44 protein-coding genes and 2 pseudogenes (1 of these 46 only partly in view) are annotated in these 57671 nt (G+C 41.9%); 23 read left to right on the forward strand and 23 right to left on the reverse strand.

Features of this window, described 5'->3' with window-relative positions:
• Window positions 1-217 precede the first annotated feature (217 nt).
• The gene (locus ACTWP7_RS16015) at window positions 218-1168 is read right to left on the reverse strand and encodes an ATP-dependent 6-phosphofructokinase (RefSeq protein ID WP_443124058.1); all 951 of its coding nucleotides are present in this window, start codon (window positions 1166-1168) and stop codon (window positions 218-220) included.
• 647 nt (window positions 1169-1815) lie between these two features.
• Here ACTWP7_RS16015 and ACTWP7_RS16020 point away from each other — a divergent pair.
• From ACTWP7_RS16020 to ACTWP7_RS16030, 3 genes are all read left to right on the forward strand, one after another.
• Window positions 1816-2637, forward strand: a complete 822-nt coding sequence (locus tag ACTWP7_RS16020) for a pyruvate, water dikinase regulatory protein (protein WP_443124059.1) — start codon at window positions 1816-1818, stop codon at window positions 2635-2637.
• The gene (gene ppdK / locus ACTWP7_RS16025) at window positions 2634-5309 is read left to right on the forward strand and encodes a pyruvate, phosphate dikinase (protein ID WP_443124060.1); all 2676 of its coding nucleotides are present in this window, start codon (window positions 2634-2636) and stop codon (window positions 5307-5309) included. The genes ACTWP7_RS16020 and ppdK overlap by 4 nt, the downstream gene beginning before the upstream one ends.
• A gap of 228 nt (window positions 5310-5537) precedes the next feature.
• Window positions 5538-6242, forward strand: coding sequence for a DUF4386 domain-containing protein (locus tag ACTWP7_RS16030; protein WP_443124061.1), 705 nt, complete (start codon window positions 5538-5540; stop codon window positions 6240-6242).
• Here the strand turns inward: ACTWP7_RS16030 and ACTWP7_RS16035 are convergent.
• On the reverse strand, window positions 6239-6832 hold the full coding sequence (locus tag ACTWP7_RS16035) for a Crp/Fnr family transcriptional regulator (protein WP_443124062.1): 594 nt from the start codon (window positions 6830-6832) through the stop codon (window positions 6239-6241). The genes ACTWP7_RS16030 and ACTWP7_RS16035 overlap by 4 nt on opposite strands.
• Window positions 6833-7056: 224 nt before the next feature.
• On the opposite strand from ACTWP7_RS16035, the gene ACTWP7_RS16040 reads away from it, so the two are divergent.
• Complete coding sequence (locus ACTWP7_RS16040) at window positions 7057-7230, forward strand: hypothetical protein (protein ID WP_443124063.1); 174 nt, start codon at window positions 7057-7059, stop codon at window positions 7228-7230.
• 233 nt (window positions 7231-7463) lie between these two features.
• Here ACTWP7_RS16040 and ACTWP7_RS16045 read toward each other — a convergent pair whose 3' ends face one another.
• Complete coding sequence (locus tag ACTWP7_RS16045) at window positions 7464-8273, reverse strand: 5'-methylthioadenosine/adenosylhomocysteine nucleosidase (protein WP_443124064.1); 810 nt, start codon at window positions 8271-8273, stop codon at window positions 7464-7466.
• A gap of 338 nt (window positions 8274-8611) precedes the next feature.
• Between ACTWP7_RS16045 and ACTWP7_RS16050 the strand changes: the two genes are divergently transcribed.
• Window positions 8612-9565, forward strand: coding sequence for a calcium/sodium antiporter (locus ACTWP7_RS16050; RefSeq protein ID WP_443124065.1), 954 nt, complete (start codon window positions 8612-8614; stop codon window positions 9563-9565).
• Window positions 9566-9692: 127 nt separating this feature from the next.
• On the opposite strand, the gene ACTWP7_RS16055 is transcribed toward ACTWP7_RS16050, so the two are convergent.
• Entirely contained in the window at window positions 9693-10364 is a 672-nt protein-coding gene (locus ACTWP7_RS16055; protein ID WP_443124066.1) for a TVP38/TMEM64 family protein, read from the reverse strand.
• A gap of 194 nt (window positions 10365-10558) precedes the next feature.
• Between ACTWP7_RS16055 and ACTWP7_RS16060 the strand changes: the two genes are divergently transcribed.
• Window positions 10559-11718 (forward strand): IS3-like element ISHaha4 family transposase gene (locus ACTWP7_RS16060; RefSeq protein WP_443124067.1). Its coding sequence is split into 2 segments (ribosomal slippage): window positions 10559-10844 and window positions 10844-11718, totalling 1161 coding nucleotides; the frame shifts between segments, so codons are not numbered across the junction.
• 65 nt (window positions 11719-11783) lie between these two features.
• Here ACTWP7_RS16060 and ACTWP7_RS16065 read toward each other — a convergent pair.
• The 3 genes and pseudogenes from ACTWP7_RS16065 to ACTWP7_RS16075 form a co-directional block, all read right to left on the reverse strand.
• Window positions 11784-11972 carry a helix-turn-helix domain-containing protein gene (locus ACTWP7_RS16065; protein ID WP_014642694.1) on the reverse strand — a complete coding sequence of 63 codons (189 nt, stop codon included), beginning with the start codon at window positions 11970-11972 and terminating at the stop codon, window positions 11784-11786.
• A 112-nt stretch (window positions 11973-12084) separates the two neighbouring features.
• Window positions 12085-12882 (reverse strand): annotated as a pseudogene (locus ACTWP7_RS16070) (RNA-guided endonuclease TnpB family protein); the annotation flags it as partial.
• Window positions 12883-13331: 449 nt separating this feature from the next.
• Window positions 13332-13748 (reverse strand): universal stress protein, encoded by a 417-nt coding sequence (locus tag ACTWP7_RS16075; protein ID WP_014642693.1) that lies wholly within the window; start codon window positions 13746-13748, stop codon window positions 13332-13334.
• A 221-nt stretch (window positions 13749-13969) separates the two neighbouring features.
• Between ACTWP7_RS16075 and ACTWP7_RS16080 the strand changes: the two genes are divergently transcribed.
• The 3 genes from ACTWP7_RS16080 to ACTWP7_RS16090 all read left to right on the forward strand — a co-directional run bounded on the left by ACTWP7_RS16080 (window position 13970) and on the right by ACTWP7_RS16090 (window position 16309).
• The gene (locus ACTWP7_RS16080; RefSeq protein WP_014642692.1) at window positions 13970-15430 is read left to right on the forward strand and encodes a SulP family inorganic anion transporter; all 1461 of its coding nucleotides are present in this window, start codon (window positions 13970-13972) and stop codon (window positions 15428-15430) included.
• A gap of 22 nt (window positions 15431-15452) precedes the next feature.
• Window positions 15453-15875 (forward strand): universal stress protein, encoded by a 423-nt coding sequence (locus tag ACTWP7_RS16085; RefSeq protein ID WP_014642691.1) that lies wholly within the window; start codon window positions 15453-15455, stop codon window positions 15873-15875.
• Window positions 15876-16111: 236 nt separating this feature from the next.
• Window positions 16112-16309, forward strand: a complete 198-nt coding sequence (locus tag ACTWP7_RS16090) for a hypothetical protein (protein WP_014642689.1) — start codon at window positions 16112-16114, stop codon at window positions 16307-16309.
• A gap of 938 nt (window positions 16310-17247) precedes the next feature.
• On the opposite strand, the gene ACTWP7_RS16095 is transcribed toward ACTWP7_RS16090, so the two are convergent.
• Window positions 17248-19134 (reverse strand): LTA synthase family protein, encoded by a 1887-nt coding sequence (locus ACTWP7_RS16095; RefSeq protein ID WP_443124068.1) that lies wholly within the window; start codon window positions 19132-19134, stop codon window positions 17248-17250.
• A 549-nt stretch (window positions 19135-19683) separates the two neighbouring features.
• Between ACTWP7_RS16095 and ACTWP7_RS16100 the strand changes: the two genes are divergently transcribed.
• Complete coding sequence (locus ACTWP7_RS16100; protein WP_443124069.1) at window positions 19684-20364, forward strand: Crp/Fnr family transcriptional regulator; 681 nt, start codon at window positions 19684-19686, stop codon at window positions 20362-20364.
• Between the two features lie 96 nt (window positions 20365-20460).
• Here ACTWP7_RS16100 and ACTWP7_RS16105 read toward each other — a convergent pair whose 3' ends face one another.
• Together ACTWP7_RS16105 and ACTWP7_RS16110 are read right to left on the reverse strand one after the other, a co-directional pair.
• Complete coding sequence (locus tag ACTWP7_RS16105) at window positions 20461-21117, reverse strand: haloacid dehalogenase type II (protein WP_443124070.1); 657 nt, start codon at window positions 21115-21117, stop codon at window positions 20461-20463.
• Window positions 21118-21176: 59 nt separating this feature from the next.
• Window positions 21177-21416, reverse strand: coding sequence for a hypothetical protein (locus ACTWP7_RS16110; protein WP_443124071.1), 240 nt, complete (start codon window positions 21414-21416; stop codon window positions 21177-21179).
• A 336-nt stretch (window positions 21417-21752) separates the two neighbouring features.
• Between ACTWP7_RS16110 and ACTWP7_RS16115 the strand changes: the two genes are divergently transcribed.
• Window positions 21753-22673 (forward strand): ABC transporter ATP-binding protein, encoded by a 921-nt coding sequence (locus ACTWP7_RS16115; RefSeq protein WP_443124072.1) that lies wholly within the window; start codon window positions 21753-21755, stop codon window positions 22671-22673.
• A complete protein-coding gene (locus tag ACTWP7_RS16120; RefSeq protein ID WP_443124073.1) occupies window positions 22670-23770 on the forward strand; it encodes an ABC transporter permease in 1101 nt (366 codons plus the stop codon). Before ACTWP7_RS16115 ends, ACTWP7_RS16120 begins: the two co-directional genes overlap by 4 nt.
• Before the next feature lie 434 nt (window positions 23771-24204).
• On the opposite strand, the gene ACTWP7_RS16125 is transcribed toward ACTWP7_RS16120, so the two are convergent.
• The 8 genes from ACTWP7_RS16125 to ACTWP7_RS16160 form a co-directional block, all read right to left on the reverse strand.
• Window positions 24205-25806 (reverse strand): FkbM family methyltransferase, encoded by a 1602-nt coding sequence (locus ACTWP7_RS16125; protein WP_443124074.1) that lies wholly within the window; start codon window positions 25804-25806, stop codon window positions 24205-24207.
• A 92-nt stretch (window positions 25807-25898) separates the two neighbouring features.
• A complete protein-coding gene (locus tag ACTWP7_RS16130; RefSeq protein WP_443124075.1) occupies window positions 25899-27014 on the reverse strand; it encodes a glycosyltransferase in 1116 nt (371 codons plus the stop codon).
• 400 nt (window positions 27015-27414) lie between these two features.
• Complete coding sequence (locus ACTWP7_RS16135; protein ID WP_443124076.1) at window positions 27415-28611, reverse strand: hypothetical protein; 1197 nt, start codon at window positions 28609-28611, stop codon at window positions 27415-27417.
• 100 nt (window positions 28612-28711) lie between these two features.
• Window positions 28712-31942, reverse strand: coding sequence for an NTTRR-F1 domain (locus ACTWP7_RS16140; RefSeq protein WP_443124077.1), 3231 nt, complete (start codon window positions 31940-31942; stop codon window positions 28712-28714).
• Window positions 31943-32138: 196 nt separating this feature from the next.
• Complete coding sequence (locus tag ACTWP7_RS16145; RefSeq protein WP_443124078.1) at window positions 32139-32606, reverse strand: hypothetical protein; 468 nt, start codon at window positions 32604-32606, stop codon at window positions 32139-32141.
• A 1021-nt stretch (window positions 32607-33627) separates the two neighbouring features.
• Window positions 33628-34320, reverse strand: coding sequence for a DapH/DapD/GlmU-related protein (locus ACTWP7_RS16150; protein WP_443124079.1), 693 nt, complete (start codon window positions 34318-34320; stop codon window positions 33628-33630).
• A complete protein-coding gene (locus ACTWP7_RS16155) occupies window positions 34313-35401 on the reverse strand; it encodes a Gfo/Idh/MocA family protein (RefSeq protein WP_443124080.1) in 1089 nt (362 codons plus the stop codon). Before ACTWP7_RS16155 ends, ACTWP7_RS16150 begins: the two co-directional genes overlap by 8 nt.
• Window positions 35395-36507: a DegT/DnrJ/EryC1/StrS family aminotransferase gene (locus ACTWP7_RS16160; RefSeq protein ID WP_443124081.1), complete on the reverse strand. Its 1113-nt coding sequence runs from the start codon at window positions 36505-36507 to the stop codon at window positions 35395-35397. The genes ACTWP7_RS16155 and ACTWP7_RS16160 overlap by 7 nt, the downstream gene beginning before the upstream one ends.
• Window positions 36508-36710: 203 nt before the next feature.
• Here ACTWP7_RS16160 and ACTWP7_RS16165 point away from each other — a divergent pair, with 203 nt between their 5' ends.
• A complete protein-coding gene (locus tag ACTWP7_RS16165) occupies window positions 36711-38009 on the forward strand; it encodes a nucleotide sugar dehydrogenase (RefSeq protein ID WP_443124082.1) in 1299 nt (432 codons plus the stop codon).
• 761 nt (window positions 38010-38770) lie between these two features.
• On the opposite strand, the gene ACTWP7_RS16170 is transcribed toward ACTWP7_RS16165, so the two are convergent.
• Window positions 38771-40483, reverse strand: a complete 1713-nt coding sequence (locus tag ACTWP7_RS16170) for a SulP family inorganic anion transporter (protein WP_443124083.1) — start codon at window positions 40481-40483, stop codon at window positions 38771-38773.
• A gap of 580 nt (window positions 40484-41063) precedes the next feature.
• On the opposite strand from ACTWP7_RS16170, the gene ACTWP7_RS16175 reads away from it, so the two are divergent.
• The 4 genes from ACTWP7_RS16175 to ACTWP7_RS16190 all read left to right on the forward strand — a co-directional run bounded on the left by ACTWP7_RS16175 (window position 41064) and on the right by ACTWP7_RS16190 (window position 45882).
• A complete protein-coding gene (locus ACTWP7_RS16175) occupies window positions 41064-43703 on the forward strand; it encodes a cation-translocating P-type ATPase (RefSeq protein WP_443124084.1) in 2640 nt (879 codons plus the stop codon).
• Window positions 43704-44049: 346 nt separating this feature from the next.
• A complete protein-coding gene (locus ACTWP7_RS16180; protein ID WP_443124085.1) occupies window positions 44050-44199 on the forward strand; it encodes an aspartyl-phosphate phosphatase Spo0E family protein in 150 nt (49 codons plus the stop codon).
• Between the two features lie 57 nt (window positions 44200-44256).
• On the forward strand, window positions 44257-44496 hold the full coding sequence (locus ACTWP7_RS16185) for a hypothetical protein (RefSeq protein ID WP_443124086.1): 240 nt from the start codon (window positions 44257-44259) through the stop codon (window positions 44494-44496).
• A gap of 633 nt (window positions 44497-45129) precedes the next feature.
• Window positions 45130-45882: a hypothetical protein gene (locus ACTWP7_RS16190; RefSeq protein ID WP_443124087.1), complete on the forward strand. Its 753-nt coding sequence runs from the start codon at window positions 45130-45132 to the stop codon at window positions 45880-45882.
• Window positions 45883-46324: 442 nt separating this feature from the next.
• Here ACTWP7_RS16190 and ACTWP7_RS16195 read toward each other — a convergent pair whose 3' ends face one another.
• Window positions 46325-46501, reverse strand: coding sequence for a hypothetical protein (locus ACTWP7_RS16195; RefSeq protein ID WP_443124088.1), 177 nt, complete (start codon window positions 46499-46501; stop codon window positions 46325-46327).
• Between the two features lie 676 nt (window positions 46502-47177).
• On the opposite strand from ACTWP7_RS16195, the pseudogene ACTWP7_RS16200 reads away from it, so the two are divergent.
• The 5 genes and pseudogenes from ACTWP7_RS16200 to ACTWP7_RS16220 form a co-directional block, all read left to right on the forward strand.
• Window positions 47178-47300, forward strand: a pseudogene (locus ACTWP7_RS16200) (homoserine O-acetyltransferase/O-succinyltransferase family protein); the annotation flags it as partial.
• Window positions 47301-47334: 34 nt separating this feature from the next.
• Window positions 47335-48816, forward strand: coding sequence for an alpha-amylase (locus ACTWP7_RS16205; RefSeq protein ID WP_443124089.1), 1482 nt, complete (start codon window positions 47335-47337; stop codon window positions 48814-48816).
• Between the two features lie 879 nt (window positions 48817-49695).
• Window positions 49696-50550 carry a hypothetical protein gene (locus ACTWP7_RS16210; protein WP_443124090.1) on the forward strand — a complete coding sequence of 285 codons (855 nt, stop codon included), beginning with the start codon at window positions 49696-49698 and terminating at the stop codon, window positions 50548-50550.
• A 54-nt stretch (window positions 50551-50604) separates the two neighbouring features.
• Window positions 50605-51732, forward strand: a complete 1128-nt coding sequence (locus ACTWP7_RS16215) for a toxic anion resistance protein (protein WP_443124091.1) — start codon at window positions 50605-50607, stop codon at window positions 51730-51732.
• Window positions 51733-51879: 147 nt separating this feature from the next.
• Complete coding sequence (locus ACTWP7_RS16220) at window positions 51880-52341, forward strand: hypothetical protein (protein WP_443124092.1); 462 nt, start codon at window positions 51880-51882, stop codon at window positions 52339-52341.
• A 62-nt stretch (window positions 52342-52403) separates the two neighbouring features.
• Here the strand turns inward: ACTWP7_RS16220 and ACTWP7_RS16225 are convergent, their stop codons facing one another.
• Both ACTWP7_RS16225 and ACTWP7_RS16230 read right to left on the reverse strand, forming a co-directional pair.
• Window positions 52404-54539, reverse strand: coding sequence for a DNA topoisomerase 3 (locus ACTWP7_RS16225; protein WP_443124093.1), 2136 nt, complete (start codon window positions 54537-54539; stop codon window positions 52404-52406).
• A gap of 207 nt (window positions 54540-54746) precedes the next feature.
• Complete coding sequence (locus ACTWP7_RS16230) at window positions 54747-55931, reverse strand: alanyl-tRNA editing protein (RefSeq protein ID WP_443124094.1); 1185 nt, start codon at window positions 55929-55931, stop codon at window positions 54747-54749.
• 415 nt (window positions 55932-56346) lie between these two features.
• On the opposite strand from ACTWP7_RS16230, the gene ACTWP7_RS16235 reads away from it, so the two are divergent.
• Complete coding sequence (locus ACTWP7_RS16235; protein WP_443124095.1) at window positions 56347-56724, forward strand: DUF2512 family protein; 378 nt, start codon at window positions 56347-56349, stop codon at window positions 56722-56724.
• A 263-nt stretch (window positions 56725-56987) separates the two neighbouring features.
• Here ACTWP7_RS16235 and ACTWP7_RS16240 read toward each other — a convergent pair whose 3' ends face one another.
• Window positions 56988-57671, reverse strand: the 3' end of a protein-coding gene (locus ACTWP7_RS16240) for a circularly permuted type 2 ATP-grasp protein (RefSeq protein WP_443124096.1). Its footprint extends 768 nt past the window's final position; 684 of the gene's 1452 nt are visible here — the last part of the coding sequence; its start codon lies off the right edge, out of view; it ends in the stop codon at window positions 56988-56990.

Below are 57671 nucleotides of genomic sequence, written 5' to 3' on the forward strand. Positions count from 1 at the left end.
TATCTCCTCTTTGAGAAGATTTATTCAATGTAACATCTATGTATCTGGATATCTACATATGTGCTTCCATGTAACCTGACTTACCATAAGGAGAATGATAGCCATAGCCGGCCTGCCCCGCTCCCCCTCGTAATCAGAAGTATGCAAAGTCCCTGAAACCTTTTATACGTGAATGGAAAAAGTTGCTCTTTTTTCTGCACATTCCTATATCCAGCAATCAGGATAACTTTTTAAACAACTGGTACATACTTTCGTCCATTTGAGCCTTATGAGAAGGAAGCTCATCTAAGTCATAACTCACCAATTCATTCTGCTTGATTCCAACCATTTTACTTTGTTCATTATTCAACAGTAATTCGATGGCCAACACTCCCAGCCGGCTGGCTAAAATTCGATCGATTCCTGTGGGCGCGCCCCCTCGCTGGGTATCGCCTAAAGCGATCAAACGGGACTCCACTCCTGCCTCCTCTTTCAATTGGCGTTTGAAATCCTCTCCATTTATACTCCCTTCCGCAATCACGATAATGCTGTATCTTTTCTCATCTCCAGCCTTAATCTGTTGAATAATATGAGCTGCATCCTCTTTCCAGCCAGGAATTAATATTTTCTCTGCGCCGCCTGCCAGTCCAGCGTAATACGCTATATTTCCCGCATCCTCCCCCGCTACTTCAACAATGGAGGTTTTCTCGTGAGACGATGCGGTGTCCCGAATTCGATCTATGTAATGGATAATGTTGTTGAGGGCAGTATGGAAACCTATGGTGTAATCCACCCCTGGAATATTACTTTCAATGGTGGCAGGTATGACAATACATGGGAAGTGGTGCTTCCTGAAAGCCTGGGCGGTTTTTAAAGCCTCTCTACCGCCAATAATTACAAGTGCTTCTATATTTTCATTTTTCAAGTTACCGATTCCTCTTTGCAGACCTTCCTCTGTATAAATTTCTTCACTTATAGAAGACTGCAGGATGGTCCCACCCCGTTGCATGATCGAACCAACCGACTTCTCATTCATTTCCTGGAATAGTTCATGAATCACACCATACGACCCATGCTGTACTCCCACCATTTCTATGCCATGATAGATAGCCGATCTTACGACTGCACGGATGGCAGCATTCATGCCTGGAGCATCTTCTCCACTCGTTAATACACCGATTTTCTTCATTATAGTTGCCCTCCTTGTTTATGGATCATTCTAGTTATCTTTTGTTAATAGGCGCATTTAAGCCCTCATGATGGATGTATAGATACGAATCTCAGGAGGGACCCATGACGGAAACGCTTATATTTTCTTGCCCTGAAGTTATAAAATTAAAAAACGCCCCCAAAAATATAGCAGATTTATTAATAATTGGATGATTTTATTGGTAATGCTATTTAAACACATTTCACTTCATAAATGAACTATAAGATAGACTGGATAGCAGTGCTACACCTCCATCCACATGGATCTCCTCGTCCATCTATTCAGTGCGAATGGATAACTTAGAGTTACGATGTCCTGCCCCCGACTGTGTTAAAGCTTCAGCAGGTCAGGGTCAGGCGCCCCATATACCGATGGTTCCTCTTACTAAACTTCGCTTCACCAATCTGCAGAAAAAATTTTCAAACAAATAGCTAGCTTTCTATTGAAACAAATCTCAAACAGTGATACGATACTATTCATCTAAATAGTATGTCATATTATCAGTCAAATCGATAAATAGTATGTCATATTAATCAATGAACACTTCCATAAAAGGGAGGGTTCTATACTTACTCATGCCGTTTCATACGGCTGATTCTATTACGTTAAGAATAAGGAGATGGATAGTGAATAAAAAAGAAACGGTCTTTGTCGTATCAGATTCGATCGGGGAAACAGCTGAACTAATGGTCAAGGCTGTCGCAAGCCAGTTTTTTGGAAGAGAAGTTGAAATTAAGCACTTCTCTTATGTCCAGGACACCCAGGATATAAACAATGTCATTACAAATGCGAAGTATAGTCCTTCCATCATCGCTTACACCATTGTCCTTCAGGATTTAAAGCAATATCTTGATCACAGAGCTTTAGAAGAAGGAATTCTGGCTGTTGATTTAATGTATCCTCTGATGGATGCGTTTTCTCAAACATTCAATATGCAGCCTAATCGACAACCCGGGCAGATGAGAAAATTGGATGAGAACTATTTTAAAAGAGTAGAGGCCATTGAATTTGCTGTTAAGTATGATGACGGGCAGGAAGTACGCGGATTAAAACAAGCAGACATCGTCCTCATCGGAGTATCTAGAACTTCCAAAACCCCACTTTCTATGTATCTAGCCAATAAACAATTTAAAGTCGCGAATGTACCTCTCATCCCAGAACTCCCACCTCCTCAAGAACTGTATGAGATTCCTAGAAAAAAGTGCGTTGGACTCATCATCTCACCTGAAAAGTTAAATGACATCCGCAGAGAACGATTAAAAAGTCTGGGTTTAACCAACGCTGCAAACTATGCCTCATTAGAACGAATTTTTGAAGAATTGGAGTGTGCGCAAAACATCATGAAAAGAATCGGCTGTCCGATCATTGATGTGTCTAATAAAGCCATAGAAGAGACAGCTGATATTATATTAGCCATGTTTAATAAAAGGGGGAGCTTTGCACAATGAATAACCAATTTGTATTCCTATTTGATCAATCTGAAAAAGGCAAGAAAGAACTTTTGGGTGGAAAAGGCGCGAATTTAGCGGAAATGACCCGAATTGGATTACCCGTTCCTTACGGCTTTACCATTACAACCGCAGCTTGCAATGCCTATTACGATGCAGGACAGATCATCTCGCCAGAAGTCGAATCTCAGGTACTAGAAGCCCTTCACACCCTTGAAGCTAAAACAGACAAACGATTAGGCGATCCAGCCAATCCGCTTCTCGTTTCGGTTCGATCAGGTGCCGTCCATTCCATGCCGGGAATGATGGATACCGTTTTGAACCTTGGAATGAATGACGACACAGTAGAAGGAATGGCAGAGCTTACGAACAATCCTCGATTTGCTTATGACTCCTATCGCAGGTTTATTCAAATGTTCAGTAATGTCGTTCTGAATGTAGATCACTACTTTTTCGAACAACGTTTAGAAGATATCCGTGAGGAAAAAGGGTACCATTCCGATACCGAACTAACCGCTGAAGATTGGAAACAGGTGATTGAAGCATTCAAATCAATCGTGCTCAAACACGTAAAACGAAAATTTCCTGAGGATCCAAAAGAACAACTCTTCCTTACCATTAACGCCGTGTTTGATTCATGGAATAATCAGCGGGCTGCTTTATATCGCCGCCTTCACGATATCCCTGGCCATCTTGGTACGGCCGTTAATATCCAAAGCATGGTGTTTGGCAATATGGGAGATGATTCAGGTACAGGAGTGGCTTTTACCCGTAACCCATCCACCGGTGAGGCTAAGCTTTATGGAGAATACTTAATCAATGCTCAAGGAGAAGATGTGGTGGCAGGGATCCGCACACCTCAACCGATTGCCAGTCTTCAAGAGGAAATGCCAGATCTCTATCAACAATTCGTTGAGACTTGCGAGCTGTTAGAAAACCATTATAAGGATATGCAGGATATTGAATTTACAGTTGAACGCGGAAATCTGTTTATCCTCCAGACACGGACTGGAAAACGAACCGCCCAGGCCGCCATTCGAATCGCTGTTGAAATGGTAAAAGAAAAGATTATGGATCAACGGGAAGCTCTGTTGCGTGTGGATTCAAATCAACTTGATCAGCTGCTCCACCACCGGATCCATCCTGAACATATAGGAGAACAGCTAGCTGCTGGTTTGCCCGCTTCCCCTGGAGCTGCCACAGGCCAGGTCGTTTTTGATGCGGATGAAGCGGAAGCGCTATCCAAGGATGGAAAGAAGGTGATCCTTGTCAGACCAGAGACGACACCTGACGATATCCATGGAATTGTGGCTGCCCAGGCTACCGTTACGAGTCGTGGCGGAATGACCAGTCATGCTGCCGTTGTAGCCAGAGGGATGGGAAAAGCCTGTATATGCGGCTGCGACGCCATCAAGATTTACTTAGATTCCAAACAATTTATCGCGGGGTCTACGACGGTGAACCACGGCGATACCATTACGATTGATGGTTCAACAGGAGAAATCTTCCTCGGTGAAATTCCCATGATTGAACCCGAACTTTCCGATGAATTCCAGATCCTGCTTCGCTGGGCGGATGAAGAAGCGAAAATGGGTGTACGGGCGAACGCTGACAATCCAGTCGATGCGGAGAAAGCCCTGGAATTTGGAGCAGGAGGAATTGGACTTTGCCGTACAGAGCATATGTTTATGGACGCATCACGCATCCCTACGGTACAAAGCATGATTCTTTCTGAAACGACGGCTGAACGTAAGGAAGCTCTGGACAAACTCCTGCCTATTCAACAGCAGGATTTTGAACAAATATTTGAAACGATGCAAGGACACCCAATTACCGTACGCTTACTAGATCCACCCCTCCACGAGTTTTTGCCGGACAAAGAAGAACTGCTCGTTGAGGTGACAAAGCTGCAGCTGACCGATCCTCATTCCTCCGAGCTGGAAGGAAAGCAAAACCTGTTACGGAAAGTACGGTTATTAGAAGAATCGAATCCGATGTTAGGACATCGGGGCTGCCGCTTAGGTATGATGCACCCTGAAATTTACGAAATGCAGGTCAAGGCCATTTTTAACGCAATGGCCAGCGTAATGGACAAAGGAAGTAACGTTACATCCGAAATTATGATTCCTTTGGTCAGCCACGTGAATGAACTTAAGACAATGCGCCAGCTTGTAACTACGATTGGTGACCAGATTCAGGGTGAAACAGGAAAGAGATTCGACTACCTGATTGGAACCATGATTGAAACACCGCGCGCAGCGTTAACAGCGGATCAAATTGCCGAAGAAGCAGACTTCTTCTCTTTTGGAACCAACGATTTAACGCAGACCACGTTTGGATTCAGCCGGGACGATGCCGAGGGCAAGTTCCTCCAGCATTATGTAGATAGCGATGTGCTAAAAAGAAATCCATTTGTTTCATTAGATCAGGAAGGTGTAGGAAAACTTGTGGAAAGAGGTGTAAAACTGGGGCGTCAAACAAAGTCCACTCTAAAAACAGGGATCTGCGGCGAACACGGGGGTGAAAAAGAATCGATCCAGTTCTGCTATGACTTAGGGATGGATTATGTAAGCTGCTCTCCTTTCCGCGTTCCCGCGGCAAGGCTTGCAGCCGCTCAGGCCACCATTCGTCATGAACAAATTAATTCTAAAAAAGTACCTCAGTACAGTTAAAAAAAGTAACATGTAATGAAAGATCAAAATAATAAAAAGAAACTCTAAACTCCTCCTAGGAAGGACGTTTAGAGTTTCTTTTTTATGGTCTGTACAGTATTTCCGTACACTTTTTGAAATTCACTTGCCAATATTTCTAAAACCACCAATTCCTTGATTTAAGTCAATGAGATTCTTCCTCAGGCAAAATACAATAGTTATGAAATCAAATTCGAGGAGGATCTTTCCGTGAAATTAAGCAGAACAACGAATCAGACTATGCAGCAGAAAGCAGCTTTCTTTTCAGGTGCCGCCTTACTTGTTATGACATTGGCTGCATTCTTTGCTTACGGGTATGTTCACAGTTCATTAGTCATCGATGGAGATGCGGCAGCTACATTAAAAAACCTCCAGGCATCTCCATCCATGTTTCGGCTTGAAATCTTTGGATGGCTGATTATTCTCATAACGGATTTAATCGTATCGTGGGGTTTTTATATCTTCCTAAAACCGTTTCACCCGGGGTATGCTTTATTAGCCGGCTGGCTTCGTTTACTTTACACAGCCATTCTAGCGATTGCGGTATCCCATCTTGTCATAGCTAATAGCATGGTTCAATCCACTATCTCAGGTGCAGCAAACCAAGTCATGGCTTCCATCACGGCATTTGAAGTCATCTGGTCCTTTGGATTAATTATATTCGGGCTTCATCTTATCGCAGTCGGCCTGATCGCTATCGATACAAGAAAAATACCAAAAGTCCTCAGCATTTTACTCGTTTTAGCTGGTATCAGCTACTCGTTCATTCATTTCATGTACGGTTTTATCCCACAAATGGAACGTTTTACAGGGATACTGGAATTAACTCTTATGGTCCCCATGTTCATAGGAGAATTAGGTTTTGGTATATGGTTACTGATAAAAGGGAGAAAATTGACTTTGGACGATTACTAATCCACTATTCTGAGGTGGTTAGCTGACCGTTTCTTAATACGGCTTAGGGATTCCGGCTTGATTCCCAGGTAGCTTGCCATCTGGTACTGAGGAACCCTGTCCACTAACCCCGGTCTTTTTTTCATCAAAGCTTGGTATCGTTCTTCAGGGGTCGAGGAGATGAAGGCGGAGAAATCATCTCTCATAGCACCCATATCCTCTTCAATCATTTTGCGAGTCATGGCTTCTAATACCGGATGTACATCGTAATTTTCCTGCTCCGTAGATAAATCACCTACAATCAGTGTGCAGTCTTCCAAACAGCTAAGAGCGTATGGAGAACCTTTATCCGTCGTATGCTGATTAAAGATCGTTACACTTTGTTCTTCAGTAAAGAAATTGTACGTATTCTCATTTCCATTTTCATCTACAGCAAACTGCCGTACACACCCTTTTAGAACAAAATAGCATTTGTCGGGAATTTCTCCCTGTTGTAAAAGAATCGTTCCTTTCTTAAAAGAAGCCACCGGAACATTCTCAGTCAGTTTTTTTAATTCGGACTCGCTGAGATCGGAAAACCGTTTCATATACTGGATAAGGACATCTTTCATGTTAGTCAACTCCCTTATCAGGATTGGTATTTTATCCTTCTAGTATAGCAGGATGGAACAGGTATAGGAACATTGGGCGGAGGTTGAGATATGATGTTCGATAATGATTAAATAGGAATTAAACCTTACAGGTCAGGTTCGCTAAACAAAAATTCACCTACCTATGATCAATAGTCGATGAACCACGCAGTATTCTTAGAAATTTTTATAGAGGAGGAGATCGTGTGAACTTATTTTTCTTTATTTCAGTAATCGTTGCTCTGACTTTCACCTTTTTATATTTCGTACTTCAATTTGACTTTAAAAAGAAGCAATTAGAGTTAGAAGAAAAGAAACTGGAATTTGAAAAGAAAAAATTTGAACATAACCACGAAGGTCAGGAAGAGGAAGATCATTAACATGACCACCGTTTTATGGATAATGAAATTGAACTGGCAAAACTTGAGTTGTGTTCTCACCCTAAATAAGAAGGTCTTCAAAGAGACCTTCTTAATCATCAGTTGCTATCCAATTGAACGAATCATTATCTGCCTCACTGAACCGCATACTCATTTAACAATCAATGGGTACACCTGGCATGGCCCTCTTCCATTTCAGAAGAAAGTTCAAGCCAGGCTATTCTTATACATACCTACATGTTCTTTACCATTTCTTCTATTACATCACTGAAGTTCTGAGCTGCCTCTTCCACAAAGTTTTCCTGAATTCCAGCCGCTTCTTCTCCTGCATCATCGGAAGCTGAACGAATGACCACATACGGAATTTCATTTAAGTACGCCACCTGTCCAACAGCCGCTCCTTCCATCTCCACGACATAGGCATCAAACGTTTCATAAATCCAGTCCGTTTTTTCTTGGCTTGCAATGAACTGATCTCCTGTTGCAATCGGACCCTTGAATACATCTACGTACTCCGGCAGACCTTCCGTACCTTTCTCAGCGAGCTCAATCAGTTCTTGATCCGCTTCAAAATATCGTGTGTCCATGTACGGAATCTGACCCGGTTTGAAATCTTTAGCCGTTTCGTCCATGTCATGATGCACGGTCTTCGTTGAAATAACGATGTCTCCAAGACCTAGATCAGGATGAATCCCTCCTGCAACACCAGAGTTAATCAACACATCCGCTTCAAACTCACTAATGAGCATTTGAGCTGCGGAAGCGGCATTCACTTTCCCTATTCCGGATTTCACAAGTACAATGGGCTGACCTTCTAAAGTTCCTTCGTAAAAAGTTAATTTCCCTTTTTCTGTAGTCTCTTCCACTTCCATATGAGAATGAAGAATATCAATCTCCACTTCCATTGGACCAATGATTCCTATTACTTTTTCTTCCTCTTTGTCAGCTGCTTCTGCACTCTCAGACTGTTCTCCACATCCTGCCAGCAAGCAAACGAAAAGCACGATCCCGGTTAAACGAATGACTCTTTGCTTTAAATTCATCCTATCTCTCCTCTTGATTAAATAAAATACGAACATTATGTAATTTATTTATATTAATGTACGTTTTTCATTCTACACAACTCACTTATCACTGCCAACCTTTCTTTTCATATTTTTATAAAACGAATGTTTTTGGAGAAAAGTTGGATTTCGTGCTGTAGTTTTAAATAGTTGTTCCACTAGCCAGCCATACTTCTCTAATAGGGAAATTCATCATGGGGTAATCTTTTATGTTGGAGGATTATTTTTTTAAATAGCCTATCCCTATACTTTTCAACGCTAACGAAACAGGGTATGGTTAAATCATGAAATAATAAAAAGGAGTTTGAAGAGCGATTATGGCTTACATATTTTTACTTATCGGCTTCGGATTATTAATTAAAGGAGCCGATCTATTCGTTGATGGATCTTCCAACATTGCCAGGTTACTTCGTGTTCCGCCTATCTTAATCGGGTTAACGATTGTAGCTTTAGGCACAAGCTCTCCTGAGGCAACCGTCAGTATCCTTGCCGCTTTACAGGGAAATGCTGAAGTTTCGCTGGGGAACGTGGTAGGAAGTAATATCTTTAACATCACGTTAGTGGTAGGGATTGCAGCCTTCCTCTATCCCTTAATGGTAGAGAGTGAAACGACCAAAAAAGAAATCCCGTTCACTTTGCTTGCTAGCGGAGCGTTACTCGTCCTGATCAGTGATATAAAGCTGCAGGGACTAAGTGATAACCTGCTTACACGCAGTGACGGCATCATCTTTTTATTGTTTTTATCTATTTTCATGTACTATGTGATTGAAGTCGGCCTGAAAAGTCGAAAAGATTCAAAAGAGGAACCCATTCCTTCAAATATTAAGTGGGGGAAAAACATTGGTTTAACGTTAGCCGGATTAGCAGCCATTATTTTTGGAGGGGACCTGGTAGTCGACAGCGGCACAGCCATCGCCTTAGATCTTGGAATGAGTAAAACATTAGTTGGATTAACCATCATTGCGATCGGTACATCGCTTCCTGAACTGGTGACCTCCATCTCCGCTGCCTTGAAGAAAGAAAGCGGAATTGCCCTGGGGAATGTGGTAGGGAGTAATGTTTTCAACATCTTATTTGTTCTTGGGGCTTCAGCTGTCGTTACGCCTTTACCTGTGAACGGAAAGATATTTACTGACGTGCTGATTATGATTGCCTTGAGCTTGTTGTTGCTCTTATTCTCAAGGACTCATTATAAGATTGGTAAAAGAGAAGGGTTCATCCTTCTAACGATGTATATCGTTTATCTTGTTTTTATTATTTTGAGAAACTGAGAATGATATTCTTTACGGAACAGAAATCTATAAATAAAAAGATAGGAAGCTCCATTTCTCGCTAAAATGGAGCTTCCTATCTTTTATACTGAACATTCCCTCGAATACAGGCGTATTTCTCATCCATTCACCCTTCTTTTTCTTTATTCTCCTCTAAATCAAGCCAATTTTTCACTTTATGTCTAAAGAAGAATGATAGACTCAATAGGATTACAAGAAATAGGAGGGCTGATCCGATAATGAGCGGATCTCCTGCCATTAAGCTTGCGCCTAGCGTCCCATAAACAAATACACCAGGCAGAATTCCAATCCAAGTTGCAGAAAGATAGGTAGAGAAACGTACCTTCGTCATACCTGACAGGTAGCTAAGCATACTAAAACCCATGAGAGGGAAAAGCCGTAACAATAGCACAAACCAAAACCCCTGTCTGTTCATTCTTTCTTCCGCTCTAGCAGACCAGGAATATTGATGGAATTGAAATACCGCTTTCCCGAAAAAACGTCCGATCAAGTAACCCGTAGCTGCTGCCCCGCCTGCTCCCAGCCATATATACAAAGTCCCCGGCCAAACCCCATAAGCTAAACCGGCACTCATTGATAATACCGGCGCAGGAAACATCATAAAAGGAGCAGCCATATAAGCCGCTATAAAGATAAAAGGTGACAGCCAGCCAAAAGCCGTAATCATTTGCTGGATATCATTCGGAGTGATATGCCACCTGAAATGAATGAAATAAACCATCGTCAAGATCAAGACCACAAATAACAAAATTCTTGATGCATAACTTCCCCGGCTCATTAGCTTTCACCTTCTTCCCCCTTCTGACTTCTATCTTCATTATATCGTTTTCTTCCTCACTATTTGTTAGAAAAATTATAGAAATTCAAAACAAAGCGCACGAAAAAACCCTCTAAATATAGAGTGACCTAGAAAAATGAGACGTAATAAAACACCTTCAAAGTTGTAATACTACACTTGGAGGTGTTTTTCTTATGGGTAAAAAAGTTCACTATCCCGAAGAAGTAAAAAAGAAAGTAGTTCAATTAAAATTAGAAGGGAATTACACGAATCAAGAGTTGATGGACATATTTGGAATTAAGAATAAGTCCCAGATTAAAACGTGGATGAAATGGTTTAGAAATGGGGAAAACCACCGGTTTGCTCAGCCTATAGGGAAACAATATTCTCACGGGAAAGGGCCGGAAGACGAGGATGAAATGACCCAACTGAAGAAAAAGATTGCCTATTATGATATGAGAGAAGAACTGTTGGAAAAGTACCAGGAAATCGAAAGGAAGTGGTTCCAGAAGTATTCATCCAAATCGTAGAAACATTTAAGCACAAGTATCCTGTGAAAGATATTTGTGAATGCTTTGGTATAGCTAAAGCCACCTATTATCGCTGGCGGGGAAAGTCATGGGGACCGTCGGTCCTGGAGAAGAAGATCATTGAGCTATGTGAAGATCTAAAATTTAGAGTGGGACACCGTATGGTCCGTGACCTCTTACGTAAGGAATACCAAATCAAACTCAATCGAAATACCGTTCAAAAAATCATGCAGAAATACCATATTCAATGTCGCGTAAAACCAAAGAGACAGTGTTATATCGCAGGGGAAAGTAAGATTGTGGTACCGAATTATTTAGAGAGAAACTTTACGTCTACGAGACCTAATGAAAAATGGGTAACAGATATTACCTATCTTCCTTACGGAGAGAAAATGTTATATTTATCAACGATTATGGACTTATACAACAACGAAATCCTCGCGTACACGATCAGTGATAAACAAGATACGTCCTTCGTATTAGATACGTTGAGGAAAGCTTGCGAAGGACGTGACGTCTATAAAGTGATCCTTCATAGCGATCAAGGTTCGCAGTACACGTCCTATGAATTTCAAGAAGAGGCCAAAAAAAGAGGCATTATCACAAGCATGTCCCGACGGGGGAACTGCTTTGATAATGCCGTCATCGAATCCTTCCACTCCACGATAAAATCGGAAGAATTCAGTCCTCTGGACCGAGGAAAAATAGATCATCATACCGTACGCTCAAAAATCGATACGTACATGTATTACTACAATTATTGTCGACCTTTTCAAAAACTAAACTGCCAAACTCCAATTGAATTCAGAGTAATGGCAGCCTAGGTGTTTTATTGAGTCTTATTTTACTGTGGCACTCCAATAATAGAGGGTTTTTTTTCGTGCACTTATTATAAATGCTCACCATGCTGAAGTTTCCTGATATGTTCTCTTAAATCTTCTTTTCTCACCCGCCAGTGACGCCCGATCTTAAAGCCCGGGATACGTCCTTCCTGTACTAATTTGTATGTGGTCACTTCACTAATTTGTAGATATTCAGCAACTTGAGAAACCGTCATGATTTCTTGTTCATTGTCCATGGACAGACCTTCCTTTATTACGTTTGTATTTTCTATCTACAAGTTTATACCTTCTGCCCTTGTAACTCAAATATATTACCAATTTCTTTCTTACTTAACGACTTTATTGAACTACCCCGACCACATCGTGGTTTTTGATGATTTCGGTAGAAATCTTATGCAGGTAATCTTTGCGGGAGTTCGCAATCTTTTCGTGGAGTCTGGCTACTTTAATACGCTGCTTATGCCAATTTGAAGAACCTTTTTTCCTTCGGGAAAGGATACGTTGAGCTTTCGCTAGTTTCTTTTCGGTCTTTTGGAGGAACCGTGGATTTTTGTAGGTGGTCCCATTCGAAAGAACGGCGAAATCTTTCAATCCGAGATCAATGCCGACGGAAGAGTTGGTTTTATCAAATTTCTCGACTTTTGTCTCAACAAGAATCGAAACAAAGTGTTTACCTGAAGGATTACGCCTAACCGTCGCGCTTAAAATACGCCCTCTTACTTCACGACTCTTAGCAAATTGCACCCAGCCTAACTTTGGTAGCTTCACTTTATTACCGTCGATTCTGATATTGCCTTTGTTGGATTGAGCGGTATAAGATTGCTTTCTATTCTTTTTAGACTTGAACTTTGGTCTATCGCTAAGTTTTTTAAAAAAGCGATTGAAAGAATCTGCAAGACTCCTCAACGAATTTTGCAGAGCTGTACTATCAACTTCTTTTAACCATTGAAAATCTTGTTTGATTTGTGTCAGTTGTTTATTGCATTTTGAATAAGACAAACCTTTACCAGAACGTTTGTAAGCATTGTTCCACTTGGAAAGAAAATGATTAAACACAAACCGTGAACATCCGATGGATTTAGCAATTAACGTGGTTTGTTCTTTACTAGGATAAATGCGAAATTTATAAGCTTTGTGCATCACCATTTCCACCTCCATACAGGAACATATGTTCTCGTTTTAGTATAGCAGATAGCATTAAGAATAGACAACGAAAACCTTCGCCTGAAGGCGACGGCATTCATCTCCCCCTTACCACCGGTCTTCGACACAGCGCTTGAAGAGGGAGGCTTCTGCCGATAAATGCTAAACTTCAGTATTGATTTTAAAGATAAGCTCGCGGTACTGGAAGACTGTTTCGAGATAGTTGGGTCCGTTACTAAGATGGCTACGAGGGGTGGTGGGGAAATAATTCGCTTTCCTGTGGCCCTACACAACGTAGGGTCGGTCGACGTTGCATCGTGCAGGGCCGCGGAAAGCGAGCCGTGCCCTGGAGCCCTTTCTCCACACAATATCCCGAAATCGAGTCTCCAACACTACGGCCTTATTGCGTAATAACCCTCTTATGATAAATCAACCATACACTTTCACAGTGCCTACTTAATAATCAACACCGGACATTGAACCCTCTTCGCCACTTTATGACTCACACTTCCCAGCACCATTTCCTGAAACGTATTCAGTCCCCTGCTGCCGATTACAACTACATCATAATGGTTTTCATTTACATGGCGGACAATGGCCGGTCCTGGATCACCTTTTAATACTTTCACATCATAATTGATTCCCGCTTTTATAAATACTCCTTCTGTAGAAAATAGTCTCCCCTTCCGAACTGTGGAAAGGTCGGCCATATTTTCACTCAGGACATCACTTTTAGAAGTCGAGCCGCTAATCGCATACAGAATCGTAATCTGTGAGTCTTCCGATAGCTGAGCTAACTGCAGCGCATGTTCAGCAGCCCTCACCGCATGATTCGATCCATCCGAAGCTATAAGTATATGAGAAAACATTGAATCGCTCCTCTTCTGCTATCCATTATTAAATCTATGTTAATGATAACGCTTAACTAAAGGAAACCTATTGCAAAACATTTTTCTTTATTATAGTCTATTATAGTCAGTTATAAAAGAACGGTATTGAAACCTAACCCAAACCGCTAAATTAAATCATCTTATAAATCTGGCTGCTGTGAGACTCAGCGGTCTAAACTACAAATAGAAAGAGGGTATGTATGTCAACTTTATCAATTAAAGAAAATTGGCTCGGAAACATAAAGGGTGATGTATTATCAGGGGTCGTTGTAGCCTTAGCCTTGATTCCTGAAGCCATTGCTTTCTCGATCATTGCAGGAGTAGATCCAATGGTCGGGTTGTACGCATCCTTTTGTATTTCCGTCGTGATTGCTTTTATGGGAGGACGCCCGGGAATGATCTCGGGGGCTACAGGTGCTATGGCTTTAGTCATGATTACCTTAGTTGCTCAGCACGGGATTGAATACTTGCTCGCCACAACGATCCTGACGGGGATCTTACAGGTATTGTTTGGAGTCTTTAAGTTAGCTAGATTCATGCGGTTCATTCCCCGCTCCGTTATGGTAGGATTCGTGAATGCTTTAGGGATTTTAATTTTCACTTCCCAATTGCAGCACTTTGAGAATGAACCCTGGGTGATTTATGCATTAGTTGGGTTAACTTTAGCTATCATTTATCTATTTCCACTGGTTACTAAAACCATCCCTTCCACATTGGTCGCCATTGTGGTCGTATCCGCCATTGCAATATGGATGAACATCGGTGTCAGAACGGTTGGGGACATGGGAGAATTAACACAAACCCTTCCTATGTTCGCTTTGCCCGATATGCCGCTGAATTTTGAAACCCTGATGATTATCTTCCCTTATGCTTTAGCGTTAACGATTGTCGGACTACTAGAGTCCCTTCTTACGGCTTCCATCGTTGATGATATGACCGATACCGAAAGTGATAAAAACAAAGAAAGCCGCGGTCAAGGATTCGCAAACATCGTGACGGGATTCTTTGGCGGCATGGCTGGTTGCGCGATGATTGGTCAGTCCGTCATTAACGTGAAATCCGGCGGGAATGGACGGTTATCTTCGCTGGTGGCAGGTGTCGTTCTCATGTTTATGATTATCGTTCTGGGTGGCGTTGTTGTTCAGATTCCAATGGCCGCACTCGCAGGTGTCATGATTATGGTTTCTATTGGTACGTTTGACTGGGGCTCCGTCCGGAATATTCACAGAGTACCACGTTCTGATGCGGCTGTCATGATTGTCACGGTGCTAACTGTCGTTATCACGCACAACTTAGCCTACGGCGTTCTTGCCGGCGTTGTACTCAGTATGATTTTCTTTGCGGTTAAGATTTCCAAAGTAAATGTATTAACCTTGTACGCAAATGAAGGGAAAAAACGCATCTATTATGTGCAAGGTCAGTTATTCTTTGCGTCGGTTACAGACTTTCTTAATTCGATCGATTTCAAAGATCATGTCGAAGAAGTCGTTATCGATCTTAACGACTCTCATCTATGGGATGACTCAGCCATCGGTGCTCTCGACAGTATCGAATCGAAGTTTGAACAAAACGGCATTAAAGTTAAATTCATCGGCTTGAACGGGGAGAGCTCCAGACTATTGGCTCGACTTGGAGGCGTCTCCAAAGGATCCGGTCACTAAATTATGAATAGGAGCATGATGTATGTTTAAAAATATTTTACTCGCGACGGATGGTTCAGATCATTCCCGTCGCGCAATCGATCAGACACTAAAAATGGTTTCCCCGCATAAGGAAGAGGTGCACATCGACCTTGTATATGTGGTTGATGGTGAAACATCTAAACAGGACGTATTGAACTATGGGGATTCTCATACAGCTACTAAGAAACGGAAAGAAAAGTTCCTGGACGTCATCAAATATGTAGAGTCAGCCGGTGTTTCCACCAAGTTTCTGATGTTACATGGAGATCCCGCTGAAGAAATGATTGAATATGCCAACCAGGAAGATTATGATTGCGTGGTTATTGGAAGCCGCGGGCGTAATAAATGGCAGACGTTGATCCTGGGAAGTGTCAGTCATAAACTCGTAAAATATGTTCAGTCTCCAGTAATCGTCGTTAAGTAAAAAAAAAGCGTGCAGTTCATTAATGAGCTGCACGCTTTTGCAAACGAAGAAAATACTTCGAATGGCTTAACAGGGATTGAGCAGAAAACCAATTTCCAGGAACTCTGCGACATAATTTTAACAATACGAACTATGAATCACAAATAATTAAGCAAAACTGAGTGTATTCATTTATCATTTAATATAATGAAACTCAAGCTGTTATAATTAATTAAAACAAAAAGCGGTGAGATTTAATGAGTATAATTAAAACGTTAGTTGGTATTTTCTTTTGCGCTCTTTTTACGTTCGTCGGCATCTATCGACTAAATAATGAAACTCTAAACAATTTTCCATTCATTGTATCAATTGCTTTTACAATTGGCTGCCCCATTGGTATATTGATCATGACGATCAAGGTTATGAAAGCTAAAAAAGAAGGGAATCTCTATTAAGAAACCTTCCAAATACTAAGCTGTGGTAAAAATCAAGAGTTCTTAAACCTTTCCACCCTTATTCCCAGAGTAAGCTGGCGATTCAGTTCGCTTTCTGACATCCATCCACAAAAAGGGCCTCTAACCGGGCCCTTTTTCTTTTTTTTTATTACCACTCGCGTGCGGTTACATCACTCTATACACTATCAGTCTGTGTATCTAACTTATTCAGTACAAACTCCTTCCGATATTACATCCAGTCTCCAGCTATCTTCCCTTAATAAAAGGCTCTGTTAAACTTCTGTGTTGATTTAAAAGTAAAGCTCCCTTTTCTGTAAGACTCAGTTTCGAGATATTTAGGCTGAGAGGACAGGCCTTCGGGGGATGATTTCGCTTTCCGTGGGAATGCGGTAAGCTTCCTCGGGCTTCACAGCCCTGCGGGATCTTACCGATCATGTCCATCCCACAGGAGTCTACATCGTCCCCCTCCGGACCTGGCCGAATAAGAAACTAGAAATCAACCAAAAATGCCTACTAAAATTTACTGGAGAGCAAAAGAGTATCTAGCTTATTTAAGCGTACAACCCCTGATATATAAGGGTTTAAGGCTGATCCAGAACGATTACCTCTCTTATAGAAGGGTCCGTTCACTCCTCAAACATAGGATGGCGGAGGAAACGACGAGACTCCCGCGGGAGAAGGAGCTAGGCGAGACCCCACAGGGAGTGAAACGAGCGAGGAGGCTTGCCAGTTCCCCCGCAGGAAAGCAAGTTGTTTCCGTAGCCAGCCCCTCTCTATATTAGCAACGGACCAAAGATATCTCGAAACTGAGTCTTCAACTATCCGGCCCTATTGTGTAATAAGCCTTTTATGAATAATCAACAATAAACTTAAACAGAGCCTAACAAAAAAGCTTGCAGAAAACCCTCAGGTTATCTGCAAGCTTTTTATCCAGATAATTATTTCCGCTCTTGATCAATCATTTCTGTTTCATCAAGATAACGCAGCAAATCTCCGTAAACGATAGAGTCTGAGATCTCCAGTTCTTCTTGCGCTTGTTTGAAGCCTTCAGCACAAGCCTCACCTACTACTTTCTCTCCCGTTTCTCTATCAAAACAGGTTTCATTCACACCTACATAATCCTCGTTAGCAAAATTACCATCTCGTGTAATGGTCATCCCATTCCGATCTTTACTAAACAAATCATGACCGAATTGGACCGGGTTGTCATCGTCCACCCCTAAAAGATTCATGATCGTCGGACGTAAATCAATCTGGCCCCCAACAGTCTCATGTTCTTTTGGTTCTATTCCTTCTCCAAGGATGAGAAGAGGCACACGCTGAAGCTGAAATTGTTCATAGTCATTAATATCTTTGCCCAGATATTCTCCCATGGCCTCCTGGTGATTCTCTGATATCCCGAAATGGTCACCATAAATGATAAGCACGGTATCGTCATAAAGATCTGAACGCTTGAAATCCTCAACAAACTGTTTTAAAGCTTCGTCCTGATAGCGGATCGTTTGGAAATAACGGTTCAGCGTACCACTTGAAGTATTCCCTTCTTCAATCAATTTCTTATCTTCCGGAAGGGTAAATGGATAATGGTTGGTCAGAGTAATCATCTTGCTATAGAACGGCTGCTCTAACTCTTCCATTTTATCTAAGGAGTCACTAAAGAAGTATTCATCAAGATAACCCCAACCGTAGGATTTATCTTCTGTAACGTCATAATCTTCTTTTGAATAATACTCATCATAGCCAAGAGAGTCATACATGACATTCCGGTTCCAAAATGTTTGATCATTGGCATGCATATTCACAGACGTATAGCCCTCTTCCCCTAACACTTCAGGGGTAGCTTCGTATTCGTTACCCGCATGAGTAAAGAAGGCCGCTCCACGATTCAGGCCATACAATGAATTGTCCAGCAAAAACTCGGAATCTGACGTGCGCCCCTGTTTAACCTGATGATAGAAGTTACTAAAGTAAGCACCTTCTTCTTTGAGATCGTTAAAATAAGGGGTGAGTTCTTTTCCGTTTAATTCACGATCCACAACAAATGTCTGGGTGCTCTCCAGGGATAAAAGAATCACATTTTTTCCTTCTGCGACTCCTGTCATTTCGCTATTTGGATCCACATCTTTCTCATTTATATAGTTTAATGCAGGTACTAATTCGTTACTATCAGCGAACGTTTTTTTCATCTCCGTTTGTCCCTGCAGCACAGTATCGTAGATGTGAAAATCAAGCACGCCAATATTTTTCACTAACAAATTACGGTCAAAGGCCCGTTTTAAAAGCTCTGGACGCTCTGTCTGTGCCCAGCCCAGGTTAATTAAAAATAACGGAACAGCAATAATAGCCAGCACAAGACCTTCCTTACGTTTCGGTAGAAAACTTTGTATACGAGAAGGGTTCAGATAGAATAATAGAAAGATCGCAACAAATACGTCCACAAACAGGAAAATATCTGTGGCCGAGAGGATATTCGTAATACTTCCTCCAAGACCTGCCAAATTTGCTAATTGACCTAACATTGGAATCGTAATGAAATCATTGTACTCACGATAAAACAAAACATTGAGATAAAGTAAGACGGAGCCAAGAATATAGGCCCCAAGCAGTCCTTTACGGCCGGCCAGTAAGATTCCTAATCCAAAGAGAAGAAAAATACTGCTCAAGGGATTAAAGGCCAGGATAGCTGCTTGATTTATATTTTCTAAACCTAAAGTGAAAACCCCACCTTGAATAAACGTCATCTTCAGCCAAAACATAGCGAAAACAACAGCATAAATCAGCTTCTTTTTAGAAGAAGCATCGTTTCCTTTCCATTTTTGAAACATTTATAAGCCTCCATCAATTGATTCTTGTGATAGTAATCATTACAGTTCTTCCCTGATGCATTTAATTGGATCGATTAAGATTCCTATGGTTTTGTACACATAGGCTATGGCTTTTCTCGTATTTCCTAACTATCCTAACTAATCAGGAGCTCCTTGTTCCAATTTACACCTAATCAATTATAATTATCTATATAGATTAATTTATAAATAAACATAACGCAATAGTCCTCTTTTATGTACCCTATCCTATTAACAGCAACTCATGAAAAATTTGGTATATAAAGGTTTAAAACTATTCAACCATCTATACGTTTGGACGAGAGGTTTTGTTTCAAAATCTTTAAATTATCTTGAAATGGGGTTTCCCCTTCAAATAACTATTTTTTCTCGCATGGGTATCTAACATTATTCTATTGTCAAATTGGCGGACCGCTACTATATTCAAGTAAAGTAGTCAGTTTTCTTCAGCTCATGAAGGATTGAGTTTTATACCCACACTTTTCATCAAAAATTATTTATAGCAACTTATCAACCGAACGAGGTGAAGAAATGGATAAGCTTACCTTACTCTCCCAAATCAGTTTGTTTGAAGAACTCTCCCAGGAAGAGCTCATGAGGATCGATCAGATGAGTGAGATGAGTCCCGTGAAAAAAGGTACGACGATTGTCTCCCCTGAAAACACCGTGAATGCCTTATTTTTATTAAAAAAAGGACAGGTCCGCCTGTACCGTATGAATGAAGAAGGCAAGCAGTTTACGCTCGATATTCTCGTGGATGGAAACATATTCGGTGAAACGTCCACCGTCAGTTTGACCGACGATCAGACCTATGCGGAAGCTATGACCGATACGTATATATGTACACTCAGCCACAGGGACTATGAAGAATTTATCAAAAAGAACCCGCATGTCGCTCTAAAACTGATTGATATTCTCTCCTCACGATTGAAAGACTTTTACAGTCTGAGCGAAAAAATTGCCTTAAGCGACGTGAAGCATCGATTGTTGTACCTGTTATTAATGCTCAGTCAAAAAACCGGTCGCCGCAAACAAAACTGGCAGACCATTGAAATGAAACTGACCCATCAGGATCTCGCTAACATGATTGGGACGACAAGAGAAACAACGAGCGCCATCATGAGCGAATTGAAAAAAGACGGGTTCATTCGAAAAGTACGCTTTCTGGCCATCGACGCGGATAAGACGAAAGAGTTCTTAAATCTTTCCTAATCCTTATTTCCAGTCCGGCTGACGATTCAGTTCATAAATGATCTATTACTCATCCCACAAAAAAAGGGCCCCTACTCGGGCCCTTTTTCCTCTTCTCTAATTCCATTCGCGAATTCCTCTTAAGTCACTATACTCACTGTCAGGCTGGATATTCAGCTCTTCTGGTACAAGCTCCTTGCGATTAATCCAGGCTGTATTAAATCCAAAGCTTTTGGCGCCTGTAATATCCCATGGATTGGAAGACATAAACAGGACTTCTTCCCTTTTTACATCCAGTCTCTCTAAAGCATGGTTATAGGCAGCCGGCGTAGGTTTATAATGCTTAATTTCATCTGCACTAATAACTTCATCAATATACTCATTGATCGAGGATTGCTCGACCAGTGGCTCAATCATATTGACCGAGCCATTCGAGAACACCACCAGTTTTTTCTCAGAAAGCTCTTTCAGCACACTTTCCACCTCATCAAAGAGATCCAAATCTAAATAGGCGTTCATCAGGCGCTCTTCATTTTCTTCAGACAGCTCAACCCCATTTTCTTTACAGGCATAATTCAAAGCATCCTTCGTAATCTCGTCAAAAGGCTTATAACGTTCCATCAGTTGTCTTAGAAAGAAATACTCCAGCTGTTTTTTTCTCCACGACTGGCTGATTTCGTCTCCTTTATTCGGAAAAATTTCATTACATTCTTTTCCCACGGAATGAACATCAAACAATGTACCATAAGCATCGAATACCAATGCTTTAATCATATAAAAACCTCCTAAACTATTATCCCTTTAGAGATTTCCCTGCAGGAGGAAATAGAAACCTAAAAGGTGTACTCCAATTTACAGGTGTGCTTTTGACTGTGGCTGTACCCGCCCCTTCCAGATTTCCTGTCATTCACCAATGAAGGGGTGTATACTTCTCCGATTAAATCCATGGAATCTTTCCTGGAGCTGGTTTCTTTTAAGATATTGACTGCCTTATAATCGATTTCTTTTAGATAGAAATGATTCATCGCCTGCGCCCATACGCTGCATCCATCCATAATATAGAGGACATTCATAATCAAGCTCCTTAGTTCAGTTAGTAGACTTTTTTACAAAAATAGGGGCTAGGCCAGCGTCCCCTCCAAGTTTCAATCTCGACTTATTTTCTTCTATTATCTAGGTTTTAGCATTCTCCAAACTCGCTTGTATGTACTCTTACATTGGCGTAATTTTGCAGCCCCCCTTTCCCCAGCCCTCATTTATAATGAAACAAATAAATAAGAGTGGAGGTGATCAACCAAGGTCTCCCCTACTGTAAACCGTTAATGAAGCAAGCATTTAAAAACATCAATGAGAATAAGTAATTAGGTTATTAAATTCATGGTATATTGAAAGTGAATGGAGTTGAAGAGATGTCAATTACAATGATTCATGTTGAAAGACTAGTAAAAAAATACGGGAATATGACAGCAGTCAATGGTGTTGAATTCAATGTAAGTGCCGGTGAAGTGTTTGGTCTTCTAGGACCTAATGGAGCTGGCAAAACAACCACGATTGAAATGCTTGTTGGGCTCCGTAAGCCAGACAGTGGAACGGCTACCCTATCAGGTTTCGATATTCGTAAACAAATCAACAAAGTGAAAGAGGTTATTGGTATTCAGCTGCAATCCACTTCCCTGTTTGAATTGCTAACGGTTCATGAAATCATGCAAATGTACGCAAGCTTCTACCCAAGTCATGTCTCAATTCCTGAATTAATTGATGAAATGCTTTTAACCGAAAAGAAAAAGGATCGAATTAAAGCATTATCGGGAGGACAAAAGCAGCGTCTTGCCATTGCCTTAGCCATTATTCATGACCCTGCCATTATCTTTCTTGATGAACCAACAACCGGATTAGACCCCCAGGCAAGGAGAACGCTTTGGGATATTATTGAAAGTCTAAAGGCAAAGGGAAAAACCATCGTTCTCTCCACCCATTACATGGATGAGGCTCACGTATTATGTGATCGTATTGGTATTATGGATCAAGGGAATTTGATCGCCTTAGATACTCCATCAAGATTAGTAAAAGAGCTACAATCAGACAGCGCCATCGAATTTACATTGCACGCTGATGAAGACGATACGTTTATTCACCATTTACAACGAGTCACTCAGGTCACTCGCAGGCAGGAATGGTACGTCGTTTACACCGATGATCTTCAAATGACACTGATTGATTTAATTCAACATTCCCAGGAGAAAAATATTAATCTTCAGGATCTCCAGACTCGAACAGCAACACTCGAGGATGTCTTTATACATAAGACCGGAAGGAGTTTAAGAGAATGAAAGCTTATTGGCAGTTAACCTTAGCGCAATTAAGGATTTTCGCACGAAATCGCCAGGTGCTTTTTTTCACGCTCCTCTTTCCCATTATTCTAATGCTGGCCCTCGGTTCTTTTCTTGGAAACAGCGATGGCACGAGTATCTCAATGGCCGTCATCGATCATGATGGATCAACTGCATCCAAGCAGCTTCTCTCCAATTTTCAAAAAAATGAGGCGATCCATCTTGAGCAAAGCAACGATGTGAACGGAGCATTGGACGAACTAAAAACGGATGAATATCAAGTTGTAATGGAAATTCCTAAAGGTTACGGGAAACATTTACAATCCCATACAGACGAAAGTAAGTCATTTAACCTTCCCGTTTATTACAACGAAACCAATGCCTCAGCTTCCCAGCTCGGGTTAACCGTCGTCAATTCTGCCGTTGATCAGGTGAGTAAAAACATCGAAGACTACACCCCAGTCGTAGCCGTCGAGGCTAAAGGGGTACGAGCGCTTGATATTAGCTACATTGATTTTCTAGTTCCCGGGATCGTTGCGATGATGATTATGAATAATAATATGAACGGAGTAGCCGGACAAATTTCCGCCTGGAGAGAGCGTGGGATCCTGCGGCGCATGCAAGGGACTCGTCTTAAAGCTTCCACGTTTATCGCCGCACAGATCACGGCCCGGGTGCTGTTAAACGGCTTACAGGCTGTGCTTGTGCTGGTCGTGGCAAGTGTACTTTTTAACGTTCAAGTAAATGGCTCGTGGCTTGCCCTGCTCACGTTCGTCGTATTGGGAACACTCGCCTTTATGGCTATAGGCTTTATTATCGCTGGTCTTGCTAAAAACCCGGAAAGTGCTGGCCCGATCGCAGCCTTTGCATCCTTCCCCATGCTATTTTTAGGTGGAGTATTTTTCTCAATTAACACGATGCCGGAATATCTTCAGCCGATCGTTCATATCCTTCCGATTTCTCATTTAAGTACAGCCCTCCGTGAAACGATGAATGTTGGGACAGCTTTTTTTGACCTATGGCACCACTGGCTTACATTGGTGGCCTGGTTAGTTGTTGCTTTCATCATTGCCAGCCGAACGTTTAAGTGGGAATGAGATAGAGCGTGCTTTCTCAAAGATTAAAAGAATTTAGTATCCAATCATCCAGTTTTCTTGAAATGCACAAATCAAAGAGGTCAATCTAAATCCAGGGATTGACCTTTTTTCACTCTATAATATTGAGAGTGATGTGTAATGAGCTAGTTTTTTCTGCTTATCATAGCTCATACTTTTAGTAAAGAAGTCCTCTATAAATGTGAGGTATAAACGCCTAAGTGATCACGGAGGGGCTTCCGCTTTCTGAAGAAATTAAATGAGATTATACCATAATAAAAATAAAGCCCTCAAAAGTTAAACAAACTCTTAAGGAAGTCGTTAATTTAAAACAATGTTTTAAGCTAATCCTGTCAAACTATATTTAACACGCACTTTTGCCTAAATAAGGGATATCTAACCAGATTAAGCTCTTAGAGGACAAATTCGAAAAATGATTAAACAAATAACGTTGTTGGCGTAGCATTGAATTGTTTGAGTGATTTATAGTTAAATTTTTTTAAAAAACCATATACAAGATGCAGCTTATCATCGGTTGTTGTTTCGATATATAGAAGAGGTTTGTGTTTTTTTAATGTGTCCGCTGCCCCTTGCAACACGTCCATCTCCATTCCTTCCACATCAATTTTTATAACATCCACTCTGTTCAACTCACTGAACAAATGATCGATCGTCTCAATCACTATATCGCCTTCCATATCACCTTTTAATTGCCTCATCCCCATATTGTCTTCTAAACCGCCTACTATCGATCCTTTACCCAACTCTTTCCCTAAACCAATATTGAGTAAAGTTGTTCTATTCTCCAAACCGTTTAATTGAACATTTTTTTCTAATAAATCAAACGCTTCACGATTGGGTTCTATAGAGAAAACCCTGGCTTGACAATGCTGGGCAAAAAACGTTGAATGATTTCCTATATAGGCTCCTACGTCAATTACAACGCTATCTTCTCGAACTCTGTTTTTTATATCCATTAACATAGCTTCTTCATAAAAAACTTGATGGTTAGCGATAATTCTTTGAATATGATCTTTAGTGTTGGGAAGTAAAAACTGGGTTTGTTTTCCGTTACGATAAATGGTGTAAATATTCTTTTGAGCAATTATCTCTTCTAACAAGTCGTGGACTTTGGTAATTTGAGAAGTAAACTCGTAATTGTTTTCCACAAATCTCCTGTAATGCAAAGAGTTATAACTTCCTTTTTCAATCATACTTGTCAAATCATCAAGTGTACTCCAGATATATTCTTCAGGATAAATGGTTCCAGCGCCAACAAAGTTATGAACTAAAGGCTTAATCCCTTTAGCCATGGCCTCCATTACAGATAAATGCTGACTCTCAAGTAAGCTTGAACTAAGAAGGTAATGTTTGTCTTCTAACCAGTGATTGATCTCTGACTGCCAACCTTCAACGATAACATTCTCTTGAAGTCCTAATTTTTCTATCATCTGATTAAAATAAAGTTTATATCTTGGTTCTTGAAAGCTGCCTGCAATAAATAATTTAAAGTTGGCATCCATTTTATAAATAGCATGGAAGGCGTGAAGTAAAAGCATCGGACCTTTTTTAAAGTTCAAATAACCTACGTGGGCGATGTTAAAGCCTTTATTTCTTTCTTTAAAATCCAGATCATTTATTTTGATACCATTTGGAATCACTATGGTTTGGCCTTTATTAAGGCCAGGTGTTTCTGATAAGGCGTATTCTCTTATATGATCCGATACAAATACAACTTTATCAACGGCTTTCCAGTTCACTCTCTTCAAGTAACTCGTAAAAACTTCGTAACTATGGATTCGACATATTATCTTTTTGTGTTTGGCTAAAGCTGTTTTACTTCCGTAAACCAACAGTTCATCACACCATTCAAACCAGCACAGGTCAGCTTCTTTCATATAAACATCTATATTATTCATGTTAGTGCTCACGTAAATTGTTTTCACACTATATCTGTCCGATAAAGAAGCTGCCACATCCTTCACAAAAGTATCAAGCCCAGGCTTAACGAAGATAAACACTTTAGGTTTATTACCCATCCGCTCTATTCACACCCATTCAGTGATATAGATAATTAAAACAATTATTCTATGGGAAATATTTCGAGCCAAAAATACGAGATGTCCCTCTATTATGACGAAGATTCATCCTGCGGCTGCTCTGCAGTTTGATTCAATCCTAATTTCTTCTCGAGTAACTCCTTATTGAAAAGTACTCTTTCATCTTGTGGCCGAAAGCTTCTAGCTAATTCATTATGTTCGTATGATTTTTCGAAATTAGATAGGTTATAATAACAAACGCATAATTGTAAGTGAGGATACCAAGTGGAATAAGCCGGATAAGTAAAACTCCATTTATCAGGATCGTCTTCAATAGTTGTCGCTAATTCATACCAATAAATTGCAAACTTATATTCTTTTTTTCTTTGAAAATTGTAGCCCACCCTGCTGCACATTTCTGGTCGAGGTGTTTTAGAAAAACGTAACGATTCAAATAAAGAGGCTAGTTCTTTTTCTGTCTCTTCTATAAATCGATAACAGTCTGCACGGTTGATGCAGGCATAGACTTTATCTTCAATCCAACCTTCCTTATGTTCAATGTTTTTCGTATAACTTTCGATAGCCTTTTCATGATGACCGTTTTCTCTTAACTCGTTTCCATAATAAAAGTAATCTCGAGGACTGAACACATCTCCTCTTTCGATCTTCTCCTTATAAATAGAAAGGTTTCTGCCAACAGCGTGTTGAATTTTTTTGTGAGTAATTGCAACATCGGAATTAATAATGTGTCCATAAACATTTAAGTAGTTGTGGACATCCCCGCCCCACTGGAAATTCTTACTTCTTTTGACTAAGCGGTTCCTCCGATACTTAAGCGTGACATTACCGAATTCATCAGTCCCTGCATTGTAATACATGGATACCGAGTCGACTGCAGGATCAAGCCCTTCCTTTAACCGTTTGAACTTCTCACGATCCTCATCCAATATGACATCATCAGCATCCAGGTAGAAAATATAATCCTTGGTCGCATGCCTAAAGGATTCATTCCTTGCATCGGTAAATCTCCCCGTCCATTCAAAGAAAAAAACACGATCCGTATATTCTTTGGCGATCTCAACGGTACGATCATCAGATCCAGTGTCCACGATGTTGATTTCATCCACCAGGTCCTTCACAGAGTCCAGACATCGAGCTAAAACCTCTTCTTCGTTTTTCACCATCATGCAAAGACTGACCGTAATCATCCCATCTCCCCTTTGAATTTTGAAGTTTAATCACCTTAATCACCTAACATTTGTATGAAATAAAAATTACCGATAGACCCTTTTTATAAATTAGGACTGGTCCATTGTTTATTCTTCAGTAATATGGAGTTCAGCGTTTATAGGCGACTATATTTCATTATTTCCTTGAAAAGACACCTGTAGGCGAATATGAGATGGTCTCACCTTCGGGTCTCGAAGGCATTCTTTCCCCTGGGGCGATCTAAAATTCCTCAGCCATTGTAAAACATATGAAAGGTTAGGAAGCCAGATTCATTCAAAAAAAGAAAACCGCCTGTGGGAATGAGACTTTTCCCACAGGCGGATTCAGCGGCCTCCAACTTAAGTTTTTTATCTGAGAACGAGACTTACCTCCGATTAATTACCACTCTTCTGTCACTCTAAATACCGCTGAAACAGAAGCACTCACTCCAAATGATCCTATTACTAGTGATACGGTTTGATCATCGGGTAACTCAAAATCTAAAAGGTTTGCGCTAGCTAAATCCCTATTCGACCCCCTATCACTGGCAGCTACACCTTGAAAAACTACTTCTCCCCCTGCAATTGTAGTTGCCGTACTATTAACCATTAAAGCCGTTTCATTTACCGGAATATCCGTCGTGGCAGTCGGAAAATTAACAAATGCTGTATTCAATGTTCCTCCAACTATTACCTGAAAATAAACATCTTCACTCGTGACGATATCGACCCCTTCTAAAGTAACGCTCACTGAATTAGGTCTTGCTGAACCAGCAGGGAAAACGGCTTTTCTTTGAAAGGAAATCACCGGTATCCCTGTTGTATTCACAGACACCGTTCGTCTTTCAGATGTGATCCGAAAGGTAGGATCAAATTTTCCAATGATGCTATATTGTCTTCCTCCTACAAAAATATTTCTTGCAGCGGTGACCCCACTATTTACTATTTGGGCTCGTAAAGGTAAATTTGGATCTGTAAAACTTGTTTCGTTATCCGGGCGATATCGGTGAACAGTGATAACTTCTTGAGATAGGTTCACAGGATTTTGAATCACGACATTAAATTCAATAACTCCATACCCATACCAAGTAAAGTTAATTTGAAATATATTTCCTAACGATAAATCAAGAGTTACCCCACTTGGTCCAGATCCATCCAGAGGATCAACATTCCATGAAGTTTGCGGAATAATTAGATCAGTTCCTGCTCTCCTAATAGCGAGAAATATTCCATCCGTTACGTTTTGCCCGTAAAAGGCACCGTTCTCGTCATCAAATAGTCCCCAGCGAAACACTTGATCAGTTGCCGCTGGTTCAGGGATACGCACTCCTATCCCCGCTTGACCAGCATAGCCTGGCATATAGCGACCTCTTTCTGCACTATCAAGTGTCGCAGAATCATTTGCTCCAGTAGTAACACTCAGTTGATATTCGACTGTAGTACTCGTAACTGTTCCACTGTCTGTCGTTTCCACAATATCGCGGAGGTCTGATAATCCATATACAGACTTCAACTCAATAACAGGTGTTCGTTGCGCCACCTTTAACTCATTAAATTGTGAACTGACATTAGGTCCTACATTTTCAATGATTGTCATTTATCTCCCTCCTTCCTTTTTAAAAATTAATGAAGAATTATCAATTTAACAAACTTTATTAACGAAATGGGTGTGATCCACGAAAGACCACACCCAATGATCACCATTCCTCAGTAACCCTAAATACTGCAATGACAGGTGTTGTTCCACTAAAAGTTCCAATAACTAACGAGACAGGCTGTTCATCAGGTAACTCGAAAGATAGAAGTGTGGCTGTTGCTAAGTTTCTGCTTGAACCTTGAGCACCTGCACCAACTCCCTGATAAACTACTTGCCCTCCTGTGAGTGTGGTGGCAGTGTTATTGATTAAAAGTGATGTTTCAGAATTTGGGATATCCGTATTCGCAGTTGGGAAGTTAGTAAAAGCAGTGTCCAATGTCCCTCCCACTTTAACTTGGAAATAAATATCGGCTGAAGTTACGATATCTAATCCCTCTAATACAACACTTACTGAGTTCGGCCTAGCCGAACCAGCAGGAAAGATTGGTTTTCTCTGGAAGGATAAAACAGGTACACCTGCCGTTCCTACGGTAGCGGAACGTCGATCCGATGTGATACGAAAAGCAGGATCAAATTCTCCCAGGATGCTGTACTGTCTTCCACCAACAAAAATATCCCTCGCTTCAGATGCTCCGGTATTCTCAATTTGCGCACGTATCGGTAAATTGGGATCCGTGAAACTCGTTTCATTTGTTGGACGGAAGCGATTAACAGTTACGACTTCCTGTGCAAGAGTAATAGGATCTTGCACCACAACATTAAATTCAACCACTCCGTATCCATACCATGTGAACGTAATCTGAAAAATGTTACCTACTGCTAAGTCAAGAGTCAGCCCACTTGGACCGGTACCATCCAAAGGATCTATATTCCAAGAAGATTGAGGAATGATTTGATCTATTCCAGCTCTTCTAATACCAATGAATACTCCATCTGCAACACTCTGACCATAAAAAGCACCATTCTGATCGTCAAATAACCCCCATCGAAATACTTGGTTATCCGAAACTGCAGTAGGAATTCGAACAGCTAACCCTGCTTGAGCAGCGTACCCAGGCATATAGCGTCCTCTCTCAACACTATCCAATGTTGCGGAGTCTGTAGCTCCACCTGTAACACTCACTTGGTATTCAACCGTCGTATTCGTAACAGATCCGCTGCCTGCTGTCTCAACTAAGTCTCGCAAATCAGACAACCCATAGACAGACGTCAATTCTACGATTGGCGTTCTTTCTGCTGTATTTAGTTCATTAAACTGTGAACTAACATCAGGACCTACATTTTCAATAATTACTCCTTCACTTACAGGTCCGGTCGGTCCTGTTGCTCCCGTGGCTCCGATTGCTCCCGTTGGTCCTGTTGCTCCAGTGGCTCCCGTTGGCCCTGTTGCTCCGGTGGCTCCGGTCGCTCCCGTTGCTCCGGTGGCTCCCGTTGGCCCTGTTGCTCCGGTTGCTCCGGTCGCTCCAGTTGCTCCGGTGGCTCCGGTTGCTCCGGTTGCTCCGGTCGCTCCCGTTGGCCCTGTTGCTCCGGTGGCTCCCGTTGCTCCTGTTGGCCCTGTTGGTCCGGTCGCTCCTGTTGCTCCGGTGGCTCCCGTTGCTCCGGTTGCTCCGGTCGCTCCCGTTGGCCCTGTTGCTCCGGTGGCTCCCGTTGCTCCTGTTGGCCCTGTTGGTCCGGTCGCTCCTGTTGCTCCGGTGGCTCCCGTTGCTCCTGTTGGCCCTGTTGGTCCGGTCGCTCCGGTCGATCCCGTGGATCCGGTGGCTCCCGTGGCTCCTGTTGGTCCCGTTGCTCCTGTGGCTCCAGTGGCTCCAATTGGTCCGGTTACCCCAGTTGCTCCCGTTGTTCCTGTTGGTCCGGTTACCCCAGTTGCTCCGGTCGCTCCGGTCGCTCCCGTGGCTCCGGTTGCTCCTGTTACTCCAGTGGCTCCTGTCGCTCCAATTGGTCCGGTTACCCCAGTTGCTCCGGTCGCTCCAGTCGCTCCAGTTGGCCCTGTTGGTCCAGTCACTCCGGTCGCTCCGGTTGCTCCTGTTACTCCAGTGGCTCCAGTCGCTCCAGTCGCTCCAGTTACTCCGGTCGCTCCAGTGGCTCCGGTTGCTCCAGTAGATCCAGTCGCTCCAGTTGCTCCAGTCGCTCCGGTTGCTCCGGTCGGTCCTGTTGCACCCGTTGCTCCAGTAGATCCTGTCGCTCCAGTGGCTCCGGTTGCTCCAGTCACTCCAGTGGCTCCGGTTGCTCCAGTAGATCCAGTCGCTCCAGTAGCTCCAGTCGCTCCGGTTGCTCCGGTCGGTCCTGTTGCACCCGTTGCTCCAGTAGATCCTGTCGCTCCAGTGGCTCCGGTGGCTCCCGTTGTTCCTGTTGGTCCGGTTACCCCAGTTGCTCCGGTGGCTCCAGTCGCTCCCGTTGGCCCTGTTGGTCCAGTCACTCCGGTCGCTCCTGTTGGCCCTGTTGGTCCGGTTGCTCCCGTTGCTCCTGTCACTCCAGTGGCTCCGGTGGCTCCCGTTGTTCCTGTTGGTCCGGTTGCTCCAGTTGCTCCAATTGGTCCGGTTACCCCAGTTGCTCCGGTTACCCCAGTTGCTCCGGTTACCCCAGTTGCTCCGGTCGCTCCAGTGGCTCCGGTTGCTCCAGTAGATCCAGTGGCTCCGGTCGCTCCCGTGGCTCCCGTGGCTCCCGTGGCTCCCGTGGCTCCCGTGGCTCCAGTCGCTCCAGTGGCTCCAGTCGCTCCAGTCGCTCCAGTCGCTCCAGTCGCTCCGGTTGCTCCGGTCGGTCCTGTTGCACCCGTTGCTCCAGTAGATCCTGTCGCTCCAGTGGCTCCGGTCGCCCCGGTTGCTCCGGTGGCTCCAGTAGGTCCAGTTGGCCCAGTAGGGCCGCTTGTTCCTTCTATTGATAACAAAGCTACATCATCTACTAGCACAGGAGTACTATTAGGCAAAGTTAACTTCTGTACAAGAACAACAGCGAATGCCGATCCCAAAGGGGCTGAGTTTGTAGTTTGATATACTTCTAACCAATTCCCTGAAGGGGGAAGTCTATTTGCTTGTATATCTGTTTCTAAACCCCTGCTAAGGAAATTGAAATTCGCATCATAGTAGTCCACTATAAGTAGTATTTGTGGATTAGGATTATTATTTAACTTGGATAATGATACTAATAATTCAAAGTTCAAACCTGGGTTCACACTAACCGTCTGAGATACAAAAGCTACTAGATTTGTAGACAATAAAGCACTAAAACTACCAGAGTGACTTGCTTGTGAGGTCACCGTCGCATTTAAACCCATCCATGGTGGTAAAGTCCCTGTTTCAAAACCTCCGTTTATTATCTTGTTTTCAAACGTCATAGATTTACCTCCTTTCTCTTGATTTTTAAGACTTTTAAAACGAATTCTTATACTCATTACTTAGATACTTTTTAACGAGTACCATAGTATTTTATGATTCTAACTGATAGTTGCTTATACATTCGTGGAGATTGGGTTAGGACTTTAAAATTAATTATAAAAAAGCAACGCAGCCTAAGCTGTGTTGCTTTACTCCCTAATCCAATGCAAATACATTTAACGACCTTGTATTTACAGTAGCTGTCAATATGTTAGTTCCGGTTACAGTTAATCGAATTTCGTAAGTGTGCATCCCAGCCCCCGGTAGATCAACCCAAGTTAAACTTGGAACATCACTAAATAAGCGTACTATTCCACCAGGTTTATCTCCTTCGTTATTTTCTAAGAGAGTGGCTAAAAGTGTTCCATCCCTATACAAAGAATACTGTATATTGTACTGGAAAGTAGTTGATAAACCTACGATAATATCGATTTCTGCTACCGAATCTATTTTTAATGATTGGCCCGCATCAGAAGTCACAGCTACTGTAAGAACCGTAGTCTCAACATCAACAGGTAAAACCGCAGCCTCTTGCATTTGATCAAAACCAAAAAAACCCACTCCTCCGGCTGGACCAGTTGGACCAGTTGGACCCGTCGCTCCTGCATCTCCCTCCGGGCCCATTGGACCTATCGGACCTGTTGGTCCAGGAGGACAGTTACATTTTTTTGATGGCTTGTGATAAATAGGGCAAAAACCGCAGTATTTAGTTACCTTCAAATCATCACCCCCCATTCCTAATACATCAAGTTATGCACAAAAAATAAACATGATTGGACTTATTAAACGATTGACCCGCACAACCCAAATAATAATGAATCCGAATATGATTAGTAATACAAATTCAAGTTTGCATTCCATAAGTACTAAAGAAGGTGATCATTAAAAATTGTTATTCCAAATACAAACCATTGCATTTTGCAGAAACCCATCTTCCGCCTCTGGAAATACAGCTCAACCAGCTTCCTTAAAAAGATAGCTCTGTTAAACTTCCGTGTTGATTTAAAAGTAAAGCTCCCATTACTGGAAGACTCAGTTTCGAGATAAATGGGTCCTTTACGTTAGATGGACAAGGGCTGGTGGGGAAATAACTCGCTTTCCTATGGGGGAACGGTGAGCTTCCTCGCTCGTTTCACTCCCTGTGGGATCTCACCTAGTCCCTTCTCCCATGGGAGTCTCGTCATTTCCCCACCACCCCAACTATAATGTTGCGAACGGACCCTTCCAGAAGAGATTGGTTCTCCTCCGTAATCTGTAGGAAATGCTTTCATGACGGGCTATGTGGGTCGTTATATCCTAACTACATGGGCTAATACTTCATTATGCAGGTGATGGTTAAAGTGGTTTCGAGCTTCTGATTTGTCAAAGTCCGGAGGGGGATAATGAAGACTCCTGCGGGATGAACATGATCGGTGAGACCCCGGAAAGCGTTAGCTTGAGGAGGCTCAGCACATGCCCGCGGAAAGCGAATTATCCCCCTCCGGACCTTTCTTCTCATAAAATATCTCGAAACTGAGTCTTCAACAATCCGGCCCTATTGCGCAATAAGCCTCTTATGAATAATCAACAATCAACTTTAACAGAGCCAAAAAGATAAAAGCTGCGAAACGTGAAAATTACATGTTTTAATACTTTAGCACGAACTTTATTTTATTCGTCTAGATGGGTTGCCCACGACTACCTCTCTAGCAGGTACATCTTTAGTAACGACTGCTCCTGCTCCAACTATTGCACCCTCCCCTATAACAATGGCAGGCAGTAGGGTAGCGTTATTGCCTATTTTTGCTCCTCTTTTAATTGTTGGGCCTTGATGATGAAAGTTCCCCTTTCCCATATACTTGTCATTGGAAGAAGAAAAACATGGCCCGATGAACACGTCATCTTCTATAATCATATCGGCTGTAATATAAGAGCCTGTTTGAATTACGACGTTTCCACCTACAGTGGTTTTATTTTCAATGATCGCGTTCCTGCCCACAATGCTTCCGTTACCAATAGATACTTCTTCTCTAACGCTGGCCAGGTCTCCAATGAAACCCCCTTTACTAATAAGAACTCCTCTATAAATCACACAATTACTCCCAATCATCACATCCTCTTCTATAACTAAAGGAGGTAAAGTGGAGGAAGGCTTTCTTGCCATCTTTTTATTACTTCCTGGCGATCTGCCTAGTAATGTCAAATCGCTAATGTGTACATTATTTCCGATAATAGTATCTTTCTTAATAACTACATTGTGTCCGATGACTACATCGTCTCCAATGCTTACATTCTCTTCCACTACAACATTTTTACCGAACGAAACATTTTTACCTACTTTTATTTTGGGGTCACTCATCCATTTTCTCCTTATGGCAAGAGTTGTCTTTCATTTCTATCGTAGAAAAACTTAATAATGGCAATTCAACAGGCAGCTTATTATTATTTGATCTGTACAAAGCAAAAATAACTTCCAATGCCCTTTTTCCTTCTGAGGCATCCACGACTAATAAGGTATGATTTAAGATAGAATCTATAAAATTTTGGTACATTAAAAATTGTTCATCTTTCTGCTTACATACTTCCTTTAATTCACGTACAAGTTGATCTTCACCTTCTATGAAACAATGCTCCAGCTTATCAAATCCAGCACCGCCAAGAATGATGGTTCCTTTTTCAAAATACAGAGAAAGGCAATAACCCTGTGTGGCCGGCTTAGTAATGGTATTCACTTCAATCGTGCCCTTAGCGTTATTATTGAAGTGGATAATACCTGTGGCAACATCCTCTATTTCCTTTAACTCATTATTTCTTGCAACTTCCCCATAAACCGTGTTTATATCTCCTAATAACCATACAAGTAAATCAACCAAGTGAATGCCCTGGTTGATGAGCATTCCGCCATCATGCTCCCAGCTCCCTCTCCATGCAGCTGATTCATAATACTGTTGGGAACGATTAATTCTAGCAGACACTGCACCCATATATGGTTTTCCAAGAGTCCCTTTTTCCAGAAGTTCTTTTAATTTCAAGAAGATAGGACGATATCTTAGTTGATGACAAACAAGTACTTTCTTTTGCTTTAAACGAGATAATTTTATTATTTCATCAGCCTCCCGAATAGAGAGAGCCAATGGTTTTTCAACGATCACATGTTTACTTTCTATTAGACCTTGTTTGGCTATTTTTGCATGCAGACCTGATATTACGGTGATGATAATAATATCTATTTCAGAGTCATGGACCAGGTCCAAGTAATCTTGGTACTGTTTTACAGGAGCGTTGCAAGCAATATTTTCTAGATAGAAAGAAACGGCTTCTTCCATCCTGCTTTTTTGCACATCACTTACGGCATGTAATTTCACACTGTCCAGCCTGGTTATGGTTTTTAAATGTTTCTTAGAAATATAACCACACCCAATTATCCCTGCCTTCAACATTGTAATAATTCCTCACTTTCACGTAACGCAGTAATGACTACATCCTGATTCTCCGTACTGAGAAAAGGATATAACGGTACCGCAAAAAGTCTTTCTGAAAGCTGTTCAGCAATAGGAAAATCCCCCATTTGATACCCTAAGTGATGATATGCATCCTGAAGATGAAGGCAGCAAGGATAGTAAATCCCTGTTTGGATGTTTTTCTTTTGCAAGTATTCAATGATTTGTTTTCGATTTTTAGATCCAATACAGTATAAATGGTAGACATGCAGACAGTTCTCAGCTGTCTTTGGCAGTTTCATATGTTTAATTCCTTGAAGCTTATAATGGTAGCGTTCTCCTAAAGCAATTCTCTGTTTATTCCACTGGTCAATGTGTCGCAACCCCACCAGCAAAATGGCCGCATGCAGCTCATCCAGACGACTGTTATAACCAATGTTTTGATGATGGTATTTTTGAATGCTGCCATGTACCCTCAAGGAACGAATCTTTTGGGCTAATTGGGTATCAGATGTAGTAACCATCCCCCCATCTCCTAAAGTGCCGAGGTTCTTTGTCGGAAAAAATGAGAAACAACCCGCGTCCCCTAGACTGCCTGCTGGTTTCCCTTTGTAGGTTGAACCATATGCCTGACAGGCGTCTTCGATTACAAGCAGGTCACGCTCACGAGCTATTCGATTGATTTCATCCATATCGGCACATTGGCCAAACAGATGCACAGGAATGATTGCTTTTGTAGACGAAGTTATTTTTTCTTTAATTTTATTTGGACAAATCGTATATGTCTGAGGATCGACATCTGCAAATACGGGTTTTGCACCTACTCTTGAAATAGCTTCGGCTGTAGAAAAAAAAGTGAATGGAGTGGTGATGACTTCATCCCCCTCCCCTATGTCATAAGCGTCAAGAGTAAGTATTAAAGCATCTGTACCATTGGCCACAGCAACTGCACTTACCACGCCTAATTTTTCCGCAACGGTCTCTTCTAACTGCTTTACTTTCGGTCCTAAAATATATTGACCGCTTCGCAGAACCTTTCTCATTTCATCCATTAACTCAGCTTCGATTACTTCGTATTGCTTTTTTAGACTAATTAAAGGAATCATCGCAAAAACTCCCCTATCCATATTCCATCCATACTGTATTAATTTATTTTGAAACCGCCCAACTGTTCCGATTATTTATAGAACATACAGTGGTTGATCTCTTGTAACCCCTTTGGATGGATGGCATATAAAAAAAGTACATCAGGATTTATGAAGGGAACTAAAATATGTCATATGAGAGCAATGAGAAAGATAAAAATGATATGACTATAAATAGAATGGATAGTGCCGATTCCACTCAAGTTATAGGGGTAGTAGGACTCGGTTATGTAGGTCTGCCTGTAGCCATAGGATTTTCTAAAGAATACAAGGTCATTGGATATGATATTAATGAAGCTAGAATTAGTTCTTTAAACCAGTTTTATGACTATACTAAAGAAATTTCTGAAGAACAATTAAGAGAAGCACGTATTAAATTTACATCGAACGAAAAAGATCTGGGAGCCTGTAACTTCATAATAGTAGCAGTCCCAACGCCAATCTCAGTCAACCAAGAGCCGGATTTGACTTACTTAAAGCAAGCCTCCACAATTCTGGGGAAAAACCTTTCCCCAGGGACAATTGTTGTATATGAATCGACCGTTTTTCCAGGAGCAACAGAGGAAGTGTGTCTCCCGATCCTTGAGCGAGAATCAGGTTTAGAAGCAGGATCTGACTTTCACGTAGGGTATTCTCCAGAAAGAATTAACCCCGGAGATAAGGACCATACATTTCAAACCATTAATAAAATCGTAGCTGCTCAAGATAAAGAAACATTAGACACTATCTATTCGATCTACCAACGTGTGATTACTGCTGAAGTGTATAAAGCAGCCTCCATTAAAGTTGCCGAGGCTTCTAAAATTATAGAGAATACACAAAGAGATATTAATATCGCATTTATGAATGAGATTTCCATAATATTCAATAAATTGGGAATCAATACGCATGAAGCCATTAAAGCTGCCTCAACAAAATGGAATTTCAATCCATTTTATCCAGGTCTGGTTGGGGGGCACTGTATAGGAGTCGATCCCTACTACTTAATTCATAAATCGAAATCAGTCGGATATACCCCGAAATTTATTGAATCAGCACGGGAAATAAACGATTACATGCCAGAATATATTGTAAAGACGTTGTTGGAACAAATGACGATTCATAAAAAGAATTTAAAAGACCTCACCATTACCGTTCTAGGAGTTACATTCAAACAGAATCTTCCAGACACCAGAAATTCTAAAGCTCTTGAAATAGTAGAAAAACTAAAGGATTTAGATTTAAATATCCAGGTGTGCGACCCTCACGTTGACCATAACCATTTTAAGGATGAGTTAAAAGATTTACACCAACTAGAAGAATCTGATGTATTGATTTTAGCCGTTCCTCATAAATTTTTCACCAGCCTTCCTGTAAGTACTTTTCAACGATTATTAAAAGATGGAAAAGGAATCATTATGGATATTAAAGGTGCCTTAACCCAAAATGAGCTTGGAGAAGACATTACCTTGTGGAATCTCTAAGTAAAAAGGAATCACGTCTGTTTAATTACCAAGGAGTATGGTATCAAAGTCGACTCTTCCCAGAGTAACCATAACTTCATGAAATAGTTTCAGAAACTAAAAACCCGGCGGAATATCCCTTTTTCCGCCGGGTTTTTAGTTATTAAGCTTATTGCCCTTTATTATGGAGATCGAGGCAGTGAATTTTAGATTCTCCCTACTTCTAAACGGATGAAGGCATGAACCGTCGTTTATCAGCAAAGACATAACAGCCCCGTCCCTTCCATATTCCCTTGTCATTTACCAATACAGGGGTGTGTACTTCACCGATTAAGTCCTTTAAATCTTTCCTGGCGCTGGTTTCTTCTAAGATATTGCCTATTTTATAATCGATTTCTTTTTGATTTTAATGATGCATCGCCTGTGCACATACGCCGCACCTATCCATAATATAGAAGACATTCATCATCAAGCTCCTTACTTCAGTTAGTAGACATTTTTAGAAAAATAGGGGCTGGGACAGTAAATTTACCCCTCCCAAGCTTCAAACTCGACTTATATCCTTATATTATATAGTTTTTTTGAAAACAGAACTGTAAGTCGCCTTACATCTCTTAAAAACCAATGAAAGAAAAAAAGCCCTCTTATTTTTGTACAACATAAATGGAACGATGACGATTACCATAGCCGGTCCCGCAACGATTGTAAAAGTCTCCACAAATTGATTCTTGATATAGTAAAAAGCCAGCCCGCCATTTTCAAATTGACGGGCTTTCCGCTTCTTAATAAATGACAGCTTCTTTGACCTGGGGATGTGTAATGCGTTCTCCGTACTTTTCTTGCCAGCCTGCACGTTCTAACAAATCACGGACCGGACCTTTCACCTGAGCCAGATGTATGTGCACACCGGCTTCGTCGTATTCATCGATCAATTTCTCCAGTTCGTCCACAGCGACCCCATCCATCCGGTTCACTCCGGAGAAGTCGAGAATGACTTTCGTTACCTCCGGGCGGTCTCCGAGGATGTTCCTGATTTTTTCTTCCATAAAAGCGAAATTGGCAAAGTACAGCGAGGCATCCATTCGAAAGATGAGCGTATCCGTATGCTCGAGCGCCTCAGGGTAACGTTTTACGTTTCGGTAAACTCCTTCTTCCTGCACGTAGCCAAGCACGGCTGTATGAGGGTAGGCGCTGTTCCAGATGAACAACAAGAGAGCCGCTCCAGCACCGATCAGAATCCCTGATTCAATTCCTGTTACGAGTGTTGCTACAAAAGTAAGAACGAGAATCAAGCCATCTGTTTTCTTAATACGAAACAGGTGTTTTGCTTCTTTCACATTAATGAGTCCGAATACAGCCACCATGATGATTGCCGCAAGCACGGCATTCGGCAGGTAATAAAACAAGCCCGTAAAGAAAAGAAGGGTTATCATGATGAGTACGGCTGTAATAATAGAGGCAAGTCCTGATTTAGCCCCTGCCTGATAGTTCACGGCTGTACGTGAAAACCCGCCTGTGACAGGCGAAGCGGAAAAGAACGAACCGACAATGTTAGCCGCACCAAGGCCTGTAAGCTCCTGGTTTGAATCCACTTTGTATTTTTCTTTTGATGCAATGGCTTTTGCTACTGCGATGGATTCCATGAAGCCCACGAACGAAATAGTCAGAGCAATCGGAAGTAGAGCCATTACGGAATCCATATTGAACGCTGGAACACTCAGGGCCGGCAGACCATCCGGTACATCCTTTATAATACTGATCCCCCGCTCCTCAAGTTTGAAAAAATAGACGAGAAGCGTGCTTGCAACAACTACGACAAGCGGAGCCGGAAATTGCGGTGCTTTCTTTTTGAAAATAACAAGTAACAGAATGCTCCCGATCCCTATCGCAAAGGTCGTCCAGTTGATTTCTGATATTCTCGTAACCGCATCTGACAATATAATGAATATGTTCTTTTGACCTGCAAGATCGACACCGATAAGGTTCTTCAGCTGACTCAAACCGATGATTAAAGCAGCAGCCGAAGTGAAACCACTGATGACCGCATGGGAGAGGAAATTCACGACAAATCCTAATCGCAGCAGTCCCATCGAAAGTTGAATCACACCCACCATCAATGATAGCAGGAGAACAAGGGAAATATACTCTCCGGACCCGGGCTCTGCCATTGTCGATACCCCGGACAGTACCAGGAGTGATACCATTGCAACCGGCCCAACGGCGAGTTGCTTAGAAGAGCCCAGCAGCGCGTATATGATTAGAGGAATGGTGGAAGCGTAAAGACCGATCACCGGAGGTAATCCGGCGAGCATCGAATAGGCCATTCCCTGAGGAATAAGCATGATTGCCACAATCAGCCCCGCTGAAAAGTCGTTTTTCAAATGTCGCTTCTCATAGTTGAAAAGCCAGTGATTTTGAAACTTGTTTTTGTTGAACATAATGATCACATCCTCTGCAGTTTCCTTTTTGTGACAGGAATTTCTTATGTCAGACATGGTGTTCCTATACTATCTTATCTCCCGGAAGGTATTCTCATGCTCTTCCTTTAGGGCATCTCATAAGGATTTTCCAAATACCCCTATAGGTATATTATAAACATTACTGTATTAAAAGCAACTATATTACTCCTAAGATCTGGATCGGTCGAGTGAGCAGCTGCCACTTAGAAAATTGGGGATTTAGAAAAGGGTTTTCTTTCCTATGCTCGTCGAAATAATCAATCCTTGTAGATGTGAACGAGGTGGTCGTTGGTTTGGACCATCATAGCTGGAATCAATTAAGAATGAGGGAAAATTGCACGACGTGACAACGATTATAGGTCGGTGGATGGTCAATTAACTGTTCCTATCTTTCTCCGTTATTTTGCATTAGTAGAGGGCCGTTTCGAAAATCCAGTTTTTCATACTACGAGGCGGATTAATTACAAATGAATTAGGAGACACTTTTAAAAAGGGATATACCATAGAAATCGAAACGTTACGGTTGGAAGTTATTGACGTGAATCATGTTCTCGTTGATAAGCTTTTAATTATTTTAAAGGATGCAAATAGGAAAAGAACGCAGAGGAGGAATGAGATGGAGTACTATCAGCAAAGCACTTCAGATACAATAAACGCAACCAATTCTACAAAGGAAGGCTTAACCAGTGACGAAGTGCAAACGAGGCTGCAGCGTGATGGATATAATGAACTGGAAAACAAAGAAAGAGTGCCTACCTGGAAACTCTTTATCGAAACGTTCAAAGATCCAATGGTTGTCGTCCTACTGGCAGCAGCCGGTGTGCAAATAATCATTGGTGAGATCGTAGAATCGCTGATTATTTTCCTGGTATTGCTTATTAACTCGGTCATTAGTGTCGTGCAAACGAGGAAAGCCGAAAGCTCCCTTGAATCTTTAAGGGATTTGTCAGCTCCTGAGGCAAACGTGATGCGGGATGGGGTGAAGCAAACGATAGAGGCCAGGGAGCTTGTGATGGGAGATCTAGTGTATCTGGAAGCAGGCGATTACGTTCCTGCGGACGGACGTGTCTTAGAAAGTGGCTCGTTAAAAGCGAATGAAGGGATGTTAACGGGTGAGTCAGAAGCGGTAGAGAAATCGCCAGAAGTCATAGAAGAAGAAGTAACGCTTGGGGACCAGCGTAATATGGTATTTAGCAGTTCCCTCGTTGTATATGGTCGTGGTACGTTTGTTGTCACAGGGACAGGCGAAGAAACAGAGGTTGGTAAAATCGCTGACATGCTCTCTTCAGCAGAACAAAAAGAGACACCACTGCAACGTAACTTAAATGTCTTTAGTAAGAGGCTTGGCATCGCCATTCTCATTCTTTGTGTGCTTATTTTTGCTGTTCAAGCAGCCCGTATTTGGTTTGGTGATGGCGAAACAGATACCACAACAGCCTTGATCAATGCTCTTATGTTCTCAGTGGCCATTGCAGTTGCTGCTATTCCTGAAGCGCTCCAATCCATAGTCACGATCGTCCTTTCTGTTGGAACAAACAAAATGGCAAAACAACATGCCATCATCCGAAAACTTCCTGCGGTAGAGACATTAGGTTCGACAAGTATAATATGTACAGACAAGACCGGAACCTTAACGCAAAATAAAATGACGGTTACCGATTACTTCTTACCGTTACATCCAAGGGAGAGCTTACCAGAAGACAATGCGAATTGGGATAAAACAGAGCAACTGCTCGTTCAAATCGGCACCCTTTGTAATGACTCGTATATCAATCAGGATAAGCAAGAAGTCGGAGATCCGACAGAGATTGCGCTCATTCAATTCGCTAACGAGCATACAGCGGGGTATGAACAAATACAAGACCTTTATCCACGTATAGCAGAATTACCCTTTGATTCTGAGCGCAAGTTGATGTCCACGGTTCATCAGATGGATGATCATACTCTCATGCTTACGAAGGGTGGTCCTGATGTGATGTTCGACCGCGCAAGCTACGTGTTAGTGGATGGGAAAGAACAGACTTTAACAGAGGATATGATCGATCGTTTCAGAAAAGCAAATGAGGATTTTTCAAAGCAGGCCCTCCGTGTATTAGCACTCGGCTACAAACCGTTACCAGACGGAACAGAGGACATCACTAACGACGATGAGCAGGACTTCGTATTGGTCGGTTTGACGGCAATGATGGACCCTCCACGGGAAGAGGTCTTTCATTCTATTGCCCAAGCCAAACAAGCGGGTATTCGCCCCATTATGATTACCGGCGATCACAAAACAACGGCTCAAGCGATTGGACGAGAAATCGGCTTAATGGAGGAAGAGGATCTTGCTGTTACAGGAAAAGAACTGGATCGCATGTCCGATGAAGAATTAGAACAGAAGTTAGACAAGATTGCTGTATATGCCCGCGTATCGCCAGAAAATAAAATACGCATTGTCAGGTCCCTGCAAAATCGCAACGCTGTTACAGCGATGACGGGTGATGGTGTCAACGATGCCCCCGCTCTCAAGCAAGCAGATATAGGGATTGCAATGGGCAGCGGTACCGACGTTGCCAAAGATGCCTCCGCCATGATATTAACCGATGATAATTTCGTCTCCATCGTCAATGCCGTACAAGTTGGTCGTACGGTATTCGATAACATCAAGAAGTCAATTAGCTACTTATTTGCAGGGAATTTAGGAGCCATCCTTACGATTTTATATGCCGTAATCTTTAACCTGCCAAACCCATTCACTGCCTTACAGCTGTTATTCATTAACCTAGTCAACGACTCGCTTCCTGCCATTGCGTTAGGAGTAGAGAAATCTGAACCAAACGTCATGAAACGAAAACCACGCCCTGTTGATGAAGGAATTTTTGACAGGAGAACGATGCAAGCCGTGTTAACAAGAGGCATATTGATTGCGATTGCTGTAACGAGCTCCTTCTATATCGGCTTAAGCCACTCCAATGAAATGGGCGTTGCGATGGCCTTTACCACCTTAATTCTATCCAGAACGCTCCAGACATTCGCCACACGATCCAATACGAAATCGGCCATCAGCATTGGGTTGTTTAGTAACAAATACGTGGTCGGGGCGGTAGCTCTTGGATTTGTCTTATACGGCATTACCGTATTACCGTTCGCTCGAGATGTATTTCACATCCCAGCCGAATTTGGTATATCAGAATGGCTTATTGCGACTTCCCTCGCTCTTGGAGCTGTGATTATGATGGAGATTGTGAAGTTTTTGAGGTATCGGAAAGAGTAAATTATATGCAAAAGGGCTTCTTATGAGCGATCGTTACTCTTAAGAAGCCCTTTGTTAGCATTTATCAGCATATAAATGAAATTTTTTTACCAGGGGATTAGGAAGGTTGATGACCTCAGGCCGCCATTCGGTATATTTAATAAACATTAAAGGATAAGATGTAAAAAATTTTTATATAATCAGTCTTCCAACTTTACGTTATGTCCTTCAATCAAGTAATACACTTCACCCATAGCCCTAACCAAGGGCTTTTTAATCCAAGAGGTTCTTTAACTAGACAAAAAACGTTAAGAACCGAAATTGAAAGGGTATTATACTCTTATCAAAATTCTAAGGAGCTGACCCAGTGGTTGATAAATCCCATCTAGAACGCCAAATAGAAGTATTACGTTTAAAAATGCATCAAGCCATTCGGGAGGGTGAAAATTATAAAAAAATAGTGGAGGTTTCTAAAGAACTTGATAAGCTTTTAAACAAACTCGATAAATCAAAATAGATCTTTATTTACTTATATATGGTATAATTAGTATGTATTTACTAAAGGAGTTTATAAATGGATAATGATGACTCCCCATATGAAAGCTTATCAGACAATCAGCTAATAGGGTATTACTTGTTTATTCTTGCTAATATTTATTCAGGAATACTTTCAAATGCAATGTTCGGCGAGACGGAATATATAGAAAGCGTCGCCGCTAAACGTGGTTTATATTTCACCTATAAAGAAAATGTTTACGTATCTCCAAAGAATCATCCCATTCTCATAACATTCAGTAATTATTATCTGAATTAATAATAACTTAGTTAACTGCTAAACCTCGCTTCTCACCTTCTTTTTCAACTTACTCATTTATTATACCAACCTTATCCATTACTTTTCGGGATGCGCCTTACGGAACAAATGAACTCCAAACTTGCGTTTTGTGAACATAGCTTTGAAATTCAGATGGATAAGCAATTAGCCTACATTCTCACTCACAGTGATTAAATGATCTTGATCATACACAATTACGTCTGGCCACCCGCTGTAAAATTGATATGTGCGTGACAGCGTATGGACTCCCTTGTTGTAAAAGGTCGATCCTTCCATTTTATATATTTGTACCGTATTACTCTATAAATTTTTAAGTTTTGAAGCGAAATTGTAAAATTATCACCGGCGAAACTATTAATTTCATTCTAGGGGTATTTCCCCTCCCCCCTTTCTTTTATCGATAATCATATCCTCCCACCAGGAATCTAATACGTTAATCTGACGATCAGAATTTTATTCACTGGAACTTCCCCCCCTGGCTTTCCCAAGCAACACCTTTATTTCTTTTCTTCCTCCAGTTTGAATAATTGATGTCAAATAATTGGATCTCTAGGCTGCTACAATAAATGTTGCTCGTACACCCGGGGTGATAGAAGAAAAGGAGATTTTCAATTGAAGCAAATATACGCTTTTGAATCGCAGGAAGAATATATGAAACATCTGAATACGATTGAAAAGTTCAGTGAGAAATTAAAGGTTTACCAACATGTATTGGAAGAAAAATACGCCTTAGCAACTCTACCAAAAGGAATCGTTTGGACCTCAATGAATTTAGCGACAACCTTTTTTTCTGAGATCCCAGTACCAGCGTATACGAATGGTGATGTCATCTATATTTCTCCTGATTTATCTGCATGGAGAAGATTATTGGTAGAACAATTGGAAGGACAAGATATCTCGGAAATTGAGGACTTTTATGCTCATTGTTCTGACGATTATTTATTCACTATATTGGCACAGGAATTGACCCATCATTCAAATCTCTTCATTGAGGAGTACAATGGCGACACGAAACTAAATACTTGGTTTGAAGAGGGTATGTGTAATTATTTATCGAGAAAACATTTGTTAGACCATGCCGAGTTTAAAGAAGTGACAAATATTGAGGTAGAATTAGTGGAAATTTTCAAGGATAAGTATGGGCAACATTCCTTAGACGAGTTTGAAAGCAATTTTCCTCAAAGCAGGAACTTGAGCGGTAGAATGTTCGATTATTGGCGGAGTTATCTTATTGTAGAATTCTTAGTGGAAGTACGAGCTAATCAAGATTTGGACTGGATTTTTAATGAATACAACAATTGGGATCGAGCAGGGAGAACGATCCCCTTATTAGAGCATTTCGAAATGGAAAATTTCTTTAATTAAAAGGTGACCATCTAAATGATTTGTTTGTTCAGCATCAATAGAAAACACTCTTAATATATCAGCCTGATCCTTTAGCTAAGGATCGGGTCTATTTTCATGTTTTTTCTCGGGAAACACATTACTAATCCTAATAGATCCCAGTAAATAACTAAACTGAACTTTTTTCCTTACACCACTTAAAGTAATAGAATTCCTTTTTTATAAACTTATTTTTGATCAAGCCAATTCTTAACCGTAAGGATAAGAAGACTGAGATCGTTTAAGATCTATATTATAAGCTTTACGGACTTTTTACCAAACAAACCTTCAGCCTTCTGCCTTATTCATAATTCCTAATAAGATACGCAGGTTTATAATAGCGCCCATACTAAAAATGTTTAATCCCTATTTCTCTAATTCAGTTGAGAAAGAAAATATTTGTTTAAAGCTCGCTGCAGGGTAGCTAAGGTTTCAGTGTGGGATTGAAAGTAAATCCGGAATTTAAAACCTCTTGCACGATATCTTTCCAATTACGGACGAACTCCCCTTTAATAATAGCACCTGCAAAAGTAGAAGAGTACGCTATATCATATGGCTGAATTTGCTGTGTATCCTTCGGGTCACCTGTGGCTAATACCACATGGGTTTATTCTTTTGAGATTTCTTCATAAGTCGCATGGCTGTCATAATGGATTTTACTATGCACTAATTGTTGGGCTAATTGCTTCTCATAGGATTCTTTATATTCGCCCCGCATATTGACATTACGTTTTTAAAAACCACAACTTTCGAATCAATAAGTTCAAGAAAATCTCATATGTAAGACTTATACTCTTAATTGATCGATTAAAGCACTGCAAATTTAACGGAATGTTTATTAAAAAGGGTTCCTATTGAGCACTTCCAGTTTGAAAAAATCCAATATTGGGAAGAGATGATTATGGCTTGGGAAGAGGAAAATGTAACCTCTTTCCTTCGTATACGCTAGGGCGCTAAAACGGCACTTTTTCATCATTATGGTACCGATAGATTTGCCCTTGGGGGAAAATATTCAAGTTCTTTTCACCATAGAACCTTTAATAGTCACGGAGACATTAAGCTCTTGCAAGGATTTGACGATGAGTTTATCGCTTCTCCCTCACTACATACAAATCGATCAGCAGATTAAATAAAGCAGCGGTTGAAGAGTTAGGATGTCCAAGGTTGGTACACACATTATAAGGTACTGGACGTTTGGAATACGATACGGAGATCCCTTAAGGAAATATATGAGCGAGATTTAGACAGAGGATTAAGTGTAGAATTTCCCCGCGCATTATTTTCCAAATAATACCCCTCAAGAACTCCCATCGAATTGGTGGCATTCTCATGCTCGTTTATTATTTTTAAATTGTCCCAATTATTATGAGTATAAGGAAGCGCCATATAAGTGGAAATGAGAGAGACAGAAATTAGTGAAATGAGGAAGATAATATGGAGCGTAATCACACCATGATGCAATTTTTTGAATGGCACTTGGCTAACGACGGTGACCACTGGAATCGTCTAGCGCTGCTAGCAGGTGAAATAAAAGAGTGTGGCATCGATGCTTTATGGATCCCACCCGCAACAAAGGGTATAAGCCAGGAAGATAATGGCTACGGAATTTATGATGGTTACGACTTAGGCGAGTTTGATCAAAAGGGTACAGTTCGTACGAAATACGGAACGAAGCAACAACTCTTAGAAGGAATAGCCGCTTGTAAAAATGTAGGAATTCAAGTTTACTCAGATGTTGTCATGAATCATAAAGCCGGTGCCGATGATACGGAGCGCTTTGAAGTGATCGAAGTAGATCCTAATGATCGATATAGAGTTGTCTCTGAGCCCTTTGAAATCGATGGATGGACAAAGTTTTCATTCCCTGCACGAAATGGGAAACATTCCTCCTTTAAATGGTCCCATTACCATTTTAACGGCACGGACTATGATGCCAAAGAAGATAGAATTGGTATTTTTCAAATATTAGGAGACAATAAACGCTGGAATAGACATGTTGATAAAGAATTTGGAAACTATGATTATCTCATGTTCGCGAACATTGATTACCACCATCCAGCCGTACAAGCAGAAATGCTTTACTGGGGTGAATGGTTTATTAACACAACCACATGCGACGGTCTTCGGCTAGATGCGATTAAACATATTAATCATAAATTCATCTCTGTTTTTGTTCATGCCATGCGTTTGAAATTTGGAAAAGATTTTTATTTTGTAGGTGAGTTTTGGAAGCCAGACCTAGAAGCATGTCAAAACTTCTTAAACTATGTAGATTACGATATTGATTTATTTGATGTAAGTCTTCATTATCACTTTCACGAGGCTTCACTGGCTGGTCGTAATTATGATTTAAGTAAAATTTTTGAAGACACCCTTGTTGGTACTCATCCAACGAACGCAGTGACATTTGTTGATAATCATGATTCGCAGCCTCAAGAAGCCTTGGAGTCCTGGGTGGAAGACTGGTTCAAACCTTTGGCATATGCCCTCATCCTCCTTCGTAAAGATGGTTATCCATGCGTGTTTTACGGAGACTATATTGGTATAAATGGTGAAAATCCGATCCAAGGTAAAAAAGATATGATTGATCCAATCTTAGATGCAAGATATCATTACGCTTACGGTAACCAAAAAGACTATTTTGATCATGGAAATACGATTGGTTGGGTAAGAAAAGGCGTCTCGGACTTTCCAGGATCAGGGTGTGCCGTAGTCATGACTAATGGTGATGATGGAAAAAAACGCATGTATGTCGGAAAAAAACTCGCTGGACAAATCTGGATAGATATAACAGGTAACCACCCCTCACGCGTAAAAATTACAAAGGACGGCTTCGGGCAGTTCCGTGTGAAAAGCGGTACCGTCTCTATATACGTTAAAGAGAATGCATTAGAAGAACAAGAACAAAAGCGCTAACGCGCCTTCTCCACGTCCCAAGCATCGATTAGTCTCTTGGGGCGTCTTTCGCTATGTCCATCGCGCTTCACAAAAAGGACACACCACTTTCAAAAAGCCACGTGAGAATATTCCACGTAAAAAAGCAGCCAGAAGGGACACCCCTGGCTGCTTAATGCTTGTATTATTAGTTTACTGGATCTTTGTTAGCACCAGTAGAATCATTATTATCACCGTCATCTTTTTGTTCGGACGCGCTTGTGGTAGACGCTACTTCATCCTCTGCAGAATCCGTCAGCTCCTCTTTAGCTTCCTTAACTTTATCGCCGACATCTTTTAATTCTTCTCCTGTATCTTTAGCTGTAGAAACAATATCCTGCGATTCTTCTTTTCACCACTTTGATATTTTTTAAAGCTTCGCGGTGTGAATGTCCAAACAGAAATCGCCTTTTCGTTAGTCGAATTGATGTACCGGTGAGGTCGCATTTTTTATATCTCAACCTCTAGCGTATTCAATCTAATTTTTTCATAATACTATAGTTTGTTGAACCCTTCAATAAACTATAGTATGTAATAGAGTGCGTCATGTATTCGTACCATTGTTAACAAAAGTTGATCTTGCTTGAGATTAAAGAGCGTGATATTGCATATAAAATAGACCTTGCTACTTTTCAGCAAGATCCTCGTTTTGGAAAATGATCTTATCCCCCCCACTATATAATGAAATAAAAGAGTGTGGGCTACGATTTATAAGTACAGTGATGAAAATAGTCCCCTCCTTTTTCCGGCGGATCGTACATAGCTATTTCTTAATATTAACCCCCGTTTTGTGGTATTCTTAAAGTATAATGGAAATATTTTGTCGAGGAAAAGGAAGGACTCAAAAGGGGCTGACGAAGCATGGACAACTTCTATTCTTCTACGCTTGAGAATTTGGAAAAAACATTCATGCCGTATCTATCGGAATACCAGCGCTATATCGACTTTCACACTATGAGAGAAATGAAGCAGGTCAGCAAAGGGAAATTCCCTGTTTATTTCGATTTGGATCTAAAAGAACTGGTAGAGATGGACAAAAGATATATTTTGGATGTGTTATGGAATGGGGTCTTTTTCACCGTCATCATCCCTAAAAAATCCAATATGTTCAGAGGAACCATCGAGGTGTACGGTAAACCCCCGACCATGCTGCTTGGCCGGTTTGAAGTGGAAGAAGAAAGGACTATTTTCCCTACGTTTTTTAAAGAAGAATTCACAAGAAGAAAAGGTCTCGGAGACACGCTGCGTGACTTCTCGCAAGTATTGTACACGTATTTAGATTCCTACGTGGAAAAAAGGGAAACATCCGGGGAAGAAACCACTTCGGAGCATCCCGGAGAAGCGATCCTCGAAGGCTGGGAATTCCCATTCCTCGAGAATCACCCTGATCTTCAAAAGGAATGGGCATCCCTAAAGAAGCGGACCGTGAATCAATTCAAACGAATGGAAGAACTCGAAATCGAAGAGCAATATTCCCTGGAAACGATGATGGACAAGGACGTTCCCGACTTTATCGAGTCGTTCCAGCGATTGTCGGATGAGAATAAGGAAAACCGGAAAGATGAACTGCTTGATACGATGTACGATTTGCGTAAGTTCATTGAAACGCTAGAACAAAAAGAGGAAGAAAGTCATGCGCAGAATTTTGCCAGAAGCAAGGGAATCATTGCATCCAAGTACAACAAGGAAGACGAAAGCTTCTTCTCGCGCAAGTAAAGAGACGTTCTGTTATTCCCGGAAACCAACAAATGGCAGATAGGTGGTATGAATATGAGTGAAAAATCGTTCCATAGAGATAAAGAAGCTGAAATGAACCAGCAGGATCTGAGAGAAGCGATGACGCTTGTTGACAAAGAAGATATCGACCGCTTGAACGAAGAGGCCGAAGCGTACGCGGAAAGGTTCCATTCTTCCAGAGACGACTCCCTTTCCGACGTGATGAGAGAGCTCGGGGACCTCGGAGAAAAGGAACAGCGTGTTGCCGGGGAAACGATGGAAACACTAAAGCGCCCGGTAAACGATCTGATGACAAAAGGCAATAATGACATTCCCCAATCGCTGAGTGAACTCGAGGCGATCGTGTCTGACCTTGATCCGAAGCGCACCGAAGGCAACGGAGTACAGCGATTCTTTTACAAACTAAGCAAAAAACAGCCCATCGACCGCTACATGCAGAAGTACGAATCGGTCGACTCGAAGATCGATACGGTGGTGCGCAGTCTGCTTTCGGGGAAAGACCGTCTGGAAGAAGACAGCGTCGAATTGCAGCTGATCAAGGAAAACGCCCAGAAGCGTATTTATGATCTGGACAAGCAGATTTATCTTGGGAAGAAGCTATTTGAGCTTTTGAAAGAAAAAGAAACGACGGGTGAATACGACTTGGCGCTGCTTACCGAAGGAAAAGAGAAAATCATTACCCGTACGAGAAATATGACACAGATGAAGAGTGTATTGCATCAGAGCATTTCCTCTGTGGACATTATTAAGAAAAACAATGAAAAGCTGAAGGAATCGATTCGCAATGCGGTTACGCTGACGAAAAACATTATTACCGTCTCCGCTTCGATTCAGCTGGCTTTAAATAATCAGCGAAAAGTAATCGATACAGTGAATGGTGTGAATAAAGCCACCGAGAATATGCTGCTCTCGAACTCTAGAAATCTGAAAGAAAATGCAGAAGAAACCACACAGATGATGGAGAATCCTGCGATCAGCATGGAAGCTCTTCAGGAGTCTTTCGATAACGTATTCGAAGCGCTTAAAACGACCGAGCAATCATCCGAGCGGATCATCGCTTCGAGTGAACAGTTTATTGAAGAGATGGATGCGTTAAACGAAAACGTCCGGAAAAGATTATCCCAGACCGGGAGTCAAAGACAAAGAGCGCTTCGCGAGTGAAGCGCTCTTTTGTATGGGGCGATTTGTGCGATACGAGAGGCTGTGCAGAGCTTATTCCAGCTGTCCTTTTTTATCCGTCGGTTCAGCCAGAAGTTTAAAACCTTAAAAAATACATAAAACTCATGCAGCTCCAAATACTACCATGAGGTGGTAAAATTGACGTTTATTATTCTTACAGGTTTTGTTCTTCCCTGGCTCACAGGGACTTATTTGTATAGAAAAGCTCCCAAGATCTTTTATACAACCGCACCTATGACCGCTTTAATTGCCGTCGTTTTCAACCAGGCCGGCATTCATCTAGGTTTATGGAAAGTTCATCCGATGCCCGGAGTCATGCTGTTAGACTCCATCTTCCTGGATTTAGGTATTTTCACCATCGCAGGAGCCTGGTTCACTTATTACTATGTCTATAAGAACATAAAACCGATCTTGGTCTATAGTTTATTCATAGGTGGGATGGCCGGTTTAGAAGGGTTCGCCCTTCTAACCGAAACCTTATCCTACGATGAAGAATGGAATTTCTTCTACACCTTCCTTATGTATGTGGGAGGCTTTTTAGTCATTGGCAGGATTTCAAAAGTATTAAAGAAACTTCATGTTTTCCCCTAATGTCTTTTTGCATTCACACTACGGGGCGAAAAGGATATTCTCCGTCCACCCCGATAGGTTTCTCATGATTTCTTCCCAAAATCAAATTTAATCTTATACTCTTCATCCAGCGTTAAAGCCGTACTGAACGGTTTCTTGCCTTTAAATCCTTTCAGCACCCGCGTTTTCTTCTTCTCACACAGCGTCTTAATCATGTTTGCGGAGAGGGATTTTCCAGCCAGCCGCTTCGGAAAGCTCACTTTACAGCCGTTTTTATAATTCGAACAGGCATAAAACTTATACCGGTCGATAATCTCGCCGCTATCACACGCTGGGCATTTGGCAACCGCCGTATTCCATTGTTTCTTCTCGCCTGTGCTGCGCACGTTCACTTGCTGGATCGATTCAGGCGTTTCCTGAATGAGCTTTTCAATAAACTGACTCGTCTGCTTAATAAACATCTGCTTCGAACCATCGCCATTGCCGATTTTCTTTAAATACGACTCCCACTTGGCTGTCATGGCAGGGCTCGATAGCAGCGTTCCTTCAATCGCTTCACACAGCATAATCCCTTTATCGGTAATCGCTACATTGTTTTTCTTCACTTCAATATAGTTCTGCGTTTTTATCGTTTCAATAATACTCGAACGCGTGGCTTCGGTTCCGAGGCCTTCCACTTCCTTTAAGATCTCCACGTCTTCCTCATCATCCACGAGCTTTCCGCACGTTTTCATCATGTTGATGAGCTGACCTTCGGTATAAGGTTTCGGTGGCTGGGTCATGCTTTCTTTAATATGCAGGCGGGCCCCTACATCTTCCCCCTGCTGCACCTCCGGCAGAAGGGGGTCTTTATCCTGTTTGGCTTTGGAAGGTTTCGGAAACAGCTCTTTCCAGCCCTGCTTCACTTCTCTCCTGCCCGTTGATTTAAAAGGCAGATCGTTGACGTGGGTCATAATCGTCGTCTCTTCATATACATAATCTCCGTGGAACATCGCCAAAGTTGTCGCGAGCACTTCATGGTAAATGTTGTGCTCGTCCCGGCTCAGTCCGCTCAATTTCTTCTCGGTAGGTACGGTTTTCGTCGGAATGATCGCATAGTGCTCCTGGACTTTGCTGTTGTTCACATACCGTTTGTTCGGTTTTAATGATGCCGGGGTAAACGATACGTTCATCGCTCCCTGATAGGCATCCAGCTTGTTCACTAAATAGTTGAACTCACTATTGGTGATATAGTTACAGTCCGTTCGCGGATAGGAGACCAGCCCTTTTTCATAAAGCTTCTGCATCGTCTTTAATGTGTGGGACGGTGTGTATTTCCAGCGCCGGTTCGCGACACTCTGCAGGGTGGACAGGGAATGCAGCTTCGGTGACTTCTGGTACTTGGTCTTCTTGTCGACACTTTGAATCGTTCCCTGAAGATCCTCATTTTCCTTCAGCCCATGCTGATCCATCAGTGCCTGCACCTTGGCTTTATCCTTTTCCTTAATCTTCGCTAATCCTTTGTACGAGCCTTTTTCCGCCTGAAACAGTCCCTCGATTTGATAAAAAGGTTCCGATACGAAGTTTTCGATTTCCTTATGGCGCTGGTAAATCAAATAAACGGTCGGTGACTGCACGCGTCCAATCGACAGGTGCTGGTTAAACCCTTTTTTCTGCAGCAATAGCGTGAACAGGCGGCTCGCGTTAATACCTACCATCCAGTCGCTGATCTGCCGCGCTTTTGCTTCGTCAAACATCCGCAGGTCCTTATCGTTGCTCTGCAGGTTCTGAAACCCTTTCCGCACTTCATCTTTCTCAAGAGAGTTGATCCATAACCGCTGAATCGGTTTTCCTTTGACACCGGTTAAACGAAGGATGCTGTAAAAGATATTGGAACCTTCGCGGTCAACATCGGCCGCATTCACGATTACATCCGCCTGCTGGAATAAATTTTTCACGGCCTGGAACTGCTCCCATTTTCCTTTTGAGACTTTTTCATAAAATCGATCCGGAACGATCGGCAGCTGATCGAGCTTCCATTTCTTCCATTCCGGCTTATAGTCGTGAGGTTCTTTGAGTTCCACCAGATGGCCCACGCCCCATGTAATCGTCGCTCCGTTTGGGAAAGTGGCATCGGGTTTTAATCGTATATAGGTTTTGGATTTTTCCTGTGTGGTGAAGGCCGCGGCGTAGGCTTTCGCCTGCGACGGCTTTTCAGCTAAAATGACCACGTTCGTCATGGTCTCCTCTCCTTTCTGTAAACCACGAGAGGCATAAGCGCTTCCTGGCTTTGTTTCGATCTTTATCACGTATACGCCCCTATCCAGGAACGTATGTTCTAAATTGATTATACTACAAAACGATTCCACAGGGAAAATGTTTCCGTTATTCGCATAAAAAACTTCTTCTACCACACTGTAATTCAGGCGGGAGAAGAAGCTTTCCTGTCAAATTAATTCTTTTACTCGATTCGAGAAATCCGTACCGTCCATCAGCTTTTTGCCGCCACCCTGGACAAAATGCGGCTTTCCGCCTCCTTTTCCGTCAATTAGAGGCATCGCCTGTTTAGCGATATCGTTCATATTGCGATCAATCGCAGCCCCGTGTGCAAGAACGAATTGCAGCTGCTCTTCCTGTTCGCTGACAAGGATGAGATACGTATCGGAAGCTTCTTCAATCATCGTTTTTCCAAGCGACTGGAGCGACTTAATCGGGCGGTCCTTGAAGACGCGCTGGATCACCGGCTCTCCTTTGGTTTCTGAAATAATGTGGCGCGCTTCATAATGAAGAAGCTGTTCCTCAAGCTCTGTAATCCGCTTATCCTTCTCCTTGCCTACCTGAATCATCTCGCTCACTTCCTCGACAAGCCGCTCCTCCGGTCTTGGGACCAGTTGTTTCATGTCGGTCAAAATCCGGTGTTTCTGATCAAGCTTCTCAAGCACCCGTGAGCCGCAGACAAACTCGAGCCGTACCTGCTTCTTACTTTTCGTCCAGCCTAGGAATTTCACCGCTATCACTTCTCCCGTGGACGCGATATGGGTTCCACCGCACCCGTTGTAATCCACGTATGGAATGATCACGAGGCGCACATCCCCCTCGACAGCCAGCGGTTTCCGCAGCGGGTATTCGATCGCTTCATCGGCCGTCATCCACCTGGCTTCTACAGGAATATTCCGGCGTATAATGTTATTCACCTGCTCCTCGGCTTTTTGCAAAAGTTCTTCCGAAAGATGAGTCGTATCTAAATCAATCGTCACCGTATCGCTTCCTAGGTGGAAACTCGTCGTCGGAATGCCGTAATGATCATCAAACACAGCGGATATGATATGCTGTCCGCTATGCTGCTGCATATGATCGATACGCCGCTTGGGATCGACGCTTCCGTGCACGTCTTCCCCAATTTGCGGAAATTCCTCCTCTATGTAATGCCGTACTTCACCTTCTACTTCTTCCACATCGATTACTTTGATGGAATTCAATGTGCCCGTATCGTGCGGCTGTCCGCCGCCGGTAGGGTAAAACGCTGTGGCTTCCAGTACTACGTACGGTCCGCGTTCGTCCTGATCTGTTTTGGTTACCGAAGAGTCGAATTCCAACTGATAAGGATCTTCGTAGTAAAGCTTTCTTGTCATCGTCTATTCCCCCTGGGTGGCTCGTAGTTGCATCATCACAGTTCCCTATTCTTACAAAAGTACCATTACGATGTTCTGCTGCCTGTCATTAGTCTTAGATTTTACCATACTATATTCCTCCTTCACAGGAAACCACATCTCAAATATCCAGCGATTCAACCTCCCTGAATTTCAGCTGAACAATCAGGCGCATTTTGATAAACCTCTCCACTACGGAACAAAAAAAGCTCGTTATCCAATATTATTCAAATATAATAACAGGAACACTGACGGATTATTACGATCACCTATAAGCCAAATAATTATTATAAAAATCCTTAATTACCACTTTTTAACTATTTAATAAAAGTTTACCAGTATAATGAATCGGCTATAGAACTATATCACACTAACATGATTAAGGAGGTTCATAGTAATGCAATATGGTAAAGCTTTACTAGTTAAAGGCGTTCTAACGCTCATTGGTCTTTATCTCGTCCTCGGAGTCGGATACGAAGCTTCTTTTGGTGGAGTATTATTAGTTACGTTAGTCCTCGGTGCGCTTTCCTATCTATCCGGTGATATGTATATCCTTCCAAAAACCAATAATATAACCGCTACGGCAGCGGATCTTGGTTTAACATTCCTGATTGTATGGGCAGCCAGCAGCTGGTTCTTATCTCTTAATGGACCAGCTGCTCTTGCAGCGCTATTCTCAGCCGTAGCTCTTGCCATTGCAGAATACGGCTTTCACATCTTTTTAATTTCTCATGTTTTACCGAAAAATAATCACTTACGTACCTTTGTACATTAATAGAGATGAAAAACTCGCAGTTCCTACCTTTCCACAGCATGAATTACGAATTTTTTCGCTCAAAAAAAGCTTCCTTTAACAAGGAAGCTCCAGCCTGTAGAGACTTCCTGTTTTTTCTCTACAGGCTACCTTTATGCCGATCAGGGGAACACATTGCCGCTATTATATATCACCTTTTAGTACTTTAACCGTTTAATTCTTTCTCTGACGTGTAAACCCGCTTAAAAAGAGGTCTAGTCAACGAATAAGAACCTGCCCTTCTGCTAACCATCGTCCTTTCCTTCTTCTTGGGTTATTATCCAAATATCCTTAAATCCGCCACCCTGAGAAGAGTTCACCACAAGGTTATCTTCCTTCAAAGCCACTCGGGAAAGTCCTCCAGGAAGAACATTGGTTTCCTTCCCCTTCATCGCAAAGATTCTTAAATCTATATGACGAGGGCGGAATTCTCCATCCTGAAAAGCCGGAGCCCGTGACAATTCAATGGTAGGCTGGGCAATATATTCATTTGGATTTCCCAGAATTTTTTGCCGAAACGTCGTTAATTCTTCTTCAGAGGCATTTGGGCCAATCATCATATCGTCTCCGCCGGAAGACCCTACATTTTTAATCACAAGTTTCTCAAGATTCTTTAACACATAATCTCTTTGCTCTGAATCTCTTAAAAAATAAGTGGTTACATTCTTAAGAATCGGCTCTTCATTCAGGTAATAGCGAATCATCTCCGGCACGTAAGCATAAATCGCCTTATCATCTGCTGCCCCAATACCCACTCCATTTAAAATGGTCACATTCCCTTGGTGGTAAGCCCTCATAAGACCGGGTACCCCCACTTCAGAATCTGATCGAAAGGCTTTCGGGTCCAGGTCTTCATCATCAATTCTTCGATAAATAATATCGACACGCTCAAGCCCGCTGGTTGTTTCCTTATAGACGATGTCATTCTC

This window comes from Halobacillus sp. B29, assembly GCF_052246755.1.
Classification (GTDB): Bacteria; Bacillota; Bacilli; order Bacillales; family Halobacillaceae; genus Halobacillus; species Halobacillus halophilus.

Coding starts and splice junctions, on each gene's coding strand:
- ACTWP7_RS16085 (WP_014642691.1), top strand. CDS start 15,453: ATGTTTAAAAATATTTTACTCGCGACGGATGGTTCAGATCATTCCCGT.
- ACTWP7_RS16105 (WP_443124070.1), bottom strand. CDS start 21,117: ATGATTAAAGCATTGGTATTCGATGCTTATGGTACATTGTTTGATGTT.
- ACTWP7_RS16230 (WP_443124094.1), bottom strand. CDS start 55,931: ATGACAAGAAAGCTTTACTACGAAGATCCTTATCAGTTGGAATTCGAC.
- ACTWP7_RS16145 (WP_443124078.1), bottom strand. CDS start 32,606: ATGGGCCCGGAGGGAGATGCAGGAGCGACGGGTCCAACTGGTCCAACT.
- ACTWP7_RS16045 (WP_443124064.1), bottom strand. CDS start 8,273: ATGAATTTAAAGCAAAGAGTCATTCGTTTAACCGGGATCGTGCTTTTC.
- ACTWP7_RS16015 (WP_443124058.1), bottom strand. CDS start 1,168: ATGAAGAAAATCGGTGTATTAACGAGTGGAGAAGATGCTCCAGGCATG.
- ACTWP7_RS16175 (WP_443124084.1), top strand. CDS start 41,064: ATGGAGTACTATCAGCAAAGCACTTCAGATACAATAAACGCAACCAAT.
- ACTWP7_RS16100 (WP_443124069.1), top strand. CDS start 19,684: ATGGATAAGCTTACCTTACTCTCCCAAATCAGTTTGTTTGAAGAACTC.
- ACTWP7_RS16160 (WP_443124081.1), bottom strand. CDS start 36,507: ATGATTCCTTTAATTAGTCTAAAAAAGCAATACGAAGTAATCGAAGCT.
- ACTWP7_RS16135 (WP_443124076.1), bottom strand. CDS start 28,611: ATGACAATCATTGAAAATGTAGGACCTAATGTCAGTTCACAATTTAAT.
- ACTWP7_RS16090 (WP_014642689.1), top strand. CDS start 16,112: ATGAGTATAATTAAAACGTTAGTTGGTATTTTCTTTTGCGCTCTTTTT.
- ACTWP7_RS16225 (WP_443124093.1), bottom strand. CDS start 54,539: ATGACGAACGTGGTCATTTTAGCTGAAAAGCCGTCGCAGGCGAAAGCC.
- ppdK (WP_443124060.1), top strand. CDS start 2,634: ATGAATAACCAATTTGTATTCCTATTTGATCAATCTGAAAAAGGCAAG.
- ACTWP7_RS16165 (WP_443124082.1), top strand. CDS start 36,711: ATGACTATAAATAGAATGGATAGTGCCGATTCCACTCAAGTTATAGGG.
- ACTWP7_RS16055 (WP_443124066.1), bottom strand. CDS start 10,364: ATGAGCCGGGGAAGTTATGCATCAAGAATTTTGTTATTTGTGGTCTTG.
- ACTWP7_RS16115 (WP_443124072.1), top strand. CDS start 21,753: ATGTCAATTACAATGATTCATGTTGAAAGACTAGTAAAAAAATACGGG.
- ACTWP7_RS16185 (WP_443124086.1), top strand. CDS start 44,257: ATGGATAATGATGACTCCCCATATGAAAGCTTATCAGACAATCAGCTA.
- ACTWP7_RS16205 (WP_443124089.1), top strand. CDS start 47,335: ATGGAGCGTAATCACACCATGATGCAATTTTTTGAATGGCACTTGGCT.
- ACTWP7_RS16035 (WP_443124062.1), bottom strand. CDS start 6,832: ATGAAAGATGTCCTTATCCAGTATATGAAACGGTTTTCCGATCTCAGC.
- ACTWP7_RS16215 (WP_443124091.1), top strand. CDS start 50,605: ATGAGTGAAAAATCGTTCCATAGAGATAAAGAAGCTGAAATGAACCAG.
- ACTWP7_RS16110 (WP_443124071.1), bottom strand. CDS start 21,416: ATGAATGTCCTCTATATTATGGATGGATGCAGCGTATGGGCGCAGGCG.
- ACTWP7_RS16095 (WP_443124068.1), bottom strand. CDS start 19,134: ATGTTTCAAAAATGGAAAGGAAACGATGCTTCTTCTAAAAAGAAGCTG.
- ACTWP7_RS16140 (WP_443124077.1), bottom strand. CDS start 31,942: ATGACGTTTGAAAACAAGATAATAAACGGAGGTTTTGAAACAGGGACT.
- ACTWP7_RS16150 (WP_443124079.1), bottom strand. CDS start 34,320: ATGAGTGACCCCAAAATAAAAGTAGGTAAAAATGTTTCGTTCGGTAAA.
- ACTWP7_RS16130 (WP_443124075.1), bottom strand. CDS start 27,014: ATGATTACGGTCAGTCTTTGCATGATGGTGAAAAACGAAGAAGAGGTT.
- ACTWP7_RS16125 (WP_443124074.1), bottom strand. CDS start 25,806: ATGGGTAATAAACCTAAAGTGTTTATCTTCGTTAAGCCTGGGCTTGAT.
- ACTWP7_RS16170 (WP_443124083.1), bottom strand. CDS start 40,483: ATGTCTGACATAAGAAATTCCTGTCACAAAAAGGAAACTGCAGAGGAT.
- ACTWP7_RS16210 (WP_443124090.1), top strand. CDS start 49,696: ATGGACAACTTCTATTCTTCTACGCTTGAGAATTTGGAAAAAACATTC.
- ACTWP7_RS16050 (WP_443124065.1), top strand. CDS start 8,612: ATGGCTTACATATTTTTACTTATCGGCTTCGGATTATTAATTAAAGGA.
- ACTWP7_RS16155 (WP_443124080.1), bottom strand. CDS start 35,401: ATGTTGAAGGCAGGGATAATTGGGTGTGGTTATATTTCTAAGAAACAT.
- ACTWP7_RS16065 (WP_014642694.1), bottom strand. CDS start 11,972: ATGGACAATGAACAAGAAATCATGACGGTTTCTCAAGTTGCTGAATAT.
- ACTWP7_RS16235 (WP_443124095.1), top strand. CDS start 56,347: ATGCAATATGGTAAAGCTTTACTAGTTAAAGGCGTTCTAACGCTCATT.
- ACTWP7_RS16080 (WP_014642692.1), top strand. CDS start 13,970: ATGTCAACTTTATCAATTAAAGAAAATTGGCTCGGAAACATAAAGGGT.
- ACTWP7_RS16120 (WP_443124073.1), top strand. CDS start 22,670: ATGAAAGCTTATTGGCAGTTAACCTTAGCGCAATTAAGGATTTTCGCA.
- ACTWP7_RS16075 (WP_014642693.1), bottom strand. CDS start 13,748: ATGTTTTCTCATATACTTATAGCTTCGGATGGATCGAATCATGCGGTG.